This is a genomic window from Streptomyces sp. NPDC000151, assembly GCF_040301705.1.
In the GTDB taxonomy this organism is placed as follows: Bacteria; Actinomycetota; Actinomycetes; order Streptomycetales; family Streptomycetaceae; genus Streptomyces.
Genome location: NZ_JBEPFC010000037.1, coordinates 1 through 50,653, shown reverse-complemented (window position 1 = coordinate 50,653; position 50,653 = coordinate 1). Strand labels below are relative to the sequence as shown.

The 50,653-nt window shown below is 72.1% G+C and carries 47 protein-coding genes; 7 read left to right on the top strand and 40 right to left on the bottom strand.

Annotated elements, in window-relative coordinates; all coding sequences use genetic code 11:
- Window positions 1–449, bottom strand: a 449-nt coding sequence (locus tag ABT381_RS13870) for a winged helix-turn-helix domain-containing protein (RefSeq protein WP_351592627.1), incomplete at its 3' end; no start/stop codon positions are given.
- Window positions 450–523: 74 nt separating this feature from the next.
- Here ABT381_RS13870 and ABT381_RS13865 point away from each other — a divergent pair.
- Window positions 524–1,741 carry an MFS transporter gene (locus ABT381_RS13865; RefSeq protein ID WP_351592624.1) on the top strand — a complete coding sequence of 406 codons (1,218 nt, stop codon included), beginning with the start codon at window positions 524–526 and terminating at the stop codon, window positions 1,739–1,741.
- A gap of 60 nt (window positions 1,742–1,801) precedes the next feature.
- Here the strand turns inward: ABT381_RS13865 and ABT381_RS13860 are convergent, their stop codons facing one another.
- On the bottom strand, window positions 1,802–2,296 hold the full coding sequence (locus tag ABT381_RS13860) for an acyl-CoA thioesterase (RefSeq protein ID WP_351592621.1): 495 nt from the start codon (window positions 2,294–2,296) through the stop codon (window positions 1,802–1,804).
- 227 nt (window positions 2,297–2,523) lie between these two features.
- On the opposite strand from ABT381_RS13860, the gene ABT381_RS13855 reads away from it, so the two are divergent.
- On the top strand, window positions 2,524–3,927 hold the full coding sequence (locus ABT381_RS13855; RefSeq protein WP_351592618.1) for a uracil-xanthine permease family protein: 1,404 nt from the start codon (window positions 2,524–2,526) through the stop codon (window positions 3,925–3,927).
- Between the two features lie 244 nt (window positions 3,928–4,171).
- Here the strand turns inward: ABT381_RS13855 and ABT381_RS13850 are convergent, their stop codons facing one another.
- Window positions 4,172–4,864, bottom strand: a complete 693-nt coding sequence (locus ABT381_RS13850; protein ID WP_351592615.1) for a DUF5995 family protein — start codon at window positions 4,862–4,864, stop codon at window positions 4,172–4,174.
- 187 nt (window positions 4,865–5,051) lie between these two features.
- Between ABT381_RS13850 and ABT381_RS13845 the strand changes: the two genes are divergently transcribed.
- On the top strand, window positions 5,052–5,981 hold the full coding sequence (locus ABT381_RS13845) for an LLM class F420-dependent oxidoreductase (protein WP_351592612.1): 930 nt from the start codon (window positions 5,052–5,054) through the stop codon (window positions 5,979–5,981).
- Window positions 5,982–6,203: 222 nt separating this feature from the next.
- Here the strand turns inward: ABT381_RS13845 and ABT381_RS13840 are convergent, their stop codons facing one another.
- The 5 genes from ABT381_RS13840 to ABT381_RS13820 all read right to left on the bottom strand — a co-directional run bounded on the left by ABT381_RS13840 (window position 6,204) and on the right by ABT381_RS13820 (window position 12,955).
- A complete protein-coding gene (locus ABT381_RS13840) occupies window positions 6,204–7,895 on the bottom strand; it encodes a flavin monoamine oxidase family protein (protein ID WP_351592609.1) in 1,692 nt (563 codons plus the stop codon).
- Between the two features lie 140 nt (window positions 7,896–8,035).
- Entirely contained in the window at window positions 8,036–8,833 is a 798-nt protein-coding gene (locus tag ABT381_RS13835; protein WP_351592606.1) for a carbon-nitrogen hydrolase family protein, read from the bottom strand.
- A 269-nt stretch (window positions 8,834–9,102) separates the two neighbouring features.
- Window positions 9,103–9,558, bottom strand: coding sequence for an Lrp/AsnC family transcriptional regulator (locus tag ABT381_RS13830; RefSeq protein WP_351592603.1), 456 nt, complete (start codon window positions 9,556–9,558; stop codon window positions 9,103–9,105).
- Window positions 9,559–9,568: 10 nt separating this feature from the next.
- Window positions 9,569–11,050: an amino acid permease gene (locus ABT381_RS13825; protein WP_351592600.1), complete on the bottom strand. Its 1,482-nt coding sequence runs from the start codon at window positions 11,048–11,050 to the stop codon at window positions 9,569–9,571.
- Between the two features lie 468 nt (window positions 11,051–11,518).
- Window positions 11,519–12,955, bottom strand: coding sequence for a GuaB1 family IMP dehydrogenase-related protein (locus tag ABT381_RS13820; RefSeq protein ID WP_351592597.1), 1,437 nt, complete (start codon window positions 12,953–12,955; stop codon window positions 11,519–11,521).
- A 287-nt stretch (window positions 12,956–13,242) separates the two neighbouring features.
- Between ABT381_RS13820 and ABT381_RS13815 the strand changes: the two genes are divergently transcribed.
- On the top strand, window positions 13,243–14,235 hold the full coding sequence (locus ABT381_RS13815) for a hypothetical protein (RefSeq protein ID WP_351592594.1): 993 nt from the start codon (window positions 13,243–13,245) through the stop codon (window positions 14,233–14,235).
- Window positions 14,236–14,333: 98 nt separating this feature from the next.
- Entirely contained in the window at window positions 14,334–14,783 is a 450-nt protein-coding gene (locus tag ABT381_RS13810) for a GNAT family N-acetyltransferase (RefSeq protein ID WP_351592591.1), read from the top strand.
- Between the two features lie 9 nt (window positions 14,784–14,792).
- Here ABT381_RS13810 and ABT381_RS13805 read toward each other — a convergent pair whose 3' ends face one another.
- From ABT381_RS13805 to fmt, 9 genes are all read right to left on the bottom strand, one after another.
- Window positions 14,793–15,236, bottom strand: a complete 444-nt coding sequence (locus ABT381_RS13805; RefSeq protein ID WP_351592631.1) for a barstar family protein — start codon at window positions 15,234–15,236, stop codon at window positions 14,793–14,795.
- 166 nt (window positions 15,237–15,402) lie between these two features.
- A complete protein-coding gene (locus ABT381_RS13800) occupies window positions 15,403–16,386 on the bottom strand; it encodes a sugar-binding transcriptional regulator (RefSeq protein WP_351592630.1) in 984 nt (327 codons plus the stop codon).
- 192 nt (window positions 16,387–16,578) lie between these two features.
- Window positions 16,579–17,262, bottom strand: a complete 684-nt coding sequence (gene rpe, locus ABT381_RS13795; RefSeq protein ID WP_351592588.1) for a ribulose-phosphate 3-epimerase — start codon at window positions 17,260–17,262, stop codon at window positions 16,579–16,581.
- Between the two features lie 65 nt (window positions 17,263–17,327).
- The gene (locus ABT381_RS13790) at window positions 17,328–18,527 is read right to left on the bottom strand and encodes a M20 family metallopeptidase (protein ID WP_351592585.1); all 1,200 of its coding nucleotides are present in this window, start codon (window positions 18,525–18,527) and stop codon (window positions 17,328–17,330) included.
- Window positions 18,524–19,966 (bottom strand): MFS transporter, encoded by a 1,443-nt coding sequence (locus ABT381_RS13785; RefSeq protein WP_351592582.1) that lies wholly within the window; start codon window positions 19,964–19,966, stop codon window positions 18,524–18,526. Before ABT381_RS13785 ends, ABT381_RS13790 begins: the two co-directional genes overlap by 4 nt.
- Window positions 19,967–20,084: 118 nt before the next feature.
- Window positions 20,085–20,708: a TetR/AcrR family transcriptional regulator gene (locus tag ABT381_RS13780; RefSeq protein WP_351592579.1), complete on the bottom strand. Its 624-nt coding sequence runs from the start codon at window positions 20,706–20,708 to the stop codon at window positions 20,085–20,087.
- A 198-nt stretch (window positions 20,709–20,906) separates the two neighbouring features.
- Window positions 20,907–22,340: an RsmB/NOP family class I SAM-dependent RNA methyltransferase gene (locus ABT381_RS13775; protein WP_351592576.1), complete on the bottom strand. Its 1,434-nt coding sequence runs from the start codon at window positions 22,338–22,340 to the stop codon at window positions 20,907–20,909.
- Window positions 22,341–22,382: 42 nt separating this feature from the next.
- Window positions 22,383–22,823, bottom strand: coding sequence for a nuclear transport factor 2 family protein (locus ABT381_RS13770; protein WP_351592573.1), 441 nt, complete (start codon window positions 22,821–22,823; stop codon window positions 22,383–22,385).
- Window positions 22,824–22,913: 90 nt separating this feature from the next.
- Window positions 22,914–23,852, bottom strand: a complete 939-nt coding sequence (gene fmt / locus ABT381_RS13765; protein WP_351592571.1) for a methionyl-tRNA formyltransferase — start codon at window positions 23,850–23,852, stop codon at window positions 22,914–22,916.
- A gap of 230 nt (window positions 23,853–24,082) precedes the next feature.
- On the opposite strand from fmt, the gene ABT381_RS13760 reads away from it, so the two are divergent.
- The gene (locus ABT381_RS13760; RefSeq protein WP_351592569.1) at window positions 24,083–24,607 is read left to right on the top strand and encodes a hypothetical protein; all 525 of its coding nucleotides are present in this window, start codon (window positions 24,083–24,085) and stop codon (window positions 24,605–24,607) included.
- 224 nt (window positions 24,608–24,831) lie between these two features.
- Here the strand turns inward: ABT381_RS13760 and ABT381_RS13755 are convergent, their stop codons facing one another.
- From ABT381_RS13755 to pyrR, 14 genes are all read right to left on the bottom strand, one after another.
- A complete protein-coding gene (locus tag ABT381_RS13755) occupies window positions 24,832–26,976 on the bottom strand; it encodes a primosomal protein N' (RefSeq protein ID WP_351592567.1) in 2,145 nt (714 codons plus the stop codon).
- 116 nt (window positions 26,977–27,092) lie between these two features.
- Window positions 27,093–28,301, bottom strand: a complete 1,209-nt coding sequence (metK, locus tag ABT381_RS13750; protein WP_351592564.1) for a methionine adenosyltransferase — start codon at window positions 28,299–28,301, stop codon at window positions 27,093–27,095.
- A gap of 240 nt (window positions 28,302–28,541) precedes the next feature.
- Entirely contained in the window at window positions 28,542–29,750 is a 1,209-nt protein-coding gene (gene coaBC, locus ABT381_RS13745; protein WP_351592561.1) for a bifunctional phosphopantothenoylcysteine decarboxylase/phosphopantothenate--cysteine ligase CoaBC, read from the bottom strand.
- 135 nt (window positions 29,751–29,885) lie between these two features.
- Window positions 29,886–30,158 carry a DNA-directed RNA polymerase subunit omega gene (rpoZ, locus tag ABT381_RS13740; protein ID WP_030610454.1) on the bottom strand — a complete coding sequence of 91 codons (273 nt, stop codon included), beginning with the start codon at window positions 30,156–30,158 and terminating at the stop codon, window positions 29,886–29,888.
- Between the two features lie 53 nt (window positions 30,159–30,211).
- Complete coding sequence (gmk, locus tag ABT381_RS13735; RefSeq protein WP_078649466.1) at window positions 30,212–30,817, bottom strand: guanylate kinase; 606 nt, start codon at window positions 30,815–30,817, stop codon at window positions 30,212–30,214.
- Between the two features lie 39 nt (window positions 30,818–30,856).
- Window positions 30,857–31,180 (bottom strand): integration host factor, encoded by a 324-nt coding sequence (locus ABT381_RS13730; RefSeq protein WP_030251572.1) that lies wholly within the window; start codon window positions 31,178–31,180, stop codon window positions 30,857–30,859.
- A gap of 222 nt (window positions 31,181–31,402) precedes the next feature.
- Entirely contained in the window at window positions 31,403–32,242 is an 840-nt protein-coding gene (gene pyrF, locus ABT381_RS13725; protein ID WP_351592557.1) for an orotidine-5'-phosphate decarboxylase, read from the bottom strand.
- Complete coding sequence (locus ABT381_RS13720) at window positions 32,239–33,351, bottom strand: quinone-dependent dihydroorotate dehydrogenase (RefSeq protein ID WP_351592555.1); 1,113 nt, start codon at window positions 33,349–33,351, stop codon at window positions 32,239–32,241. Before ABT381_RS13720 ends, pyrF begins: the two co-directional genes overlap by 4 nt.
- A 64-nt stretch (window positions 33,352–33,415) precedes the next feature.
- Window positions 33,416–36,724 carry a carbamoyl-phosphate synthase large subunit gene (gene carB, locus ABT381_RS13715; protein WP_351592552.1) on the bottom strand — a complete coding sequence of 1,103 codons (3,309 nt, stop codon included), beginning with the start codon at window positions 36,722–36,724 and terminating at the stop codon, window positions 33,416–33,418.
- Window positions 36,717–37,859 (bottom strand): glutamine-hydrolyzing carbamoyl-phosphate synthase small subunit, encoded by a 1,143-nt coding sequence (gene carA, locus ABT381_RS13710; RefSeq protein ID WP_351592550.1) that lies wholly within the window; start codon window positions 37,857–37,859, stop codon window positions 36,717–36,719. Before carA ends, carB begins: the two co-directional genes overlap by 8 nt.
- A complete protein-coding gene (locus ABT381_RS13705; RefSeq protein ID WP_351592547.1) occupies window positions 37,856–38,455 on the bottom strand; it encodes a PH-like domain-containing protein in 600 nt (199 codons plus the stop codon). The genes carA and ABT381_RS13705 overlap by 4 nt, the downstream gene beginning before the upstream one ends.
- On the bottom strand, window positions 38,452–39,738 hold the full coding sequence (locus tag ABT381_RS13700) for a dihydroorotase (RefSeq protein ID WP_351592544.1): 1,287 nt from the start codon (window positions 39,736–39,738) through the stop codon (window positions 38,452–38,454). Before ABT381_RS13700 ends, ABT381_RS13705 begins: the two co-directional genes overlap by 4 nt.
- Window positions 39,739–39,740: 2 nt before the next feature.
- Window positions 39,741–40,730: an aspartate carbamoyltransferase catalytic subunit gene (locus ABT381_RS13695; protein ID WP_351592541.1), complete on the bottom strand. Its 990-nt coding sequence runs from the start codon at window positions 40,728–40,730 to the stop codon at window positions 39,741–39,743.
- 92 nt (window positions 40,731–40,822) lie between these two features.
- Window positions 40,823–41,413 carry a bifunctional pyr operon transcriptional regulator/uracil phosphoribosyltransferase PyrR gene (gene pyrR / locus ABT381_RS13690; RefSeq protein ID WP_351592538.1) on the bottom strand — a complete coding sequence of 197 codons (591 nt, stop codon included), beginning with the start codon at window positions 41,411–41,413 and terminating at the stop codon, window positions 40,823–40,825.
- 221 nt (window positions 41,414–41,634) lie between these two features.
- On the opposite strand from pyrR, the gene bldD reads away from it, so the two are divergent.
- Complete coding sequence (gene bldD, locus ABT381_RS13685) at window positions 41,635–42,135, top strand: transcriptional regulator BldD (protein WP_030251597.1); 501 nt, start codon at window positions 41,635–41,637, stop codon at window positions 42,133–42,135.
- Between the two features lie 393 nt (window positions 42,136–42,528).
- On the opposite strand, the gene nusB is transcribed toward bldD, so the two are convergent.
- From nusB to mltG, 9 genes are all read right to left on the bottom strand, one after another.
- Complete coding sequence (nusB, locus tag ABT381_RS13680) at window positions 42,529–42,957, bottom strand: transcription antitermination factor NusB (RefSeq protein WP_351592534.1); 429 nt, start codon at window positions 42,955–42,957, stop codon at window positions 42,529–42,531.
- Between the two features lie 2 nt (window positions 42,958–42,959).
- On the bottom strand, window positions 42,960–43,526 hold the full coding sequence (gene efp, locus ABT381_RS13675) for an elongation factor P (RefSeq protein ID WP_351592531.1): 567 nt from the start codon (window positions 43,524–43,526) through the stop codon (window positions 42,960–42,962).
- Window positions 43,527–43,594: 68 nt separating this feature from the next.
- A complete protein-coding gene (locus tag ABT381_RS13670) occupies window positions 43,595–44,713 on the bottom strand; it encodes a M24 family metallopeptidase (RefSeq protein WP_467754498.1) in 1,119 nt (372 codons plus the stop codon).
- A gap of 90 nt (window positions 44,714–44,803) precedes the next feature.
- Entirely contained in the window at window positions 44,804–45,688 is an 885-nt protein-coding gene (locus tag ABT381_RS13665; RefSeq protein ID WP_351592525.1) for an AAA family ATPase, read from the bottom strand.
- A gap of 122 nt (window positions 45,689–45,810) precedes the next feature.
- Complete coding sequence (gene aroB, locus ABT381_RS13660) at window positions 45,811–46,902, bottom strand: 3-dehydroquinate synthase (protein ID WP_351592522.1); 1,092 nt, start codon at window positions 46,900–46,902, stop codon at window positions 45,811–45,813.
- Window positions 46,899–47,414 (bottom strand): shikimate kinase, encoded by a 516-nt coding sequence (locus ABT381_RS13655; protein WP_351592519.1) that lies wholly within the window; start codon window positions 47,412–47,414, stop codon window positions 46,899–46,901. Before ABT381_RS13655 ends, aroB begins: the two co-directional genes overlap by 4 nt.
- On the bottom strand, window positions 47,411–48,595 hold the full coding sequence (gene aroC / locus ABT381_RS13650) for a chorismate synthase (RefSeq protein ID WP_351592516.1): 1,185 nt from the start codon (window positions 48,593–48,595) through the stop codon (window positions 47,411–47,413). Before aroC ends, ABT381_RS13655 begins: the two co-directional genes overlap by 4 nt.
- A gap of 134 nt (window positions 48,596–48,729) precedes the next feature.
- Window positions 48,730–49,563, bottom strand: coding sequence for a shikimate dehydrogenase (locus ABT381_RS13645; RefSeq protein WP_351592513.1), 834 nt, complete (start codon window positions 49,561–49,563; stop codon window positions 48,730–48,732).
- 34 nt (window positions 49,564–49,597) lie between these two features.
- Window positions 49,598–50,653 (bottom strand): endolytic transglycosylase MltG (gene mltG, locus ABT381_RS13640; RefSeq protein ID WP_351592510.1); only part of this gene is annotated, 1,056 nt, incomplete at its 5' end.

The following is a 50,653-nucleotide window of genomic DNA, read 5'->3' as shown; positions in this document are numbered from 1 at the left end:
CCGCCGGCGCGCGCCAGCGCACGGTCCAGCGCGGCGTACGCGCCGGCCACCGCGTCCTCGGGGGCGGCGTCCTCGGCGACCGGTACGGACTCCTGCGCGCGGATGACGCCGAGCAGGTCGGCGACGGCGACGGTGACGCCGTGCGTGCGAACGTCGATGCCGGCGAGGTGGGCGCGGTCGGCGACGATGCCGTAGAGCCGGGCGTTGGGGCCGCGGCGGTCGGCGCCCGTCTCGCCGACGACCGCGATCAGCCCGGCGGCCCGCAGCCGCTCGACGAGGTCGGCCACCGTCGGCCGGGACAGCCCGGTCCGCTCCTTGAGCTGATGGGCCGTCATCTGACCCTCGTCCTCCAGCAGTTGGAGAGCGATGCGGTCGTTGATGGCCCGCGCGGTGCGCGGCGACGCGGTACGGGACGCCGTACGGCCGGTGCGCGCGGAGGTGTCAGGCATGGCGGAATCCTTCCAGAGCACACGCCCCGCAAATATCGGAGGTTAATAGGCAGGGACCCTGATAGTTTGCCGCCATGCCCGTCAACGGTGGTTCCGCAGCGGCAGCCCCGCCCCGCCAACTGCGCCGCGCACGCTGGTCGGTGGCGCTGGTCTTCCTCGTACACGGCTCGGTGACCGGCAACTTCGCCACCCGCGTCCCCTGGATCCAGGAGCACACCGGCGTCAGCGCCGGGGAGCTCGGGCTCGCGCTCGCGTTCCCCGCGATCGGCGCGTCCCTGGCGATGCCGCTGGCCGGCCGGATCAGCCACCGCTTCGGCGCCCGTACGGCGCTGCGCGGACTGCTCGCCCTGTGGACGCTCGCCCTCGCGCTGCCCGCACTCGCCCCGAACCTCTACGCGCTCTGCGGCGCGCTGCTGGTCTATGGGGCCGCGGCCGGGACCTCGGACGTGGCGATGAACGCGCTGGGCGTCGAGGTCGAGCAGCGCCTGGAGAAGCCGATCATGTCGGGGCTGCACGGCATGTGGAGCGTGGGCGCGCTGCTGGGCTCGGCGGCCGGTACGGTCGCGGCCCACGCCGCCACCGACGCCCGCTTCCACCTCTCGCTCGCCGCGGGCGTGCTGACCGTACTGGGCGCGGTCTTCTGCCAGGGCGTACTGGACCTGCGCAGCACCCCGGACGAGCATCCGCCGCCGCGGTTCGCGCTGCCCCCGAAGTCCGCGCTGATCATCGGCGCGGTCGGTTTCTGCGCGGTGTTCGCCGAGGGCGCGAGCCTGGACTGGTCGGCGGTGTACCTGCGGGACGTGCTGGGCACGTCGGCGGGGCTCGCGGCCGGCTCGACGACCGCGTTCGCCTGCACGATGGCGGCGGCCCGACTGGCGGGCGACCACGTGGTGGCCCGCTTCGGAGCGGTGCGCACGGTACGGGCGGGCGGCGTACTGGCCACGGCCGGCGGGCTGCTGATCGTCACGGCACAGCACCCGGTCATGGCGGTGGCGGGTTTCGCGCTGATCGGGCTGGGCATCGCGGTGGTCGTGCCGCTGGCGTTCGCGGCGGCGGGCCGCAGCGGCCCGGCCCCGAGCCAGGCCATCGCGGGCGTCGCGACGATCACGTACACCTCGGGCCTGATCGCGCCCTCCGCCATCGGCTCGATCGCCCAGGCCACCTCGCTGACCGGCTCCTTCGCGCTGGTCACGGTGCTGGCACTGGGCCTGATACTGGGCGCGGGCGTGCTCCGCGTACCGGAGCGCCGGGCGTCGGTCAGCTCGGCGACATTCGACCTGAAGGGGTCGTGAAGGGGTACCGAAGGGGCACTAAAGGCCTCCTGACCCGGCGCGCTCGGCAGCGGCCGGCGATCAGCTCGCGTCCGGCAGGGCCTCCGGGCGGGCGAGCTTGCGGGCTATCGCGCGGCCCTCGTCGGTCCAGGGCGTGGGCCGCAGGGTCCGCGCGTCGACGCGGACCAGGATGCGATGGCCCTGCGCGTACGTGGTGGCGCCGTCCGCCGAGCAGACCCGGAAGCCGTAGGTGAGGCTGGTACGGCCCAGGCGCTCGACCCACAGGTGGGCGGCGTACTGGCCGGGGCGGGTGATCGGCGCCTCGTAGGAGACGCGCATCTCCTTGATGACGTTGGCCATGTCGCCTGCGGCCGCCCAGTCGCCCTCGAAGCCGAAGCCGTGGCCGTGCCAGTACTCGCCCCAGGCGCGCTCGACGAGCAGCGGGAAGCGCGAGTTGTGGAGCATGCCGAGCGCGTCGAGGTCGTCGAAATGGACCGTCACAGGGACCAGCTCGCCGTACGGGAGGGTCTGGGCGGTCTCGGCGGTCTCGGCGGTATACGGGGCGGCGGCGCTCACGGTCGTACTCCTGGTGGTGCGGGGTGGTCGGGGCACATGCGTTCAAAAGTTGAACCATCTTCATCGTAAGCATGCGCTTAGACCGCTTTCACCACCGGGAGGAGTGACCGAGGCCATACACCTCGCACCCGGACACAGCAGGCGGAAGCGGACCGCCCCCGCACTAACATTGGCCGGTCACCGCCGGTCGGTGGCCTCATGACAACTTGACGAGAACGGGAGCATTCATGGGCCTCGGCGTGCGCTGGACCCTCCACGGAGACGGGCGCACCCCAGCGCCGGGTGCCGTGGTCCGACCCGACGAGCGGCTGACCTGGCCGCGTACCGCGGGCCTCGGCGCGCAGCACGTGGTGGCGATGTTCGGCGCGTCCTTCGTGTCGCCGGTCCTCATGGGGCTGGACCCCAACCTCGCGATCATGATGTCCGGCGTCGCGACGATGATCTTCCTGCTCGCGACCCGCGGCCGGGTGCCCTCCTACCTCGGGTGCAGCCTCTCCTTCGTGGGCGTCGCGGCGGTCATCCGGGCGCAGGGCGGTACGAGCGCCACGGTGACCGGCGCGGTCCTCGTGGTCGGCGCGGTGCTCTTCGCGATCGGGCTCGCCGTGCAGAAGTTCGGCGCGCGGATCATTCACGCGGCGATGCCGCCGGTCGTCACCGGCGCGGTCGTCATGCTGATCGGCTTCAACCTCGCGCCGGTGACCGCGAGTACGTACTGGCCGCAGGACCAGTGGGTGGCGCTGCTGACCATGCTCTTCACCGGGCTGGCCGTGGTCTGCCTGCGCGGCTTCTGGTCGCGCATCGCGATCTTCCTCGGCCTGGTCTTCGGGTACCTCGTGTCCTGGCTCTTCGACCTGGTCTTCGGGATGATCCACTCCCAGAACGGCGCGGGCAAGGTGACCGACCACTGGCGACTGGACTTCTCGGCCGTCGCCAAGGCCGACTGGGTCGGCCTGCCCTCCTTCCACGGACCGAGCTTCAGCTGGTCCGCGATCCTGGTCGCGCTGCCGGTGGTGATCGCGTTGGTCGCCGAGAACGCCGGGCACGTCAAGGCGGTCGGCGAGATGACCGGCGACCCGCTGGACGACAAGCTCGGCACCGCGATCTCCGCGGACGGCGCCGCCTCCGTACTCTCCACCGCGCTCGGCGGCCCGCCCAACACCACGTACTCCGAGAACATCGGCGTCATGGCGGCCACCCGCGTCTACTCCACCGCCGCCTACTGGGCCGCCGCCTGCTTCGCGCTACTCTTCGGACTCTGCCCGAAGTTCGGCGCGGTGGTCGCCGCGATCCCGGGCGGCGTACTGGGCGGCATCACGGTCATCCTATACGGCATGATCGGCCTGCTGGGCGCGCAGATCTGGGTCCACAACAAGGTGGACCTGCGCAATCCGCTGAACCTCGTCCCCGTGGCCGCGGGCGTCATCATCGGCGTCGGCGGCGTCAGCCTGAAGATCTCCGACAACTTCGAACTGGGCGGCATCGCCCTGGGCACGATCGTCGTCCTCTCCGGCTACCACGTACTGCGCGCACTGGCCCCGGCCCACCTGAAGCAGCAGCACCCGCTGCTGGACGAGGGAACTTCGTCGTACGACGAGGGGTCGGACGGCGAGGGCGGGGGCGGGGCCGCGTAGGGGGACGCGTCAGGCCCGGGGCTTGGCGCAACGGGTCACGCGCGGGGCGGTAGCGTCGTGGCGCAACGCGTCACGCGCGGGGCGGTAGCGTCGTAGCGCAACGCGTTTCAGGCCCCGGCGGCGCGTATACAGGTGCACACCCCAGAGGCCCCCACCAGGGGGTTACCCAAGGGGGTGGCCGGCGAAGCGCGGCGGGGCAGGGCCCGCGCGCATCCGGTGGCCCTCAGGCGCGTGTCGGGGTCCGTCAGTCGCGGAGTGGGGTCAGGAGCATTTGGCCGATCAGGCCGACGCTTGCGTCCAGGCGCTGGGCGAACTCCTCCCCCACTTCCGGCAGTCCGCGCAGGCTCCACAGCACCCGGGCCGCCGCCCACGCGCCGTCCCGGGCCGCCTCCAGGCTCCACGAGCCGGCCAGGTGGGTCAGCGGGTCGGCGATGTCCAGCAGGTCGGGGCCCGGCATCAGCCGCTCGCGCACCCGCTCCTCCAGCCCGGTCAGCACCCGCCCCACCCGGTCGAAGTCGGCCTCCAGCGCGGCCGGTTCGCACTCCAGGGCCTGGCAGGTGTCCACCAGGGCGAACGCCAGGTCGTGCCCGATGTGCGCGTTGATCCCGGCCAGCGCGAACTGCAGCGGCTTGACGCCGGGGTGGCAGCGGAGCTGGAACAGCGGGCGCCAGCAGGCCGGGGCCCGCAGCCCTGCCGTGACGGCGTCCACCGCGCTCAAGTACCGCAGCGCGAACCGCACGTCCAGCTCGGCGGCCGCGCCCGCGTCCCGGAAGCCGCCCGCGCCGATCTGCCGTCCGACCTCCTCGGTGACCTGCAAGTACACCCGGTTGAACACCGCGACGCCGTCGCGCGGGGGCAGCGCCGCGTCCAGCGCGCGCATCCGCGCCACGATCTTCGCCACGCCTGCCGGCGCGCCCGTCGGCTGCATCGTCGTCATGCGGTCAGCGTGGCAGGGCCGGGGGCCGGGCAGGGACGGCGCGGCGACGCGTGACCGGATCGGGCTAACGATCAGTGCGCGCCGGGGCGCGCGCCTTTGCGCCCCCTGGCGGCCGGAACTCCCGCGGGTCCGGCGGACGTTGATCGCTCGTACACCGCCGGCGAACCGGATCCGAAGGAGCACAGACATGGCTGTCCGACTCGGGCTGAGCCTCCCGCAGATGCGGCAGTACGACCTCGGGCGTGACGTGCCGGACGTGGCGCGCGCCGCCGAGCAGACCGGTTACGAAAGCCTCTGGGTCTTCGAGCGCGTGCTCTTCCCCGAGCCCGCGACTCAGGGGTTGTACGGCATACCGGGCCTGCCCTGGCCCGATCAGTACCGCTCGGTGGCCGACCCGCTGGTGACGCTGACGCTGGCAGCCGCGGCCACGGAGCGGGCGAGGCTGGGCACGAGCGTGCTGGTCGCTCCTTTGCACGTGCCCTTCCAGCTCGCCCGCAGCCTCGCCTCGCTGGACGCGGCCAGCGGCGGCCGGGTGATCGCCGGGCTCGGCACGGGCTGGTCCCTGGACGAGTACGCGGCCGCTGCGGTGGCCCCCTTCGAGCGGCGCGGCAAGGTGCTGGACGAGCTGCTGGAGGTGTGCCGGGCGGTGTGGGGACCGGACCCGGTGGCGTACGAGGGCGAGCTGACCACGATCGCGCCGTCCGAGGTCGGCCCCAAGCCGGCCCGGCCGATCCCGGTGCTGCTGCCCGCCAACAGCCCGCGGGCGCTGCGCCGCCTGGTGGACCGGGCGGACGGCTGGATGCCGGTGGGCATGGGCGCCAGGAAACTGGCCGAGCAGTGGCGGCAGATACAGGACCTGGCCGCGGAGCGCGGCCGCACGGCCCCGTTCCAGAACGTCCTGCGGGTGAACACCCAGCACACACCCAAGGCGTACGAGGGCCAGGACCGCGCCCCCTTCCAGGGCAGCGTCGCGCAGATCGTCGAGGACCTGGCCGCCCACGCCGAGGTGGGCCTGGAGGAGATCCTGGTCGACCTCCAGGGTCGGGCCCGGGACGCGGAGGAGCTGAAGGACCTGGCGGCGGAGGTGTACGAAGCGGCGCGGGCGGCGGGGATATGAAGCGCGGCCGGGACACCACGGGCGGTCGGCGGACGGGCGGTCAGCGGATGGGCCACTGAGCCTGCGGGGGGAGCCGCCGCGCGACTCCCCCCGTCCCCGAGTCCGGGCCCCCGGCCGGTTCAACGGCGGCCGGTCCACCGACGGCCGGTTCGCCGACGGCCGGTCCGCCGTCGGCCGGCCGGGAGGGCGGTCAGGCCTCCGTCGGTCGGCCGGGGTGGGCGGTCAGTCCTCCGGCAGTTCGACCGGGGCGATCTCGTCGTACAGGTCGCCGGGGCCGGGGTTGGTGGTGTCCGTGCCGCCGCCGAAGTGGTGCATCACGCCCCACACCGCGTTCAGCGCGGTCTGCACGGCGCCCTCGGCCCAGCCGGCGGTCCAGGAGATGTCGTCACCGGCGAGGAAGAGGCCGCGCTTGTCCTCAGGAAGGAGGTCCTGCATGAAGTGCGTGAACAGCCGGCGCTGGTAGCGGTAGTGCCCCGGCAGGTTGGCCTTGAACGCGCCCATGAAGTAGGGCTCGTTCTCCCAGGACACGGTCACGGGGTTGCCGATGATGTGCTTGCGGATGTCGACCTTCGGATAGATCTCCGAGAGCGACTTCAGCATGACCTCCATGCGCTCGTTGGCGTCCAGCGGCAGCCACTTCAGGCTGTCGTCGCACCAGGTGTAGGAGAGGCAGATGACCGCGGGCTCGTCGGGCCCGTTGTCGAGGAGGTAGGTGCCGCGGGTCATCCGGTCGGTGAGCGTCATCGACATGACGTCCCGCCCGGTGTCCTCGTCCTTGTCCAGCCAGAAGGGCCGGTCGACCGGCACGAAGAGCTTGGAGGACTCCATGTAGTGAGTACGCTCCATCGCCGTCCAGTGGTCGATGGGGAACAGCGCGTCGTCGCACTCGATCTTTGACAACAGCATCCAGGACTGCGCGGTGAAGACGGCCGCCTGGTAGGTGCGGATGTCGCCGGAGGCGTCGGTGACGGTGATCCGGTTGCCGGCGGTGCGGTTCAGCCGGGTCACGGCCGGGCGCGGCGCGCCGTCGTGCAGCGAGGAGAGGGACGTGCCCTGGGCCCAGTGCACGATCTTCGCCGGCTCACGCTCCCACAGCCGCAGCGGGAGCTGCTGGCTGCCGCCGACGATGCCGCGGTGGTGGTCGTCGGCCTCGGTGTAGACGACGCGGAGGATCTCCAGGATGGAGTTGGGGAAGTCGGTGTCCCAGCCGCCGGTGCCGAAGCCGACCTGGCCGAAGATCTCCCGGTGCCGGAAGGACTTGAAGGCGCTGGAGTCGCAGAGGAAGCCGTAGAAGGTCTGGTTGTCGAGCTTCTCGACGAGCTTCGCCCAGATCTCGCGGATCCGCGGGACGTCGCGCTCGCGGAGGGCGCGGTTCATGTCGGAGAAGTCCGCGCCCTCCTCCAGGCAGGCGTTCCAGGCGTTCATGACCTGGTGGTAGACCTCCGGCAGGTCGTCCACGGTGCGGGCGTAGTGCGACTCGCCCTTGAGGTCGACGACGGTGGAGGGGGTGTCGGGCGCGAGCGGGTTGGGGAACGGCTTGGTCGTGAGGCCGACCAGGTCGATGTAGTGCTGCAGCGCCGTGGAGGACGGCGGGAAGCGCATGGCGCCCATCTCGGCGGTGAGCGAGGAGTCGCAGCCCTCGAAGCCGACGGTGCGCAGCCGGCCGCCGATCTGATCCGCCTCGTAGACGACGGGCTTGAGGCCCATCTTCATCAGCTCGTAGGCGGTGACGATGCCGGAGAGGCCGCCGCCGATGACCGCGACCTCGGTGCCGTGCTCGGTCGCGGGTATCTGGCCCAGGCCCGCCGGGTGGGCGAGGAAGTCGTCGTACGCGAAGGGGAAGTCCGGTCCGAACATGGTGATCGGCGGCTGCGCGTCGGTGTGCTGGACAGCGGTGGGCACCGTGGACGTCATGGGGGCGAGACTCCTTGCAAAACAGCGCAAAACGCGGGGAAAGGGGCAGGCGGGGCCAGGGCGGGGCGGCCAGGGACGGGCCGGGACGGCCAGGGGTGCAACGGGGGTGCGACGGGGGTGCGACGGGGGCGCCGCCGAGGTCAGCTCAGCGAGCCGTACAGCCCGGGGCGGCGGTCCTTCAGGTAGGTGTTCGCCTCGCGGGAGGCCGCGAGGAAGCCGGGGTCGACGTCCCCGTACACCACTTCCTCGCCGCGGCCGGCGCGGGCGCGCACGACTCCGTCGGGACCGGCCAGCGTGGAGAGCCCGACGAACTCGAACTCCTCCTCCTGGCCGACGCGGTTGACGTACGCCACGTACAGCTGGCTCTCGAAGGCGCGGACCGGGATCATCGACTCCGCGACGAACTGGTACGGATGCATCTGGGCAGTGGGCACGACCAGGAAGTCGGTGCCGGCCAGCGCGTGGGCCCGGACGTTCTCCGGGAATTCCACGTCGTAGCAGATCAGCAGGCCGATCCGGACGCCGTTCAGCTCGGTCTGGACGACGGGCTCGTCGCCGGGGGTGAACCACTCCTGCTCGAAGCAGCCGAAGAGGTGCGTCTTGCGGTAGTTCGCGAGCCGCGTGCCGTCGGGGCCGATGAGCTGCGCGGAGTTGTAGACGGTGTCGCCGTCGCGCTCCGGGTAGCCGTACAGGACGGCGATGCCGTGCTCGGCGGCGATCCGCGCGATCTCGTCGGCGCTCTCGCCGTCGGCCGGCTCGGCGAGCCGGGAGACGCCGGAGCCGATGGCGTAGCCGGTCAGGTACAGCTCCGGGCAGGCCAGCAGTCCGGCGCCGGCCGCCGCCGCGTCGGCGGCGGCCCGCTCCAGCGCCTTGAGGTTGTACGCCACATCTCCGGGCCGTCCCGAACTCTGAAGCAGGGCGGTGCGCAGCGAAGACATGGGACCCCTCGGGTGATGCGTACGGACGTTCGGACGACGCCTTTCAAGAGCGCCTGTCGTCGGACGACGGCTCTCAGGAACGTCTTCCGGAAGACGTCTAGACGGTACGGTCCGGGGAGCAAGTGGTACAAGGCTGCACCATTGCGCTCCACGTACCGATTCGTTGCGCCTTATGGGCCGCTCGCGGCGATTCGTTGCGTCCCTGCCGCGCGCTCACCGCGGCGCCGCACTCAAAGTGCTCGGACACGGGCTCTCAGGCGGTCGAGCGCTCAGACCGGGGAGCCGGAGGAGAAGCGCCGCAGGAGGGGCGAGAGCACCAGGACGGACTTGGTCCGCTCGACGAAGTGCTCGCCGGCGATGCGTTCCAGTACTCGCTCGAAGTGCCGCATGTCGGCGGCGAAGACCTGGACGATGGCGTCCGCCTCACCGGTCACGGTGGAGGCGGACGCCACTTCGGGATAGCGCGAGAGGCCACGGTGGATGGCCTCGGGCGAGGTGTTGCGACGGCAGTACAGCTCGACGAAGCCTTCGGTCTCCCAGCCGAGCGCCGCCGGGTCCACCCGTACGGTGAACCCGGTGATGGCGCCCTCGGTGCGCAGCCGGTCCACCCGGCGTTTGACGGCCGGGGCCGAGAGCCCGACCTCCTGACCGATGTCGGCGTAGGAGCGGCGGGCGTCCTCAGCCAGGGCGTGGACGATGCGTTCGTCGAGGTCGTTCAGTCGCACGGAGGGTGGTTCACTTCTCTGCGGTGGCCAATCGGGAGCGGCGCATGCCGTAAGCGAAGTAGAACACGAGACCGGCCGCCATCCAGACTCCGAAGACCACCCAGGTGACGGCGTCGAGGCTGCCCATCATCCAGATGCAGAGCAGGAAGCCGATCACGGGGAAGAGCGGCGACAGCGGCGTGCGGAAGCTGCGCGGCATCTCGGGGCGGGTCTTGCGCAGCACGATGACCGCGATGTTGACCAGCGCGAACGCGAAGAGCGTGCCGATGCTGGTGGCGTCGGCGAGCTGGCCGAGCGGCACGGCGGCGGCCAGGATGCCGCAGAAGAGCGAGACGATGACGGTGTTGGCGCGGGGCGCGCCGGTCTTCGGGTGGACCTTGGAGAAGACCTTGGGCACCAGGCCGTCGCGGGACATCGCGAAGAGGATGCGGGTCTGGCCGTAGAGCACGGTCAGCACGACGCTGGCGATGGCGACCACGGCGCCGGCCGCGAGCAGCACGGCCCAGAAGCTCTGGCCGGTGACGTTCTTCATGATCCCGGCGAGCGCGGCCTCGGCGCCGTCGAACTTCTGCCAGGGCAGCGCGCCCACGGCGATGGCCGCGACCAGGCAGTACAGCGCCGTGACGATCACCAGCGAGAGCATGATGGCGCGCGGCAGGTCGCGCTGCGGGTTCTTGGCCTCCTCGCCGGCCGTGGAGGCGGCGTCGAAGCCGATGTAGGAGAAGAAGAGGGTGGCGCCGGCGGCGCTGACGCCCGCCATGCCCAGCGGCATGAAGGGGGCGTAGTTCCCGGCGCGGATGCCCTGGAAGGCGACGCCGCAGAAGAGCAGCAGCGCGGCGATCTTCACCGCGACCATGATCGTGTTGGCGCGGGCGCTCTCCTTCGCGCCGCCCAGCAGGAAGGCCATCGCGAGCAGCACGACCAGCAGCGCGGGCAGGTTGAAGATGCCGCCGTCACCGGGCGGCGCGGCGATCGCCTCGGGGATGGTGAAGCCGAACGTGCCGGACAGCAGCTCGTTGAGGTACTGCCCCCAGCCCACCGCGACCGCGGCCACGGACACGCCATACTCCAGGATCAGACACCAGCCGCAGATCCAGGCGACCAGCTCGCCGAGCGTGGCGTAGGCGTAGGAGTACGAGGAGCCGGAGACCGGGATGGTGCCGGCCAGCTCGGCGTAGGACAGCGCCGAGAAGAGCGCGGTGATGCCGGCGATCACGAAGGAGATGACGACCGCGGGGCCCGCGTCCGGCACCGCCTCGCCCAGCACGACGAAGATGCCGGTGCCGAGGGTGGCGCCGATACTGATCATCGTCAGCTGCCACATGCCCAGGGAGCGGCGCAGGGTGCCGCCCTCTCCCTGGCCGCCCTCGGCGACCAGGCGTTCGACGGGCTTGCGCCGCATCAGCGTTCCGAGCGGCCCGGGGCGGGACGGAGGCTGCTGCGGCTGGGGGTCGCTGCCCTCGGAGGGAGGGGCTGCGCCGTGGTCCAACACTGGGGTGGCTCCTTTATCGCTGCCGTTCCGGCGGCGGTGACCATGGCGGCCCGCACGCGGGCAGCATGAAGCAACCCGCACGGGGACCCGCCGAGCGGACGGTCCCCGCCACTCCACGTAACTAACTTGCCTGACCTTAAGGCCCGCGTGTGACCTGCCGTAATGCGGGTTCTTTGCGTATCGGCGCATGATCCTTGCGCACGAACGGCGACGGCGGCCATTTGTTGCGCGACTGCGGCGTGTTGAGGCCATGGAATCGAAGGAGGGGCATTTCGGCCGGACGGGCGGGCGGAAGCGGAAGTAAGCGATCTCACGCGCCTCCGCCACCGGGACGGGACGCTGCCGCGACGGGACGGACCGCTGCGGGCGCCCCGGAAACGCGCACGGGCCCGGCCCCGCGCGGCGTGCGCGCGGGACCGGGCCCGTGACGAGCGACGAGGCTCGCCGGCTGCTGACGAGGCGCGTCGGCTACCAGCTGTTGTGCAGCGGCTTGCCCTCGGCGTAGCCGGCCGCGCTCTGCACGCCGACGACGGCCTTCTCGGCGAACTCGGTGAGGTTCGAGGCGCCCGCGTAGGTGCAGGAGGAGCGCACGCCCGCGATGATCGAGTCGATCACGTCCTCGACGCCGGGGCGGGCCGGGTCGATGAACATCCGGGAGGTGGAGATGCCCTCCTCGAAGAGGCCCTTGCGGGCCCGGTCGTACGCCGACTCCTCGCTCGTGCGGTTGCGCACCGCACGCGCCGAGGCCATGCCGAAGCTCTCCTTGTAGAGCCGGCCGTCGGCGGTCTGCTGGAGGTCGCCGGGCGACTCGTACGTACCGGCGAACCACGAGCCGATCATGACGTTGGACGCGCCGGCGGCCAGCGCCATGGCGACGTCGCGCGGGTGCCGCACGCCGCCGTCCGCCCAGACGTGCTTGCCGTACTTCTTGGCCTCGGCGGCGCACTCCATGACGGCGGAGAACTGCGGGCGGCCCACGCCGGTCATCATGCGGGTGGTGCACATGGCGCCCGGACCGACGCCGACCTTGATGATGTCCGCGCCGGCCTCGATGAGGTCGCGCACGCCGTCGGCGGCGACGATGTTGCCCGCCACGATCGGGACCTGCGGGCCCAGCGCCCGGACCGCCTTGACCGCGCTGATCATGGACTCCTGGTGGCCGTGCGCGGTGTCCACGACGAGGGTGTCCACGCCCGCGGCCAGCAGCGCCTTGGCCTTGCCCGCCACGTCGCCGTTGATGCCGACGGCGGCGGCGATGCGCAGCTTGCCGTCGGCGTCGGTCGCCGGGGTGTAGAGGGTCGCGCGCAGGGCGCCCTTGCGGGTGAGGATGCCGACCAGCTGGCCGTCCTTGCCGACCGCGGGGGCGAGCTTGCGGTTGGCGGCGTCGAGCCGGTTGAACGCCTCGCGCGGGTCGATGTCGGCGTCCAGGACGAGCGGGTCCCGGGACATGACCTCGGCGACCTGGGTGAAGCGGTCCACGCCGGTCAGATCGTGCTCGGTGACGATGCCGATGGGGCGGCCGCCCTCGACGACGATGCCCGCGCCGTGCGCCCGCTTGGGCAGCAGGGACAGCGCGTCGGCGACGGTCGCGATCGGCGACAGCACGATCGGGGTGTCGAGGACGAGGTGGCGCCGCTTGACCCAGCTGACGACATCGGTGACGACGTCGATCGGGATGTCCTGCGGGATGACGACGAGACCGCCGCGGCGGGCGACCGTCTCGGCCATCCGGCGCCCGGCGATCGCGGTCATGTTCGCCACGACCAGCGGGATGGTGGTGCCCGTGCCGTCCGGCGTGGCGAGATCCACGGCCTGCCGGGAGCCGACCGCGGAGCGGTTCGGCACCATGAACACGTCGTCGTACGTCAGGTCGTACGGCGGCTTCGAATCGTTCAGAAATCGCATGCTAACTCTCTCACCTGCGGTTTTGCTTGGGTAGCGGGCGGGGAGTCAGCACCGGTCCGGCGGCCGGATATGGATCGGCCAACAGCGGATCAGGCATCAAGCTCCTAGTACATCATCGCTGATCCGGCACCGGAATGACGAGCTTCGGGCGCCGAACGGCCAGGTTCTGTGTCATCACCCGAGCGGCGCACGCGCCGGCTGTGTTTTCCCCCGAAATTGCGCCGGTCGAGGTAAACGCCGTGCACAGGGAGGGTTTCCGGAGCGGGGGACTCCCTTAACGTGCAGTGATGATCAGAAAAGCACTCCTCGCGTCGGGTGTCGCCGGCGTGTGCCTCGCGTCCGTCGCCGCCACCGTCGCCTTCGCGGACGGCACGGACCACTCCGCCTCCCACGCCCCGGCCTGGCAGAAGGTCGGCGACGGGATGACCGGCGGCGTCAGCGGGATGGCCGTGGCCAAGGCCGCGGGCGACCGCCTCGACCTGCTCGTGGCCCGGGACAACAAGGACGCCGGCCAGGTCCGGCTCTCGTCGGTACGGCTGGCGCCCGGCCATCGGCCCGTCGTACGGGACCTGAAGTGGGCCGGGAGCGAGGTGCCCAAGGACCTGGAGTCGCTGGACGCCGTGCCCGGCCGGCCCGGCGAGTACACCACCGTGAGCAGCGGCGACAGCGGAAAGTTCCGCCCGACGGTGTACGACGTGGCGGTGAGCGGCGGTACGGCGACGGTCCGCTGGTCGGCGCCGCTGCCGGGCACCGAGAAGTACGCGGGCGACCACACGCAGAACTACGAGGCGTTCGCCCTCCACCGGGACCGCGCCACCAAGAAGTACGTGGCGGTCTGGGCCACCCGCGGCAGCAACGGCACCGCCTCCCAGGTGCGGACCGCCGCCTTCGACCCGGCCGCGGCCGCTGCGGACAAGGCCTTCGGACAGGTCAGCGCCCCGGTGGCGTTCCGCGCGCCGTGGCCGACGCAGGACGAGGTGCGGCACATCAGCGACCTGAAGATCGCGCGGGACGGGACCGTGGTGCTCTCCTCGGCCCAGGACCCGAACAAGAACTCGGGGCCGTTCAGCTCCGCGGTGTTCACGGCGGGCCGGCTCACGGTCGACAAGGGCCGGCCGTCGCTGAAGCTGCGCAAGCCGGAAGAGGTTCGCCGCTACACGACGGGGGACAACCGCAAGATCGAGGCGGTCGCCCTGCTGCCCGACGGCGACCATGCCCTGTGGGGCACGGACGACGAGGACTTCGGCGGCTCGGTGCTGCAGGACCGCCTGGACGACTGACGCCCCGCGTACCGGCTCCGGGTCCGGCCGGGGCCGGAGCTCCGGTGCCGGTCCACCGCGTTACCCGCCCGAAACGGGACCTCGGCAGAATCCCGGCCATGAAGATCGAACAGGTGGCCTGGGACGACCCGGACGCCGCCGTCCTGCGGGCACAGCAGCGGACCGAGATCGCGGAGATCTACGGGACCCCGGACAGCGAGCCCGGGGTCCCGCCCTCGGCGGCGGACATCACCGCGTTCTTCGTGGCGTACGAGGACGACGGCATACCGGTGGGCTGCGGCGGCCTGCGCGACCTCGGCGACGGAATCGGCGAGGTCAAGCGGATGTACGTGCTGCCGGACCGGCGCGGCTCGGGCGCCGCGGCCGCCGTGCTGCGGGCCCTGGAGGAGTGGGCGCGCGACCGGGGCTGGACCCGGCTCCGGCTGGAGACGGGCGACCGGCAACCCGCCGCGGTCCGCTTCTACACGCGCTCGGGATACGCCCGCATTCCGAACTTCGGGACGTACGCGGGCCTCGCGGCCTCCTGGTGCTTCGAGCGGGTGCTGTAGGACGGGCTGCTACCGGTGGGCCCGTGCCGTGCCGCCCGCGTCGCGGGTCAGCAGCACGGCCAGTCCGGTGTCCGTGTCGCGCCAGTGCGCCACCGCGTCGGCGAGGACCGACTCGGCCACCCGCCACTCCTCCGGCTCCGCCGCGGCATAGCCCTGCCAGGCCCGTACGACCAGCAGCCGGCCGCCGTGCGCCGCCGGCCACCAGGACAGGTCGCCGAGGCAGTCGGCGAGCGCGTCCCAGTTCCGCCCGAACCAGGACGGCAGCCGCAGCGCCTCCGCGGCGCGCGTCATGAACTCCGCCTTGTCGGCGGCCCCTTCGAGGTCGAGCACGGTGCCCTGCCAGCCCGCGGTCAGCGCGGCGTCCAGCGCGTCCTGCACGGGGCGGCCCGCGGGCCAGGACAGTACGCCGGGCGGCGTCCGCCCGTCGAGCACCGCGGCCAGCGGCCTGGGCACGCCGTCCGGCGCGGGGCCGGGGGCGCCGGTACGCCGGCCGGCACCCGCCTGGCCGGGGACTCCGGGTGAATCTGGCATGCCGCGATGCTGTCACAGCCCCGGCCGGCGCGCCGGGCGAACGGCCTCCGTACGGTGCACGCCCTGTGGGGCGGTTACTCCAGCAGGCTCAGGAGTCCGGGTCCTCGCGGTCCAGTGCCGGCCGCGGGCCCGGAGCGGACTCCAGGAGGAGGTGATCGGCGGCGGCGGTATCCGTGACCAGGCTCGTGACCAGGCCGGACTTCAGGACCGCGCCGATCGCGTGGGCCTTGCGCTGGCCGCCCGCGATGGCGATCACCTCGGGGATGCGGCGCAGCCGGTCGGCCTCGACCGTGATGCAGCGCTCCCCCAGGTCACGGCCGATGCGCCGGCCCTCGGCGTCGAAGAGGTGCGCGGACATCTCCGCGGCGGCGCCGAGCGAGGCGTAGTGCTCGCGCTCGTCCTCCGAGAGCATGTCGTACACCGTCGAGATGCCCGGCGCCCAGGAGCCGATGGAGACGCACGCGACGGTGACCTTGTCGAAGTAATCGAACGCCCGCGCGATACCCGTCTGGCCCCGCAGCGCCGCGGCTGTGGCCGAATCCGGCAGCAGCATCGGCGCGTAAATGGGGTGGGCCTCGCCGCCGGAGACATCGGCGGCGCGGCGGACCGCCTCCACCGAGCCGCTGTCGGCGGTCCCCGCGTCGTACACACCGGTCAGCTGAACCACCGTGCACGGCGGCAGCCGGTGCAGCGCCGACGCCATGTGGATCGTCGAGCGGCCCCAGGCGATGCCGAGCACGTCGCCCTCGGCCACCAGCTCGCCGAGCAGGTCGGCGGCGACGTCGCCGAGGTTCTCCGGGTCCGGCGCGTCGTCGGAGTCGGCGGCCGACTCCACGACCACGGCGTGCCGCAGGCCGTAGCGGGCCCGCAGCGCGTCCGAGCGCTCGGCGTCCAGCTCGGCCGGGACGCGGATCTCGATACGTACGAGGTCACGCTCCAGTGCGGTCTCCAGCACCCGCGCGACCTTGAAGCGGCTGACGCCGAACTCCTCGGCGATCTGGATCTTGGATTTGCCCTCGAGATAGAACCGGCGGGCCATGGCCGCAGCCTGCACCAGCTCGGCGGGGCCCATCCCGGAATGTGGGCGGCTGGCAACCACGAAAATCTCCCCTACTGCGCACCTGATCGACTCTGCGCTCATCCTTCCAGAAACCCGAGGTCGCCGTGGGCCATGACCCTTCGGCCCGCGATGAACGCTGCGTGGCCACGAGGTCAACCCCCGCCGCCCCGGGTGGTGGCCGCGCGTCCGCGCGGCCCGGCCGCGTCAGTGCGCGCAGCCCCAGCCGGCCGCCGCGGTCGCGGCGTCGGCCTTGTCCCGCAGCGCGCGGACGGCCTTCGCCGGGTCCTCGGCGCCGTACACCGCGGAGCCCGCGACGAAGACGTCGGCGCCCGCCTCGGCGCAGCGCTCGATCGTCTTGTCGGACACCCCGCCGTCCACCTGCAGCCACATCTCCAGACCGTGCTTGGCGATCAGCGCGCGGGTGCGGCGGATCTTCGGAAGCATGATGTCCAGGAACGCCTGCCCGCCGAAGCCCGGCTCAACCGTCATGATCAGCAGCATGTCGAGCTCGGGGAGCAGGTCCTCGTACTGCTCGATGGGCGTGGCGGGCTTCAGCGCCATCGAGGCCCGCGCGCCCTTGGCCCGGATCTCCCGCGCGAGGCGGACCGGCGCGGCCGCGGCCTCCGCGTGGAAGGTGACGGAACCGGCACCGGCCTCGACGTACTGCGGCGCCCAGCGGTCCGGGTCCTCGATCATCAGGTGGCAGTCGAGGGGGGTGTCGGTCGCCTTCCGCAGCGACTCCACCACGGGGACGCCGAGCGTCAGATTGGGCACGAAGTGGTTGTCCATGACGTCGACGTGGAGCCAGTCCGCGCCCTCGACGGCCTTCGCCTCCTCGGCGAGGCGGGCGAAGTCGGCGGACAGAATGCTGGGGTTGATCAAGGCCATGACACCAGTATGTCGTGACGGCGCCGACATCCATAAGCGGGTCGGGGCCGACGTCCATGAGGGGGTCAGGGGCGCGGGCTCGCGGCGCCCTCCCGGGCGGCGGCGCGCTGCCCCACCGCGGCCAGCAGCCGATCGCGCTGCCCGGGGTCCGCGGCCAGCGAGACGCCCGTCCAGGCCATGGCGACGGCGCCGTCCAGGACCGCCCGGTCGGCGCTCTCAGAGGTGCCGGCGGCGGCGAACTCGGGTGTGTGCTGCCGGGCGCCGCCGGTGTCGTAGCCGATCATCGGGTGGATCGTGGGCAGCAGGTGCGAGACGTTGCCCATGTCGGTGGAGCCCGCGCGCGCCGGAGCGCGCCCGACGGTACGCCCGAGGGCCTCGGCGGCGCCCGCGTACAGCTCGGCCACGGTCGTGTCCTGGCGCAGGTCGGCGAAGTCGTGCCCGTGCCGCTCCATCCGCAGCTCGGTGCCGGTGGCCAGCGCGCCCGCCTCGAAGCAGGCCCGTACCCGCTCCTGGAGGGCGCGCAGCGACTCCAGGGTGGGCGAGCGTACTTCGTAGCGGGCGGCGGTCCGGGCGGGGATGACGTTGGCGGCCTGGCCGCCGTCCGTGATGATGCCGTGCACGACGCTCTCCGGGGGCAGCTGCTGGCGCAGCAGGCCGAGCCCGGTCTGGGCCACGGTGAGCGCGTCAAGGGCGTTGCGGCCCTCCCAGGGAGCGGCGGCGGCGTGCGCCGGGCGTCCGGTGTAGGTGAGGTTCCAGGAGCCGATGGCCAGCGAGCCGTTGCCCACGGTGTCGGCGTCGTTCGCGTGCACCATCATCGCGACGGCCACGTCGTCGAAGAGCCCGTCCTCGATCATGTACACCTTGCCGCCGCCGTCCTCCTCGGCCGGGGTGCCGAGCAGTTTGACGGTGATGCCGAGGTCGTCGGCGACCTCGCCGAGCGCGAGGGCCGCGCCGAGCGCCGCTGTGCCGTTGACGTTGTGGCCGCAGGCGTGACCGATCCCGGGCAGCGCGTCGTACTCCGCGCACAGGCCGACGACCAGCTCGCCGCCGCCGCGGACCGCGGTGAACGCGGTGGGCAGTCCGGCGACGCCGCGCTCGACGGTGAATCCGGCCCGCTCGGCGAGCCCGGCCAGCGCGGCCGCCGACCGGTGCTCCTCGAAGGACAGCTCGGGGTCGGCGTGCAGCCGGTGGCTGAGGCCGAGCAGTTCCTCCCGCCAGGACTCGGCGGCGTCGCGCACGGTGCGGTGGTGGGCGGTGGGCTTCACTGGTGTGCTCCTTCGGGGGCGGTGGCGTGCGGGGCGGAGGACGCGGCGGGGCGCAGCTTCAGGACGGCCAGCGCGGCGGCGAGACCGGCGGCGCCGCACAGCGCCCAGCCGGTGGTGTAGCCGCCGAGGGCGATCCGGCCGTCGGCGGTGGCGTGCGCGGCGAGCGCGGCGCCGAGCAGGGCGGACCCGACGGCGGAGCCCAGCGACAGTACGAGTTCGTTGACGCCGGCCGCAGTCGCGGTCTCCTCCGGGGCGACGGCCTCGACGGTCAGGGTGCGGGTGGCGGACTCGAAGAGCCCCAGCGCGGCACCGATGAACAGGGACGCGATCAGGTAGTGGGCCAGGCTGGTGTGGAGTACGAGCAGGAACCCGAAGCCGAGGAGTGTGGTGACACCGGCCGCCGACACGGTGACGCGCTCCCCCAGCTGCCGCAGCAGCGCCGGGCAGAGCGCCGAGGTGGCCACGCTGGCGAGCGTCATCGGGAGCAGCGCCCAGCCGATGGCGGTCGCGTTCAGTCCGATGCCGTAGCCCGCTGCCTGCGGCGAGGCGCCGAGGAACGTCGCGTTGACGGCGATCGACCCGATCGTGGCCGCCGAGACGCAGAAGGTCACCACGCTCAGCACGGCGACTCTGGGGTTGCGGAACATCCGTACGTCGACGAGCGGCTGTGCCACCCGCAGTTCCAGCGCCCACCAGCCGGCCAGCGCCACGATCCCCACCAGCCCGCAGCCCACGGTCGCGGCCGAGGTCCAGCCCCAGGCGGCGCCCTGTGCCAGCGCGACCACCACGCCGACCAGCCCGGCGGTGAGCAGGAGGAAGCCCGGTACGTCGAACCGCCGGGCCGCGGCCGCCGGCGTCGCGCCGTCCGGCAGCAGGAACCCCGCGACCAGCCCCAGTACGCCCGCGCCCACGCCGATCCACAGGCCGAGCCGGGCGTCCTGCGCGCCGACCGCGCCGGAGACGATGCCCGCGCAGCCGACGGCCAGCAGCAGCGCGCCGACCAGCACGCCGATGCCGCGCCGGGAGGCGGCCTCGCCCTGCTGGTGGCGGAGTACGCCGATCATCAGCGGCATGAAGCCGACTACGCCGCCCTGCAGGGCCGCGCCGAGGGTCAGGAAGGGGAGCGTGGGACGCAGCGCCATGACCAGCGAGCCGAGTACGACCATGAGGATCGAGGCGCGGAGGAGCCGCCGGTAGCCGAAGCCGTCGCCGAGCCGGGAGAGGACCGGGGTGAGCACGGCGCAGCTCGCCATCTGCACCACGATGATCCAGTTCTGCTGTGCGGTGCCGAAGCCGGCCTGCGCGCCCAGTCCGGGCAGGATCGGCGGCAGGTACTGCTGGGTGGCGCCGCTGGCGACCTCGACGAGCGCCATGGACGCGAGCATGGCGCGGGGCCCGAGGGGGCGGCCCTGCCGTACGGGTCTGACTGTTCTGTTCATGACAGAAACCTCGGTTCAGGAGGGGGCGGTACGCGCTTGCGGGCAGGCCGGAGCGACGGCCCGCCACGGAGGCGTACCGGGAGAGGGGCTTCGCGGGATTGAGCGGGATTGGGCGGGATTAAGGAGCGGTTTCCGGCTTCGGCAGGCGCGGCACGGCCCCGGACAGCGCGAGGTCGACCATGGCCTCGGCCTGGGAGGCGAGCAGCGCGTCCGAGCGGACTTCGGTACGGAACATCACCGTGCCCGACCACATGTCGATCAGCAGGTCCACGTCGATGTCCGCCGGCAGATCGCCGCGGGCCACCCCGCGCTGGACCGCGGCGCGCGCGAACTGCCGCCGGGGGCCCAGTACTTCGGTACGGAAGCGGTGCAGCACGGCCGGGTCGCCGATGGTCGCCCACAGGGAGGACAGCAGCCTGCCGCGGCTCTCCCCCACGTCCCGCACGATCTGCGCGAAGAGCTCCCGCATCTCGGCGCGGGTGTCCCCGAGGTCGGGGATGTGCTCCACCTCGGCGTTGCGGATGAGCAGCTCGCCGACGAGCGCGGATTTGTTCGCCCAGCGGTGGTAGACCGTCTTACGGGTGACGCCGGCCCGGGCCGCGACCTTCTCGATCGTCAGCTCCAGATAGCCCAGCTCTTCGAGGAGCCCGGCCGCGGCGTCCAGGACCTTGCCGTCCAGCTCGGGGTCTTTGGGACGGCCGCCGCGGCCCGCTTCGGTCTTCGGGGTGGGACGCGAACTCATGGGGCACTCCGCAGCGGCAAGGGGAGAGAGGCCGGCGGATCTCCGCCGGCAGGCCAACAACGTACGACGGGCCACCCACCCGGTCAATACTTCAACGGGAACACTCTGTACCCGATCATCGACCGCACCCTGTCCAGCAAGGCGGGGAAGCTCCCGCAGTTAGAACCCAGAGCGTCCCCTAACCCACCCGCCGCGTCCTCACGCCGTGCGGCGCAGCAGCGCCAGGTACATCGCGTCCGTGCCGTGCAGATGCGGCCAGAGCTGGACGTCCGGACCGTCGCCGAGGGCGGGGACGCCGGACATCAGCGGGCGTGCGTCGACGAACTCCGCGGCCACGCCCTCGTCCCGCCCCTTGAGCACGTCGTCGACGACGGCGCGGGTCTCCGCCAGGTGCGGCGAGCAGGTCGCGTACCCGACGACCCCGCCGACCCGTACGGCCTTCAGCGCCTGCCGCAGCAGGTCGCGCTGGAGCGGCGCGAAGCCGTCCAGGTCCTCGGGGCGGCGGCGCCAGCGCGCCTCCGGACGGCGGCGCAGCGCACCCAGACCCGTGCAGGGCACGTCCACCAGGACGCGGTCGAAGGAGCCGGGGCGCCAGACCGGACGCGTACCGTCGGCGGCGATCACCTCGTACGGCCCGGGGTTGCCCGCCAGCGCCCGCGCGACCAGCCGCGCGCGGTGCGGCTGCTTCTCCGCGGCGAGCAGCGCGGCACCGCGATCGGCCGCCAGCGCGCCGAGCAGCGCCGCCTTGCCGCCGGGCCCGGCACACGCGTCCAGCCAGCGCCGGTCGGCCCCCTCGACAGGCGCGTTGGCGAGCGCGACGGCGACCAGCTGGCTGCCCTCGTCCTGTACGCCCGCGCGCCCCTCGCGCACGGCGTCCAGCGCGCCCGGCTCGCCGCCCTCGGTGAGCCGCACCGCGTACGGCGACCAGCGACCGGGCAGTCCGTTCTCCTCACCGACCGCGGCGAGCAGCTCCTCCGGGGTGGACCGGCCGGGCCGGGCGACCAGCGTCACCTCGGGCCGCTCGTTGTCCGCCTCCAGCAGGTCCTCGATCCCGGCCCGGCCGCCGCCCAGCGCGTCCCACAGCGCCGAGACGACCCACCGCGGGTGCGAGTGCACGACCCCCAAGTGGTCTTCCGGGTCCTCGTCGTACGGCGGCGCGACCCGCTCCAGCCAGCCGTCCAGGTCATTCGCCGCGATCTTCCGCAGCACGGCGTTGACGAACTTCGCCCGCCCGTCACCGAGCACCACCCGCGCCAGCTCGACGCTCGCGCTGACCGCGGCGTGCGTCGGGATGCGCGTGCCCAACAGCTGATGCGCGCCCAGGCTCAGCACGTCCAGCACCGGCGGATCGACCTCGCGCAGCGGCCGGTCGACGCACGCCGCGATGATCTCGTCGTACGTGCCCTGCCGGCGCAGCGTCCCGTAGACCAGCTCGGTCGCCAGCGCGGCGTCCCGCCCGTCGAAGTTCCCGGCCTCCCGCGCCTTGCGCAGCAACGGCGGCAGGACGAGGTTCGCGTACGCGTCCCGCTCGTCGACCGCGCGCAGGGCCTCGAACGCGAGGACGCGTACGGGGTCCTTCTTCGGCCTCCGGTGGGGCTTGCTGCCGGGACGACGACGAGGCTGGTCGTTCACGAGAAAGGTGCTCCGCTGCTGACGAGGACGAATCCCCCCAGCCTACCGCCGCAGCAGGTCGCCCCAGCCGCCCTGGATCATGGTCTGGAACGCCCACGCCCCGTCCCGCTTCACCAGCACGTCCGCGTACCGCACCGCCTGCGCCTGCCCGCCGGCGGTGAACACGGCGTCGGTGAACACCACGGCGAGCGACGCACTCAGGAAATGAGGCGTCCGCGTCGACTCGAACGACACCTCCTCGCCCCCGCCCATCACCTCACGCATCGTCCGGACGAACTCCGCCCGGCTCCACTGCCCGGCCCAGCCGTTCCCCGCGGAGTCGTCACTGACGACGTTGAGCGGAAACACGGCCATCTCCGCCATCCCCTCGGCATCGACCTCCGCACTCAACGCGTCGTACCGCGTGAACCACTCCGCCAGCTCCCGGCGGTCCTGCTCGGTCGGGCTGTACCCGGCGGCTTGGGGCACCACGTACTCAGCCATGCGGACTCCTCATTAGACAAGTTTGACTAGTGACACCGGCCCAATACCCGGACGTCGCACTAATCAAACTTGAACAATGACGGCCGGGGCTCAGTCCCCGAGCCGCTCCCCGGCCGCGATCCGCACGCCGCGCGCCCAGTCAGCCGCGGCCATCGGCTTCTTGCCCTGCGGCTGCACCCACTGCAGCTGGACGGGGTGACTGCCGGTCCCCACGAAGACGGCCTTCTTCGTGGCCGCGATCTCGCCGGGCGCCAGCTCCAGGTCCGTACGGTCGGGCACCAGCGCCACCGACATCACCTTCAGCCGCTCGTCCCGGAAGAGCGTCCACGCGCCCGGCGCGGGTGCGCAGCCGCGGACCACCCGGTCCACCCGCAGCGCGGGCGCCGACCAGTCGATCTTCGCGTCCTCGACCTCGATCTTCGGCGCGAGCGTGATGCCCTCGGCCGGCTGCGGCACCGCGTTCAGCGTGCCGTCCTCGATGCCGTCCATGGTCGCGGCCAGCAGCCCGGCCCCGGCGAACGCCAGCCGGGTCAGCAGGTCGCCACTGGTGTCCGTCGGCCGGACGTCCTCGGTCAGCACGCCGTAGACCGGCCCCGAGTCCAGCCCCTCCTCGATCCGGAACGTCGACGCGCCGGTCACCTCGTCACCCGCCAGCACCGCGTGCTGGACGGGCGCCGCGCCGCGCCACGCGGGCAGCAGGGAGAAGTGCAGGTTCACCCACCCGTGCGCGGGAATCTCCAGCGCGGACTTCGGGAGCAGCGCGCCGTACGCCACGACCGGGCAGCAGTCGGGCGCGATCTCGCGCAGCCGGGCCTGGAAGTCCTCGTCCCGCGGCCGGGCGGGCTTGAGCACCTCGATGCCGGCCTCCTCGGCGCGCTGCGCGACCGGGCTGGCGACGAGCCGGCGGCCGCGCCCGGCCGGGGCGTCCGGCCTGGTCACGACGGCCACCACCTCGTGCCGGTCCGACGCGATCAGGGCGTCAAGGGCGGGCAGGGCGACCTCGGGGGTGCCGGCGAAGACGAGCCTCATGGGTGGCGTACTACCTCTCAGCGCTGCGGAACGGCGCACCAGTCTATGGGGCGTCAGCACCGGGGGCGTACGGGTTACCGCGCGCCCCAGCTGGAAGCTCGTACGCCCCCATACCGTGACCCCACCCGGCGCTGTCGCGTTGGTCAAACGACATTGACCACAGCGGACCGCTGACCCGGTCCACGAAATGTGTCTTCTTCCGCATCAACGCCGGTTCGAGAGGCTTGTTCATGGCCGACCACGCAACCCACGACGCCCAGGCACGCGCCAGTCTCCATCTACTGGTGCGGGACATCGAGCGGGTCCGCCGGCAGGTGGACGCACTGCGCACGCTCACCGCACAGCTCGGCAACGTCTACCGACCGCGGCGCTCCGGCCCCTCCACGGGCTTCGTCGTGTACGGACGCGCCCCGGCACCCACGGTGCGCCTCGCCCAGGAGCTGCGGGACAGCGTCGAGACGCTCGTCACGGCCGCGGTCGACTTCGACCGTTCGCTCGGCTTCTCGTGGGACGCGGTGGGTTCGGCACTCGGCGTCACCAAGCAGGCGGTCCACCGCCGGTACGGCGCCCGCCGCGCCGCCGCCCAGCCCCCCGCCGACGGCCAGGACACCCCCCGCGTCCCCGAAGCCACCACCTCGCGCCCGGTCTCCGTAGCGCCGGCGCTGCCGCCCACCCCCTCCGTCCCCGCCGCCCGCACGATGCCGACCCAGAAGGACCCCCGAGCCGGCGCTTTCCCGGGTCCGCGCAACGGCTGACCCTCCGCAGCCCCGCCGACAGGCTACGGACACCAGCCCCCACGCACCCCTTCCCTCCCCCACTACGGGAGGGGGCGGGCCGCAGCGGGTGGGTGTTCGGACGTAAAGCGAAGCAGTCCGAACACCCACCCGCGGAGGTCCGTCACCGCGCCGAAACGCACCCAGCCCGTCCGGCGTTTGAGGACACCGTCGACGGGGCGCACCCCGACGGACAGAACCGCTGGCTATCCAAGGTCCAGCGGATCGACCCGAACCCGCACTGCGGAACCCTCCCTCTTCACCATCCGCGCAGCCCAAGCCGCCTTCAGCGCGGCGGCCATCGCCGCCCCCTCCCCCGGCGGCACCCGGACAAGCACCCGCTCCCACTCCTCGCCCACCGGCGGCTCCCCCGCCCGCCGCGGGCGTCCCGCGGCGGGGGCCGGTACGGGGACCGGCCCCAACACCTCGGCCGACGGCGGCAAAGCCGCCCCCCGCACCAGCTCCGCGACGTCCTCGGGACGCCCCGCCACCGAAGCCATCCGCGACACCGGCGGAAACCCCAGCTCCGCCCGCTCCGCGAGCTCCCGTACCGCGTGCCCCACGGGATCCCACCGCACCAGCGCCTGCACCGGCCGCAGCGTCGGCTCCCCCGTCACCACGACGACGCCCCCGTCCTCCGCGCCGCGCACCAGCGCCCCCGCGCCCAGCCAGCGCCGCAGCGCCTCCTCACCGGCCCGCAGATCGGGGCGGTTCAGCAGGGCCCAGCCGTCCAGCAGCAGCGCCGCCGCATAGCCGCCCGTCGCGACCGGCTCCGCGCCGGGCGTGGAGACGACGATCGCCGGCCGGTCGGGGACGGTGTCCAGCACATGGTCCCGGCCCGACGTCCGCACCGGCACCCCGGGGAACGCCCGCCCCAGCTCCTCCGCCGTCCGCCGCGCGCCCACGACCTGGGCCCGCAGCCGCGCGTGCCCGCACTCCGTGCAGTGCCAGTCCGGCGCAGCCGTACCGCACCAGCCGCAGCACAGCGCGCTGTCCTGGTCCGGCGCCTCCAGCGGCCCCGCGCAGTGCCGGCAGCGCGCGGGCTCGCGGCACCGCGCGCAGGCCAGCCGCGGTACGTATCCGCGCCGGGGCACCTGGACCAGTACCGGACCGCGGGCCAGCCCGGCGCGCGCGGTCTGCCAGGCGAGCGAGGGCAGTCGCGCCGCCCGCGCGGCCTCGTCGCGCGCCGTCTCCGCGTCCCCGATCGTGCGGACCAGCGGCGCCGCCGCGCGCACCTGGTCGCGCCCCGCTTCCAGCGACCGCGCCCAGCCGTTCTCGACGAGCTGCGCGGCCTCGACCGTGCGCCCGAGATCACCGATCAGGCACGCCGCCTTCTCGTGCACCGCACGCAGCAGCAGCACGTCCCGCGCGTGCGGATACGGCGCGTTGGTGTCGCTGTGGCTGGAATTCCCGTCGTCCCACACCGCCACCAGCCCCAGATCGGCCACCGGTGCGTACATCGCCGCGCGCGTCCCCACGACGGCCCGCACCGCGCCCCGGCGTATCGCCAGCCAGCGGCGGTACCGCTCCTCGGGGCCGGAGTCCGCCGTCAGCAGCGTGTGCGTCCCCCGGCCCACCAGCTCGGTCAGCGCGGCGTCCACCCGGGCGGCCGACCGCCCGTCGGGCAGCACGACCAGCGCGCCCCGCCCCGACGCCAGCGTCGCCGCCACCGCGGCGGCCAGCTCCCACGGCCAGTGCGGCCCCGGCAGCGCGGTCCACACGACGCGGGGCGAGCCGCCCCCCGCGAGCGCGTCGATGAAAGCGGTCCCGTCGGGATACCGCTCCCAGCTCGCGAGCGCGGGCACCGCGGGCGGGGGCGGCGGCGCCGGGAAGCGCTCCGCCTCGGCCTTGGCGTGCCGCGGCGGGATGGCCAGCTGCAGTACATCGGCGAGCGAGCCGGCATACCGGTCGGCCACCGCGCGGCACAGCGCCAGCAGCGGCGGGCTGAGCACCGGCTCCGGGGAGACGACCTGGGCGAGGGCCGCCAGCGGGCCTCGGTAGTCGGACTCGGCGATGCGCTCGACGATGTACCCGTCGAGCAGGCCGCCGCCCTCGCGCCGGCCCTCGCGCACCCGGCTCGTCCCCGCGCCGAACCGGACCCGGACCCGGACGCCGGGCTGCGCCTCCTCGTCCATCGCGGCGGGCACCGCATAGTCCCAGAGCTTGTCCAGATGCACCGGGCCCTTGTCCACCAGGACCCGGGCCACCGGCCGGTCCTTGGCCAGCTCGGCGCCGCGCCACGTCCGCGGCCTGGCCTTCGGCGCCTTCTTCTTGGCCTCCCGCACGGTCTCCCGGATCAGGGCCAGCTGCTCCCCCTGCTCCCCGGCCCCCGACCCGTTCTCGCTGCTCACACCCTCAGTCTTAGCAGACGGCACTGACAGCGCCCGCGGGGCACGGACGGGCCGGAAACGCCTCCGGGCCCGTACCACCGCAGTGGTACGGGCCCGGAGGCAGGAAGAACGGGGGCTTAGAGGCCCGCGGCCTTGCGGAGGGCGTCGACGCGGTCCGTGCGCTCCCAGGTGAAGGCATCCAGCTCGCGGCCGAAGTGACCGTACGCGGCGGTCTCGGCGTAGATCGGGCGGAGCAGGTCGAGGTCGCGGATGATCGCGGCCGGGCGGAGGTCGAAGACCTCGCCGATGGCCTGCTCGATCTTCTCGACGTCGACGGTGGCGGTGCCGAAGGTCTCCACGAAGAGACCGACCGGCTCGGCCTTGCCGATCGCGTAGGCGACCTGGACCTCGCAGCGCTGGGCCAGGCCCGCCGCCACGACGTTCTTCGCGACGTAACGCATGGCGTACGCGGCGGAGCGGTCGACCTTGGACGGGTCCTTGCCGGAGAAGGCGCCGCCGCCGTGGCGGGACATGCCGCCGTAGGTGTCGATGATGATCTTGCGGCCGGTGAGGCCCGCGTCACCCATCGGGCCGCCGATCTCGAAGCGGCCGGTCGGGTTCACCAGGAGGCGGTAGCCCTCGGTGTCGAGCTTGATGCCGTCCTCGATGAGCTGGTTCAGGACGTGCTCGACGACGAACTCGCGGATGTCGGGAGCGAGCAGCGAGTCCAGGTCGATGTCCGAGGCGTGCTGCGAGGAGACGACCACGGTGTCCAGGCGGACCGCCTTGTGACCGTCGTACTCGATGGTGACCTGGGTCTTGCCGTCGGGGCGGAGGTACGGGATGGTCCCGTTCTTGCGCACCTCGGACAGGCGCTTGGACAGGCGGTGCGCGAGGTTGATCGGGAGCGGCATCAGCTCCGGGGTCTCGTCGCAGGCGTACCCGAACATCAGGCCCTGGTCGCCGGCGCCCTGCTTGTCCAGCTCGTCCTCGTCGCCCTCGACCCGCTTCTCGTAGGCGGTGTCGACACCCTGGGCGATGTCCGGGGACTGCGCGCCGATCGATACGGAGACGCCGCAGGAAGCGCCGTCGAAGCCCTTCTTGGAGGAGTCGTAACCGATCTCCAGGATCTTGTTCCGCACGAGGGTGGGGATGTCGGCGTAGGCCTTCGTGGTCACCTCGCCGGCCACGTGCACCAGGCCGGTGGTGATCAGCGTCTCGACGGCGACCCGGGAGGCCGGGTCCTCCTTCAGGAGGGCGTCGAGGATGGTGTCGCTGATCTGGTCAGCGATCTTGTCGGGGTGGCCCTCGGTGACGGACTCCGAGGTGAACAGGCGGCGGGACACATCGCTCCCTGGGGTTGCAGCGGCTGCTGTCTGATCATTGACGGACCTGCCGAGAGCTGCGCTCGGCGCGATCCACGGCCAGTTTATCGGTCGGGCGTCCTGTTCGGGCACGCAGTCTCGTTCTGTGGATGCGCCGTGACCAGGGACACCCTGCCAGCAGGCCCTGGAGTACCGCTCAACGGCAGGCCGGCACAAGGGTTTTTGCCGTGGCGAGCGGGCCGGAATGGGCTCATCGAGTGATCAGGAAATTCGCTCGGCGACCAGGTCCCAGACCGTGTCGGCCAGGGCTTCCTTGGGCCCGTGGGGCACGGGGATCTCGGCGCCGTCGGCGGCCAGCACGACCGCCTCGTTCTCGGCCGAGCCGAAGGTCTTGTGCTCCCCGACCTCATTGACGACCAGCAGGTCACAGCCCTTGCGGGCCAGCTTCTTGCGGCCGTTCGCCAGGACGTCGTCGGTCTCGGCGGCGAACCCGACGACGATTTGCCCGGGACGCGCCCGCTCCGCGGAGATTTCCGCGAGGATGTCGGGATTCCGCACCAGCTCGATCGGCGGCTGCTCCACGTCGTCCCGCTTCTTGATCTTGCCGGGGGCGTAGTGGGCCGGGCGGAAGTCGGCCACGGCGGCCGCCATGACCACGGCGTCCGCGTCGGCCGCCGCCTTCAGCACCGCCTCGCGCAGCTGGACGGCCGTACCGATGTGGACCACGTCCACGCCCGCCGGGTCGGGCAGCCCGGTCTCCCCCGTGACCAGCGTCACGCGGGCGCCGCGCGCCACGGCCGTACGGGCCAGCGCGTACCCCTGCTTCCCGGAGGAGCGGTTGCCCAGGTACCGGACGGGGTCCAGCGGCTCGCGGGTGCCGCCGGCGCTGACCACGACGTGCCGGCCCGCGAGGTCGGCGGTGACCGCCTCGGGGCCGCGCGCCAGCACCCGGCGGCAGACCTCGAAGATCTCGGTGGGGTCCGGGAAGCGGCCCTTGCCGGTGTCGACGCCGGTCAGGCGGCCCACGGCGGGCTCGATCACGATCGCGCCGCGGCGGCGCAGGGTCGCGACGTTCTCCTGGGTGGCCGGGTGCTCCCACATCTCGGTGTGCATCGCCGGGGCGAAGATCACCGGACAGCGGGCGGTCAGCAGCGTGTTCGTCAGCAGGTCGTCGGCGAGGCCGTGGGCCGCCTTGGCCAGCATGTCGGCCGTACAGGGAGCCACCACGACCAGGTCGGCGCCCTGGCCGATCCGGACGTGCGGAACCTCGTGCACGGACTCCCAGACCTCGGTCGAGGCGGGATTGCCGGAGAGCGCGGCCCAGGTCGCCTCGCCCACGAAGTGCAGCGCGGAGGCCGTCGGCACCACGCGGACGTCGTGCCCGGACTCGCTCAGCCGCCGCAGCAGCTCGCACGCCTTGTACGCGGCGATCCCGCCGCTGACCCCCAGGACGACCTTGGGCTTGTCCATCGTCTTCGCTGCTCCCCGAGCCAGGGCGCCCCTGCGCCGAACACCTGCGTGCACCTGTGCGTGCACGTACCCATGACACACCAAGGGCCCGGCAATCGCGTTGCCGGGCCCTTGGTGAAGGAAATGCTCGCGGCCTTACTGGGCCGGGCCCTCCACGGCCTCGGAGGTCAGCAGACCCGCGTTGATCTCGCGCAGCGCGATCGAGAGGGGCTTCTCGTGGACGTGGGTGTCCACCAGGGGGCCGACGTACTCGAGCAGGCCCTCGCCGAGCTGCGAGTAGTACGCGTTGATCTGTCGCGCACGCTTCGCCGCGTAGATCACGAGGCTGTACTTCGAGTCGGTGGCCTCGAGAAGCTCATCAATCGGCGGGTTGATGATGCCCTCGGGCGTGGTGATGGAAGAGGACACTCTCTGCCTTCCGAAGGTGTGTGATCAGGGAATTTCCGGAAAAGTACAGAAGGTCATTCTCCGGAGTTATTCAGCATCAAGGCTAGCAGCTCACGGGAGACGTCCTCGACGGAGGTGTTGACGAGCGTCTCGTCGAACTCCTTCTCGGCGGCCAGCTCGACGCGCGCGGCCGCCAGCCGGCGCTCGATCACCTCGGCCGACTCCGTGCCCCGGCCGGTGAGCCGGCGGACCAGCTCCTCCCAGCTCGGCGGGGCCAGGAAGACCAGCCGGGCCTCGGGCATCGACTCGCGGACCAGCCGTGCGCCCTGGAGGTCGATCTCCAGCAGGACCGGCTCGCCCGCGGCCAGGTGGTCCAGGACCGCCTGGCGCGGGGTGCCGTAGCGGTTGCCCGCGAATTCCGCCCACTCCAGCAGCTCACCATTGGCGATCAGCTTGTCGAATTCCTCGTCGTCGACGAAGAAGTACTGGACGCCGTGCCGCTCGCCGGGACGCGGCTTGCGGGTGGTGGCCGACACCGAGAGCCATACCTCGGGGTGGACCTTGCGCATATGGGCGACGACCGTGCTCTTGCCGACCCCGGAGGGGCCGGAGAGCACGGTCAGCCGCGGTTGTCTGTCCGGGGTTGCCGGGGTCGCCCCCCGGGAGACTGCAGAACTCATGCAGCGATTATTCCAGCTCCCCGGGGATGCCTGAGCACCTCAGGAAGCGGCGTTGCCGAACTCACGCTCAAGAGACGCGATCTGGTTGGAGCCGAGACCGCGCACGCGGCGGCTCTCGGAGATGCCGAGCCGCTCCATGATCTGCTTGGCGCGGACCTTGCCGACGCCGGGCAGGGACTCAAGGAGGGCGGAGACCTTCATCTTGCCGATGACGTCGTTCTCCTGGCCCTGCTTGATGACCTCGTGGAGGGAGGCACCGGAGTGCTTGAGCCGATTCTTGACCTCGGCGCGCTCCCGGCGAGCCGCGGCGGCCTTCTCGAGCGCGGCTGCGCGCTGTTCAGGGGTAAGGGGCGGAAGAGCCACGCCTACGTCACCTCGGATGTCGAACTGGATACGGACCGGTGTGGAACCTAGTCGCCCCGCACCTGCGGAGCAACGAACAACGCGCTTACGTGCGGTGCTCTCGTCGGAGACTAGCGGGCGAGGGCGCCAGAGTCAGCGAGAACAGACGAAAAGTCCTGGTCAGCCTCTGCCGACCAGGACATTTCGGGACCAAAGTACCGGCGAAAATGCCGGTGGCTGTCACTAACCGACCGCTGCGGCCACATCCTCGGCGAATCGAGCCGCCGCATCGCGCAGACCTGCGGCGTCCGGACCGTGACGCAGAACACCCCGGCTGACACTCGGGACCACATTGCGCACAGCGGCCCCGAAGACCTTCGGCAGGTCCGCGGGGGTCGCTCCCTGCGCACCGATACCGGGCGCGAGCAGCGGCCCGTTCACGGCGAGGTCGTACGAGGACAGGTCGCCCAGCGTCGCGCCCACGACGGCCCCGAAGGAGCCCAGGGGCTCGGCGCCCGCGTTCTCCTCCTTGAGGTGGGCGAGCATGGCGGCCCCGACCGTGGCGCCGTCGGCCCGTACGGCGTGCTGCACCTCCTGGCCCTCCGGGTTGGAGGTCAGCGCCAGCACGAAGAGGCCGCAGCCGTTCTCCTTGGCCAGGTCCACTGCGGGCTTCAGGGAGCCGTAGCCCAGGTACGGGCTGACGGTGAGCGCGTCGGAGAAGAGCGGGCTGTCCTTGCCGAGGAAGGTGTCGGCGTACGCGGCCATGGTGGAGCCGATGTCGCCGCGCTTGGCGTCCATGACGACCAGCGCGCCCCGCTCCCGGGCCTCGGCGACGGCGGTCTCCAGTACGGCCAGACCGCGCGACCCGAAGCGCTCGAAGAACGCGGCCTGCGGCTTGAAGACCGCGACCGTCTCGCCGAGCGCCTCGACGACGGTACGGGTGAACCGCGCCAGGCCCGCGACGTCGTCGTTCAGGCCCCAGTCGGCCAGCAGCGAGGCGTGCGGGTCGATGCCGACGCAGAGCGGGCCGCGGGTGTCCATGGCGCGGCGCAGACGGGCGCCGAAGGACTCTACGGAGGTCATGGGGAGGTCACCTTCCGGTGCTCGGCGCCGACGGCCTCGGCGAGGGTGGCGTACGGACTGGTGGCCAGGCGCGCTGCCAGGCCCTTGTGGATCGCGCGGCACCAGAAGGGGCCCTCGTAGATGAAGGCGCTGTAGCCCTGGACGAGGGTGGCGCCGGCCAGGATGCGCTGCCAGGCGTCCTCGGCGTTCTCGATGCCGCCGACGCCGATCAGGGTGATGCGGTCGCCGACGCGGGCGTACAGGCGGCGCAGCACTTCGAGGGAGCGCTGCTTGACCGGGCGGCCGGAGAGCCCGCCGGTCTCCTGGACGAGCGCGGGGTCGGACATCAGGCCCAGGCCCTCGCGGGCAATGGTGGTGTTGGTGGCGATGATGCCGTCCAGGCCCAGTTCGAGGGCGAGGTCGGCGACGGCGTCGACGTCCTCGTCGGCGAGATCGGGGGCGATCTTGACCAGGAGCGGGACGCGGCGGTCCGTGACCGTACGGTCCGCGGCTTCCCGTACGGCCGACAGCAGCGGGCGCAGGTGGTCGACGGCCTGGAGGTTGCGCAGGCCGGGGGTGTTCGGCGAGGAGACGTTGACGACGAGGTAGTCGGCGTGGGCGGCGAGGCGCTCGGTCGAGGTCACGTAGTCGCCGGTCGCCTCCTCCTCCGGCACGACCTTGGTCTTGCCGATGTTGACGCCGAGCGTCGTGCTGAAGGCGGCCTTGCGGGCCGCCAGGCGGGCCGCCACGGCCGCGGAGCCCTCGTTGTTGAACCCCATGCGGTTGATCAGCGCGCGGTCCTGCACGAGGCGGAAGAGGCGCTTCTTGGGGTTGCCGGGCTGCGGCTGCGCGGTGACCGTGCCGATCTCGACGTGGTCGAAGCCGAGCATGGTCATGCCGTCGATCGCGACGGCGTTCTTGTCGAAGCCCGCGGCGAGCCCGAAGGGGCCGTGCATCCGGCGCCCCAGGGCCTCGACGCGCAGCTCCTTGTAGCGCGGCGCGAGGACGGCGGCCACGAAGGTCCGCAGTACGGGGACGCGGGCGGCCAGCCGGATCCAGCCGAAGGCCAGGTGGTGGGCCTGTTCGGGGTCCATCCGCTTGAAGAGCAGGTTGAAGAACAGCTTGTACACAGGAATGTCCTCATGCAGAGGGGGACACCGTGGTGGTCGGTGTCCCCCTCGATCGGCTGGCTGCTTAGTCGCGGGCCGCGGTCAGGTGCTCCGCGTGCTCCTGGAGGGAGCGGACGCCCACCTCACCGCGGGACACCGCCTCGATGCCCTGGACGGCGGCCGCGAGGGCCTGAACCGTGGTCAGGCAGGGCACGGAGCGGGCCACCGCCGCCGTACGGATGTCGTAGCCGTCCAGGCGGCCGCCGGTGCCGTACGGGGTGTTGACGATCAGGTCGACCTGGCCGTCGTGGATGAGCTGGACGATGGTCTTCTCGCCGTTCGGGCCCTCGCCCTCGGACTGCTTGCGCACGACCGTGGCGTTGATGCCGTTGCGGCGCAGCACCTCGGCGGTGCCGGAGGTGGCCAGCAGCTCGAAGCCGTGCTGGACCAGCTCGCGGGCCGGGAAGATCATCGCGCGCTTGTCGCGGTTGGCGACGGAGACGAACGCGCGGCCCTTCGTGGGCAGCGCGCCGTACGCGCCGGCCTGCGACTTGGCGTACGCCGTGCCGAAGACCGAGTCGATGCCCATGACCTCGCCGGTGGAGCGCATCTCCGGGCCGAGGACGGTGTCCACGCCGCGGCCCTGCATGTCGCGGAAGCGCGACCAGGGCATCACGGCCTCCTTGACGGAGATCGGCGCGTCCATCGGGAGCGTGCCGCCGTCGCCGGTCTTCGGGAGCATGCCCTCCGCGCGCAGCTCGGCGACGGTCGCGCCCAGCGAGATGCGGGCCGCGGCCTTGGCGAGCGGTACCGCGGTGGCCTTCGAGGTGAAGGGCACCGTACGGGAGGCACGCGGGTTGGCCTCCAGGACGTACAGGATGTCGCCGGCCATCGCGAACTGGATGTTGATCAGGCCGCGGACGCCGACGCCCTTGGCGATGGCCTCCGTGGAGGCGCGCAGCCGCTTGATGTCGAAGCCGCCGAGGGTGATCGGGGGCAGCGCGCAGGCGGAGTCGCCGGAGTGGATGCCGGCCTCCTCGATGTGCTCCATGACGCCGCCGAGGTAGAGCTCGGTGCCGTCGTAGAGCGCGTCGACGTCGATCTCGATGGCGTCGTCGAGGAAGCGGTCGATCAGCACCGGGTGCTTGTCGATCAGGCCCGCGTGCCGCTCCAGGTACTCGCCGAGGGAGGGCTCGTCGTAGACGATCTCCATGCCACGGCCGCCGAGCACGTAGGACGGGCGCACCATGACCGGATAGCCGATCTCGGTGGCGATCTTCTTGGCGTCCTCGTACGAGAAGGCGGTGCCGTACTTCGGGGCCGGCAGGCCGGCCTCGGTGAGCACACGGCCGAAGGCGCCGCGCTCCTCGGCGAGGTCGATGGCCTCGGGCGAGGTGCCGACGATCGGCACGCCGTTGTCCTTCAGGGCCTGCGCGAGGCCCAGCGGGGTCTGGCCGCCGAGCTGCACGATGACGCCCGCGACCGGGCCCGCGGCCTGCTCGGCGTGCACGATCTCCAGCACGTCCTCGAGCGTGAGCGGCTCGAAGTACAGGCGGTCGGAGGTGTCGTAGTCCGTGGAGACGGTCTCCGGGTTGCAGTTGACCATCACGGTCTCGTAGCCCGCGTCGCTGAGCGCGAAGGAGGCGTGGACGCAGGAGTAGTCGAACTCGATGCCCTGGCCGATGCGGTTCGGGCCGGAGCCCAGGATGATCACCGCGGGCTTCTCGCGGGGCGCGACCTCGGTCTCCTCGTCGTAGGAGGAGTAGAAGTACGGCGTCTTCGCGGCGAACTCGGCGGCGCAGGTGTCGACCGTCTTGTAGACCGGGCGCACCCCGAGCGCGTGCCGGACCTCGCGGACGACGTCCTCGCGCAGCTCGCGGATCTCGGCGATCTGGTGGTCGGAGAAGCCGTGCCGCTTGGCCTCGGCGAGGATCTCGGGGCCGAGCTTGTCGGCGGCCGCGATCTCGTCGGCGATCTCCTTGATCAGGAAGAGCTGGTCGACGAACCACGGGTCGATCTTGGTGGCGTCGAAGACCTCCTGCGGGGTGGCCCCGGCGCGGATGGCCTGCATGACGGTGTTGATCCGGCCGTCGGTCGGGACCTGCGCCTTGACCAGCAGCTCGGCCTTGTCACCGGGCTCGCCGGCGAAGGCGAACTGGCTGCCCTTCTTCTCGATCGAGCGCAGCGCCTTGTTCAGCGCCTCGGTGAAGTTGCGGCCGATGGCCATGGCCTCGCCGACCGACTTCATGGTCGTGGTCAGCGTGGCGTCGGCGGCCGGGAACTTCTCGAAGGCGAAGCGCGGCACCTTGACCACGACGTAGTCGAGCGTGGGCTCGAAGGACGCCGGGGTCTTCTCGGTGATGTCGTTCGGGATCTCGTCCAGCGTGTAGCCGACGGCGAGCCGGGCCGCGATCTTGGCGATCGGGAAGCCGGTGGCCTTCGAGGCGAGCGCGGAGGACCGGGAGACGCGCGGGTTCATCTCGATGACGATGACCCGGCCGTCCTCGGGGTTGACCGCGAACTGGATGTTGCAGCCGCCGGTGTCGACGCCGACCTCACGGATGATCGCGATGCCGACGTCCCGCAGGACCTGGTACTCGCGGTCGGTCAGCGTCATCGCGGGCGCGACGGTGATCGAGTCGCCGGTGTGCACGCCCATCGGGTCGAAGTTCTCGATGGAGCAGACGACCACGACGTTGTCGTTCTTGTCGCGCATCAGCTCCAGCTCGTACTCCTTCCAGCCGAGGATGGACTCCTCCAGGAGCACCTCGGTGGTCGGGGAGAGCGTGAGGCCCTGGCCGGCGATGCGGCGCAGCTCCTCCTCGTCGTGCGCGAAGCCGGAGCCGGCGCCGCCCATGGTGAAGGAGGGGCGGACGACGACCGGGTAGCCGCCGAGCTCCTCGACGCCCTTGAGGACGTCGTCCATGGAGTGGCAGATGTACGAGCGCGCGGACTCGCCGTGGCCGATCTTCTTGCGGACCTCCTCCACGACCTCCTTGAAGAGGTCGCGGTCCTCGCCCTTGTTGATCGCCTCGACGTTGGCGCCGATCAGCTCGACGCCGTACTTGTCGAGCACCCCCTGCTCGTGCATGGAGATGGCGGTGTTGAGCGCGGTCTGGCCGCCGAGCGTGGGCAGCAGCGCGTCGGGGCGCTCCTTGGCGATGATCTTCTCGACGAACTCGGGGGTGATCGGCTCGACGTACGTGGCGTCGGCGATCTCCGGGTCGGTCATGATCGTCGCCGGGTTGGAGTTCACCAGGATGACGCGCAGGCCCTCGGACTTGAGGACCCGGCACGCCTGGGTGCCGGAGTAGTCGAACTCGGCGGCCTGGCCGATGACGATCGGGCCGGAGCCGATGACCAGGACGGACTGGATATCGGTGCGCTTAGGCACGCTGGCCCTCCATCAGGCTAACGAAGCGGTCGAACAGGTAGGCGGCGTCGTGGGGACCGGCCGCCGCTTCGGGGTGGTACTGGACGCTGAAGGCCGGCCGGTCGAGCAGCTGGAGGCCCTCCACCACGTTGTCGTTCAGGCAGACGTGGGAGACCTCGGCGCGGCCGTAGGGGGTCTCGGAGACCTTGTCGAGCGGCGCGTCGACGGCGAAGCCGTGGTTGTGCGCGGTGACCTCGACCTTGCCGGTGACGCGGTCCTGCACCGGCTGGTTGATGCCGCGGTGGCCGTACTTCAGCTTGAAGGTGCCGAAGCCGAGCGCGCGGCCCAGGATCTGGTTGCCGAAGCAGATGCCGAACAGCGGGGTGCCCCGCTCCAGTACGGCCTGCATCAGCGCGACCGGGTGCTCGGCGGTGGCCGGGTCGCCCGGGCCGTTGGAGAAGAACACGCCGTCCGGCTGCACCGCGTAGATGTCCTCGACGGTGGCGGTGGCGGGCAGCACGTGCACCTCGATGCCGCGCTCGGCCATGCGGTGCGGGGTCATGCCCTTGATGCCGAGGTCGATGGCGGCGACGGTGAACTTCTTCGTGCCGATCGCCGGGACGACGTACGCCTCTTCGGTGGCGACCTCGGCGGAGAGGTTCGCGCCCTTCATCTCGGGGGCCTGGCGCACCTTGGCCAGCAGCGTGCCCTCGTCGGGCAGCGCGTCGCCGGAGAAGATGCCGACGCGCATGGCGCCGCGCTCGCGCAGGTGGCGGGTGAGCGCGCGGGTGTCGACGCCGCTGATGCCGACGACGCCCTGGGCGCGCAGCTCGTCGTCCAGGGTGCGGACGGAGCGCCAGTTGGAGGGCGTCCGGGCGGGGTCGCGGACGACGTAGCCGGAGACCCAGATCTTCCGGGACTCGGGGTCCTCGTCGTTGACGCCGGTGTTGCCGATGTGCGGGGCGGTCATGACGACCACCTGGCGGTGGTAAGAGGGGTCGGTCAGGGTCTCCTGGTATCCGGTCATGCCGGTGGAGAACACCGCCTCGCCGAACGTCTCCCCCACGGCCCCGTAGGCGCGGCCGCGGAAGCTGCGGCCGTCCTCCAGGACGAGTACGGCGGGAACCTTCGCGGTTCCCCTGGTGGAGGTCGTCATCGTGCGCCTTCCGTTTCGGTGGTCGTGCTGGTCAGCGCCTCGTTGCGCTGGATGGTCTCGTTGAGTGCGGTCACCCACGCGGGGTGCTCGGTGGCCCGGTCGGAGCGGAAACCGGAGTCGATCTCCTTCTCGCCCAGCCGCCAGGTGATCACCAGCAGGCCGCCCTCGGGCAGCACCTTGCCGGCGATGCCCTTGTCCAGGCGGGCGCCGAGCAGGTCGGCGGCGGGGACGAAGAAGTCCTGCGCCCCGGGACGTACGACGTCCACGCCCTGCTCCGTGAGGGTGACCTCGGCGCGGCTGCGGGTGCCGAGCCCGCGCGCCACGATCCGGTCGAGCCACTGCCCCGCGGTGGTGGAGCCGTGGTACCGGCCGCTCATCGTCAGCCGCGGCTCGCCGGGCTCGTCCGGGGTGACGGGGAGCTCGGGCAGGTCGCCCTGGAGCGTGCCGCGCCACTTCCAGCCCTCGCGCATCAGCCAGTACAGCAGCGCGATGAAGAGCAGCAGGCCGACGACCCAGCCGATCCGCGCGGGCCAGTTCGTGACCTCCGCGGACTGCGGCCCGGCGGCCAGGGAGATCAAGGTCAAATGAGGTGTCACGCCAGCTTCCCGTCCACGACCGTTGCCCGGCCCCGCAGGAAGGTGTGGGTCACGCGGCCCGGCAGCTCACGGCCCTCGTACGGGGTGTTCCGGCTGCGGGAGGCGAACCCTGCGGGGTCCACAGCTCCACGGTAAGCGGAATCGACCAGGGTGAGGTTGGCGGGCTCACCGGCCGAGACGGGGCGGCCCTGGCCTTCGAGGCGGCCGATGCCCGCGGGCCGGAACGACATCCGGTCGGCGACCTGCGCCCAGTCCAGCAGGCCGGTGTCGACCATCGTGTGCTGGATCACGGACAGGGCGGTCTCCAGGCCGACCATGCCCATGGCCGCCGCGCCCCACTCGCAGTCCTTGTCCTCGTGCGGGTGCGGGGCGTGGTCGGTGGCCACGCAGTCGATGGTGCCGTCGGCCAGCGCCTCGCGGAGCGCCATGACGTCGCGCTCGGTGCGCAGCGGCGGGTTGACCTTGTAGACGGGGTTGTACGTGCGCACCAGCTCGTCGGTGAGGAGGAGGTGGTGCGGGGTGACCTCGGCGGTGACGTCGATGCCGCGGGACTTGGCCCAGCGGACGATCTCGACGGAGCCGGCGGTGGAGAGGTGGCAGATGTGCACGCGGGAGCCGACGTGGTCGGCGAGCAGCACGTCGCGGGCGATGATCGACTCCTCGGCGACGGCCGGCCAGCCGCCCAGGCCCAGCTCGGCGGAGACGATGCCCTCGTTCATCTGGGCGCCCTCGGTCAGCCGCGGCTCCTGGGCGTGCTGGGCGACGACGCCGTCGAACGCCTTCACGTACTCCAGGGCGCGGCGCATGATCACCGCGTCGTCGACGCACTTGCCGTCGTCGGAGAAGACCCGGACGTTGGCCGCGGAGTCGTGCATGGCGCCCAGCTCGGCGAGCTTCTTGCCCTCCAGGCCGACCGTGACGGCGCCGACGGGCTGCACGTCGCAGTAGCCGGACTCCTTGCCGAGCCGCCAGACCTGCTCGACGACGCCGGCGGTGTCGGCGACCGGGAAGGTGTTCGCCATGGCGTGCACGGAGGTGTACCCGCCGACCGCGGCGGCCTTCGTACCGGTCAGGACCGTCTCGGAGTCCTCGCGGCCCGGCTCGCGCAGGTGGGTGTGGAGGTCGACCAGGCCCGGCAGCAGGATCCGGCCGGCCGCCTCGATCACCTCGGCGCCCTCGGCCTGCAGGTTCTGGCCGACCTCGGCGATGGTCTCGCCGTCGATCAGGACGTCCTGGGGCTCGCCACCGAGGATCTTCGCACCGCGGATAAGAGTCTTGCCCATGATCAGTTGTTCTCCTCGGTGCGAGTGCCGGTGGTGCTGGTGGGGCTGGTCGAGAGGGCCGGCTCATTGCCGCCCAGAAGCAGGTACATGACCGCCATACGGATGCTGACACCGTTGGTGACCTGTTCCACGGCGGTGCAGCGCGGCGAGTCGGCGACCTCGGCGGTGATCTCCATGCCGCGGTTCATCGGACCCGGGTGCATGACGACGGCGTGCTCGGGCATCCGGGCCATCCGGTCGCCGTCCAGGCCGTACCGGCGGGCGTACTCGCGCTCGGTCGGGAAGAAGGCGGCGTTCATCCGCTCCCGCTGGACGCGCAGCATCATGACCGCGTCGGACTTGGCGAGCACGGCGTCCAGGTCGTACGAGACCTCGCAGGGCCAGCGCTCGACGCCCACCGGGACGAGCGTGGGCGGCGCGACGAGCGTGACCTCGGCGCCCAGCGTCGTCAGCAGATGGACGTTGGAGCGGGCGACGCGGCTGTGCAGGATGTCGCCGACGATCGTGATGCGGCGGCCGTTCAGGTCGCCCTCGCCGCCGGCCAGCCGGCGGCGCATCGTGAAGGCGTCCAGGAGGGCCTGGGTGGGGTGCTCGTGGGTGCCGTCGCCTGCGTTGATCACCGAGCCGCCGATCCAGCCGGAGGTGGCCAGGCGGTGCGGCGCGCCGGAGTCGTGGTGCCGTATGACGACGGCGTCGGCGCCCATCGCCTCCAGGGTCAGCGCAGTGTCCTTCAGCGACTCGCCCTTGGAGACGGACGAGCCCTTGGCGGAGAAGTTGATGACGTCGGCGGAGAGCCGCTTGGCGGCGGCCTCGAAGGAGATGCGGGTGCGGGTGGAGTCCTCGAAGAAGAGGTTGACGACGGTGCGCCCCCGCAGGGTGGGGAGCTTCTTGATCGGCCGGTCGGCGACCCGGGCCATCTCCTCGGCGGTGTCGAGGATCAGGACGGCGTCGTCGCGTGAGAGATCGGCGGCCGAGATGAGGTGACGCTTCATCCGGTTTCTCCGTGAGTGAGGCAGGTGTACGGGAATGTCCGTCGAGCGGGCATGGGTACGCACCCGGGCACACCCGGGGCGTACGGGAGGGCCTAGCGCTCGGCGGCCCGGGCGGTCGGAGCCGGCCTGTCGGTCTTCACGCCGAGCAGCACGGCGTCCCGGCCGTCCTCCTCGGCGAGCTGGACCTTGACCGTCTCCCGCAGCGACGTGGGGAGGTTCTTGCCGACGTAGTCGGCGCGGATCGGCAGTTCGCGGTGGCCCCGGTCGACGAGGACCGCGAGCTGTACGGCGCGCGGCCGGCCGATGTCGTTCAGCGCGTCCAGCGCGGCGCGGATCGTGCGGCCGGAGAAGAGCACGTCGTCGACGAGGAGGACCACGCGGCCTTCGATGCCGTCACCGGGGATGTCGGTGCGCGCGAGCGTGCGGGCCGGTCCCAGGCGCAGGTCGTCGCGGTACATCGTGATGTCGAGCGAGCCGACGGGGACCGCGCGGCCGGTGATCTCTTCGAGCTTGGCGGCGAGCCGCCGGGCGAGGAAGACGCCGCGGGTGGGGATGCCGAGCAGGACCACGTCCTCGGCGCCCTTGGCGCGCTCCACGATCTCGTGGGCGATGCGGGTCAGCATGCGCGCGATGTCCGGGCCTTCCAGAACGGGGCGCGCCGGAGTCGCGGGTGTTGCGTCCATACGAAACGGACCTCCTTCTCCGCCTCACGGGACGGACCTTAAAGGACGTCGGATTTACCGCATTCACGGTACCAGGAGCCCCCGCATCGGCCGTAAGCACCCCTGCCGGTCAGCGGTATGCCTCATTCGGCTTGACGAAGCCAAATTACGCTGCGTAACCTCACAGTGAGTTACCAGTCCGCGGCGGAGCCGCATATCGACACAGTTGTCTGGGGAGCTTTATGTCCAGCGAATACGCTAAACAGCTCGGGGCCAAGCTCCGCGCCATCCGCACCCAGCAGGGCCTCTCCCTCCACGGTGTCGAGGAGAAGTCCCAGGGCCGCTGGAAGGCCGTGGTGGTGGGTTCGTACGAGCGCGGCGACCGTGCCGTGACCGTGCAGCGCCTCGCCGAGCTGGCCGACTTCTACGGCGTGCCGGTCCAGGAGCTCCTTCCGGGCACGACCCCGGGCGGCGCCGCCGAGCCGCCGCCGAAGCTGGTGCTGGACCTGGAGCGGCTCGCCCACGTCCCGCAGGAGAAGGCCGGCCCGCTGCAGCGGTATGCCGCGACGATCCAGAGCCAGCGCGGCGACTACAACGGCAAGGTCCTCTCGATCCGCCAGGACGACCTGCGCACGCTCGCGGTCATCTACGACCAGTCCCCCTCGGTCCTCACCGAGCAGCTGATCAGCTGGGGCGTCCTGGACGCCGACGCGCGCCGCGCGGTCCAGCACGAGGACCTCTGAGCCCGGCGGGCCCACAGCAGAAACGAAACGCCTCGGGGCGGGAGCCGACACGGCTCCCGCCCCGAGGCGTCTGTGCACCCGGTGCGCGGCGCGGGCGCGGGCCCGGCCGGGCAGTTACCGCCCGCAGTCCGCAGGCGGCCCTGGCGGCGCCTCAGGCGGCGTACGCCGTCGCGGGGCGGAGCACTACGGGCGCACCGCGCCCGCGCGTTCGGGGCGCACGCTCACGGGCGGTGAGCGGGAAGCGGGCGCGGTCCGGAGCCCCGGGCGGCGGCTCAGGAAGCCCGCGTCCGAGCCCCGGAAAACGGCACCGGGCCCGGAGGCGGAAGCGGTGGAACCGTCTTCCGTCTCCGGGCCCGGTGGATGCGTGGATGCGCGCGGGGCCCGGCGGGGCCGTCAGGACCGGCGCAGGCTCGGCTTGAGGTCCTTCAGGCGGCCGAGCATGCCGTTCACGAAGGACGGCGAATCGTCGGTGGAGAACTCCTTGGCCAGCTGCACGGCCTCGTCGATCGCGACCGCGTCCGGGGTCGCGTCCACCCAGATCAGCTCGTAGGCGCCGAGCCGCAGGATGTTGCGGTCGACGACCGGCATCCGGTCGAGAGTCCAGTCGACGGCGTAGGTGGAGATCAGCTCGTCGATGCGCTCGACGTGGTCCGCGTACCCCTCGACCAGTTCGAGGGTGTACTCGTTGACCGGGGGCTGCCGGGTGTCGGTCCGGGCGTGCCGCATCCAGTCCGCGAGCACGGTCTGCACGTCGGCGCCGCGCTGGTCGGCCTCGAAGAGGATCTGGAAGGCGCGCTTACGGGCCTTGTTACGGGCAGCCACGGTTAGCTGTTCACCCGACCGAGGTACTCGCCGGAGCGGGTGTCGACCTTGATCTTCTCACCCGTGGTGATGAAGAGCGGGACCTGGATGACGTGGTCGGTCTCCAGCGTGGCGGGCTTGGTGCCGCCGGTGGAGCGGTCGCCCTGGACGCCCGGCTCGGTCTCCTTGATGGAGAGCTCGACCGCGGCGGGCAGCTCGACGTAGAGCACCGAGCCCTCGTGCTGCGCCACGACCGCCTCGAAGCCCTCGATGAGGTAGTTCGCGGCGTCACCGACGGTCTTCCGGTCGATGTGCAGCTGGTCGAAGGTGTCCATGTCCATGAAGACGAAGTACTCGCCGTCCATGTACGAGAACTGCATCCCGCGCTTGTCGACGGTGGCCGTCTCGACCTTCACGCCGGCGTTGAAGGTCTTGTCCACCACCTTGCCGGAGAGCACGTTCTTCAGCTTGGTGCGGACGAAGGCCGGGCCCTTGCCGGGCTTGACGTGCTGGAACTCGACAACGGACCACAGCTGGCCCCCGTCGAGCTTGAGCACCATGCCGTTCTTGAGGTCGTTCGTGGATGCCACGGTTGCGGTATCTCCTGGACTGCAGGTGGTGGGGACCCGGAAGACGCACGCTCCGAGCCCGTCAAGGCTCAGAGGGCGAGCAGCTCCTTGGTCGTGATCGTGAGTAGCTCTGGCCCGCCGTCCGCCTCGGGGCGGACGACGAGTGTGTCGTCGATCCGGACACCGCCGCGGCCCGGGAGGTGTACCCCAGGATCGACGGTGACCGGCACGCAAGCGTCCAGTTTACCCATGGCCGCAGGTGACAGCTGAGGGTCCTCGGCGATTTCGAGCCCGACGCCGTGTCCGGTCCACGGTCCGAGCCCCTCTTCGTGACCTCCGGAGGCCAGCACCTGGCGGGCCGCGCGGTCCACTTCGCGGCACTCGACGCCGGGTGCCAGCGCCTCCCGGCCGGCCCGCTGGGCTGCGAAGACGAGGTCGTACAGCTCGATCTGCCAGTCGGCGGGCGTGGTGCCGATGACGAACGTACGGCCGATCTCGCAACGGTATCCGCGGTAGTCGGCGCCCAGGCTCACGGTGAGAAAATCGCCCTCCTCGACCCGGCGGTCGGTGGGCAGATGGCCGGGGCGGCCGGAGTGCGGGCCGGTGGCGACGGAGGTCGGGAAGGCCGGGCCGTCCGCGCCGTGGTCGACGAGCCGGCGCTCCAGCTCCAGCGCGAGATGACGTTCGGTGCGGCCCACGAGGATCGATTCGAGCAGCTCGCCGAGCGCCTGATCGGTGATCTCGGCCGCGATCCGCAGACAGGCGATCTCGTCCTGGTCCTTGACCAGGCGCTGCGCCTCCACGGCGCAGCCGAGGTTCTCCAGGCACAGGTCCGGTGCGACGGAGCGCAGCGCGCGGTGGCGGGCCACGGTGAGGTGGTGCTCCTCCACGGCGAGCGCCGTGGCACCGGACTTGGCGGCGAGGTCGGCGGCGGCGACGGCCGGGTCGCCGGTGTGCGCGGGCAGCAGGCTCACCCGGAGGTCCTCGGCGGGTCTGCCCTCCGACGGGTCGCCGGTGGGCGCGCTGGGGCACAGCAGCGTGTCGCCGCCGTCGTGCAGCAGCAGGGCCGCGCCGCGCGGGGCGCAGCCGGTGAGGTAGCGGATGTTGGCGGGGCTCGAAACGAGTGCCGCGGCGGTGTCGGTCGCGCCCGCGCCGGTGCCGACCGCTGCGTAGCGGTCACGCAACCGGGCGCGTCGGGTTGCGTACATGTCTGGCATGTACCGAGCGTACGGGTGCGCGGGGCCTCGCGCCCTTTGAGCGCGTCTGTGGGGGTTTCGCGGCCGGCCGGGCGCGGGCACTCACCAGGCCGGCGGGCTGGCGATGCTGCGGGCCACGACCTCGTCGAGCATCCGGGCCGTGGTCGCCACGTCGTGGCTGGAGTTGTCGATGATCGGCAGCCCCGAGCTGTACCAGCCGGCCATCCGGCCGTGGATGCGGGCGACCTCCTCGTCGGTCAGCCGCCGGTTGCCGCTGCGCTGGGAGTTCCGCTCCAGGACGATCTCCAGGCCGGGGAGCAGCACGACGGGCAGCAGGCCGGGGCCCACGTGCCGCTTCCAGCCGCCGAGGCCGACGACCGGGCGGTCGGGGAAGACGGCGTCGTCGAGGATGCAGGAGATGCCGTTGGCGAGGAAGTTGCGCGCGGCGAAGCCGCAGGTGCGGCGCGCGAGACGGTACTGCGCCTCGGAGTGGTCGTTCCAGCCCTGCTGGGGGTCGGCGAATCCGGCCCGCACCCATTCGCGTACGTCGTCCAGGCTGATGTGCGCGGTGGGCACCCGGCGGAGGTCGGCCCAGTGCCGGGCGACGCTGGTCTTGCCCGCGCCCGCCGGGCCGATGAGCAGCACCGCGACGGCGGTGTGCGCGGCGTCGGGGACCGTGCCGGGCGGCGGGGTCGGCAGCGCGACGGGATTGCCGTCGGGCAGCCGGATGTGGCCCGTGGACTCCGGACGCGGCGTCTGCTGCGTACCGGCCCAGCCGGCGGGCGCACCCTGCGGAGGCGGCGGCGGGCCGGTCGGGGCGCCCTGCGGAGGCGGCGGCGGGCCCGTGGGCGCTCCCTGCGGCGGCGCGGCCGGTGCCGGGGGCCGGTGCGGCCCGGAGGGTATGGAGCGGGCCTGGGGGTCGGTCCAGGTCCCTGCGCTGCCCGGCAGATGAGGCGGTGGCAGCGGAACCCCCCCTGGGTGCTGCATCCGGTGGCTCTCCGTCTCGTGGGGTGAGGTGGCGGGTCGTCGGACCCGGGCTTTACCGAAAGGTACCGCCCCCGGCCGTAGTTGTGGGATCGGCCGGGGGCGGCGGGAGGTGCCTGGTGGTGTCAGGCGGCGATCTCGGCGTGCGCCGCGAGGAGCATGGCCGGGTCGGGGCCCTCCATCACGGTCGGCTTGGCCAGGCCGTCCAGGACGATGAAGCGCAGCAGGTCACCGCGGGACTTCTTGTCGACCTTCATGGTCTCCAGCAGCTTGGGCCACTGGTCGCCCCGGTAGGTCAGCGGCAGGCCGACCGCGCCGAGTACCGCACGGTGCCGGTCGGCGGTCGCGTCGTCCAGCCGTCCGGCGATCCGGCCGAGCTCGGCGGCGAAGACCATGCCGACCGAAACGGCCGCGCCGTGGCGCCAGTTGTACCGCTCGTTCTTCTCGATGGCGTGCGCCAGGGTGTGCCCGTAATTCAGGATCTCCCGGCGGCCCGCCTCCTTGAGGTCGCCGGAGACCACCTCGGCCTTGACGCGGATGGCGCGCTCGATCAGCTCGGCGGTGTGCGGGCCGTCGGGGCGCTTCGCGCCCTCCGGGTCGCCCTCGATGAGCTCCAGGATGGCCGGGTCGGCGATGAAGCCCGCCTTGATGACCTCGGCCAGTCCCGAGACGTAGTCGTGGACCGGGAGGGAGTCGAGCGAGGCGAGGTCGCACAGCACGCCGGCCGGCGGGTGGAAGGCGCCGACGAGGTTCTTGCCCTCGGCGGTGTTGATGCCCGTCTTGCCGCCCACGGCCGCGTCGACCATGCCCAGTACGGTCGTCGGTACGGCGATCCAGCGCACCCCGCGCAGCCAGGTGGCCGCCACGAAGCCTGCCAGGTCGGTGGTGGCGCCACCGCCGACGCCCACGATGACGTCGGTCCGCGTGAAGCCGGTCTGGCCCAGCGCCTTCCAGCAGTACGCCGCGACCTCGGCCGTCTTGGCCTCCTCGGCGTTCGGCAGCTGGATGGCGATCGCCTCGTAGCCCTGGCCCGCCAGGTCTTCGCGGAGCGCCTCACCGGTGGCGGCCAGCGCCTCCGGGTGCAGCACGGCGACGCGCTTGGCCTGCTTGCCGATCAGGCCCGGGAGCTCGCCGAGCAGCTGCCGGCCGACGAGGACCTCGTACGGGTCCGTACCGGCCGAGCCGCCGACCTGGATGCGGATGGGTGCGTCGGTCATGCTTTCCTCAGCTCCAATGCGTCGAGGACGGCCTCGGCGACGTCCTCGGGGGTACGGCCCTCCGTGGAGACCACGGCGCGGGACACCTCCATGTACAGCGGGCGGCGCTCGGCCATCAGCTCGCGCCAGCGCTGCCGGGGGTTGACGGCCAGCAGCGGGCGCGGCGCGTCCAGGCCGACCCGCTTGACCGCCTCGGCCACGCCCATCTCCAGGAAGACGACGGGCAGGCCGGCCAGCAGCTCACGGGTCGAGTCGTCCAGGATCGCGCCGCCGCCGAGCGCCAGTACTCCGGCGTGCTCGGTCACCGCGGCGCGTACGGCCTGCCGCTCCAGCTCGCGGAAGTGCGGCTCGCCCTCGTCGATGAAGATCTCGGCGATCGGCTTGCCAGCACCGGCGACGATGTCCGCGTCGGTGTCCCGGAAGGTGGTGCCCAGGCGCTCGGCGAGCGCCACTCCGGTCGTGGTCTTCCCCACTCCCATGGGGCCGACGAGGACGACGGCCGGACCGCTCACCGGATCGCCAGGTTCTCGAGGAAGGACTCGACGTTCCGGCGGGTCTCGGGCACGCTGTCGCCGCCGAACTTCTCCGCCACGGCGTCGGCCAGGGTCAGCGCCACCATGGCCTCGGCCACGATGCCGGCAGCCGGCACCGCGCACACGTCCGAGCGCTGGTGGTGGGCTTGCGCCGCTTCGCCGGTGGCCACATCGATGGTGGCCAGGGCGCGCGGCACGGTGGCGATCGGCTTCATCGCGGCCCGGACGCGCAGGAGTTCGCCGGTCGTGAGGCCGCCCTCGGTGCCACCGGCGCGGCCGGAGGTCCGCTTGATGCCGTCGTCGGTGGCGACGATCTCGTCGTGCGCCTTGGAACCGGGCACCCGGGCCAGGTCGAAGCCGTCGCCGACCTCGACCCCCTTGATCGCCTGGATGCCCATCAGGGCACCCGCCAGGCGGGAGTCCAGGCGGCGATCCCAGTGCACATGGCTACCGAGGCCCACCGGCACGCCGTATGCCAGCACCTCCACCACGCCGCCGAGCGTGTCGCCGTCCTTGTGCGCCTGGTCGATCTCCGCGACCATCGCCTTGGAAGCCTCTTCGTCCAGGCAGCGCACCGGGTCCGCGTCCAGCTTCTCCACATCGGAGGGCTTGGGGTACACGCCGTACGGGGCCTTGGCCGCGGCCAGCTCGACGACGTGGCTGACGATCTCGATGCCGGCCGTCTCCTTGAGGTAGGAGCGGGCCACCGCGCCCAGCGCCACCCGGGCCGCGGTCTCACGCGCCGAGGCGCGCTCCAGGATCGGGCGGGCCTCATCGAAGCCGTACTTCTGCATCCCCGCGAGGTCCGCATGGCCGGGCCGGGGCCGGGTCAGCGGCGCGTTGCGGGCCAGCTCGGCCAGCTCCGCCTCGTCCACCGGGTCGGCCGCCATGACCTTTTCCCACTTGGGCCACTCGGTGTTCCCCACCATGATCGCGATGGGCGAACCCAGCGACAGGCCATGCCGCACGCCACCGAGGAAGGTCACCTCGTCACGCTCGAACTTCATCCGGGCACCGCGGCCATAACCGAGCCGGCGACGGGCCAGGGCGTCCGCCACCATCTCCGTGGTCACGGGGACGCCGGCCGGAAGGCCCTCCAGCGTCGCCACCAGTGCGGGGCCGTGCGACTCCCCCGCCGTCAGCCAGCGCAACCTGCTCAACGGTGCTCCTCGTGTACTGCGCGTACGGTCTTCCCCTGATCCTCCCACGTCCGGCGCGGCGGCCGGCGGCCAGTCCAGGGAGCGGACCGCCGCCCCCGTGTCAGGGCCCCGGCCGACGACCGCGTACGCGGCGGTCAGCGGGCCGCCAGCGCCGCCTCGCCCGCCTTGCGCATCGCGGCCAGCGGGGCCCGCTCGCAGCCGGTCATCTGCTCGACCTGCAGCACCGCCTGGTGGACCAGGAGGTCCAGGCCGCCGACAACGGCGCCGCCGCGCGCCGACCAGGCGGCGGCGAGCGCGGTGGGCCACGGCTCGTACAGCACGTCGAAGAGCGTGCCGGGGCGCTCGGGCACCGCGCCGGCCAGCGCGTCCGTGGTCCCGGCCGGAGTGGTGGCGATCACCAGGGGCGCCGCGAAGGCGCTCGCGGCGGCGTCCCAGAGGGCGGTGCGCACGGCGACGCCCAGCCGCTCGCCCCAGCCGCGCATCTCGTCGGCGCGCGCCTGGCTGCGCACGTACACGGTCACCTCGCCGGTGCAGACGCGGGCGAGCGCGGCCAGCGCCGAGGAGGCGGTGGCGCCGGCGCCGAGGATCGCGGCGTGCTCGACGGTGGTCACGCCGCGCTCGCGCAGCGCTTCCTGGATGCCGGGGATGTCGGTGTTGTCGCCGATGCGGCGGCCGTCCTCGGTGAAGACCACGGTGTTGACCGCCTCGACGGAGGCGGCGGTCTCGCTGATGCCGTCCAGCAGCGGGATGACCGCGCGCTTGAGCGGCATGGTGAGCGACAGGCCCGCCCACTCGGCGTCGTCCAGCCCCGCCAGGAAGCCGGGCAGGGCCGCCTCGTCGATCTCGAAGCGGCCGTACTCCCGGCCGTTCAGGCCCAGTTCGTCGTACGCGGCGCGGTGCAGCACCGGCGAGAGCGAGTGGGCGATGGGCGATCCGAGGACCGCCGCCTTGTGGTGGGTTGCCGACACCGATCCGTCCTCAGCGTTCTAGCGGGTCTTGGTTCTAGCGGGTCTTGTTGAATTCCTCGACGAGCTTTTCGTGCTCGGCGTAGGTCTTGGCGAACGACGTCTTCCCGTTGATGGCGACGAAGTAGTACCAGCCCTCGTCGGTCGGGTTGAGCGACGCCTTCAGCGCGTCCTCGCCCGGATTGCCGATCGGCCCCGGCGGCAGCCCCTTGTAGTAGTACGTGTTGTAGGGGTTGTCGTAGTTCTTGATGGCGCTGATCGGAATGTCGAGTTCGCTCTGGTTCTTGATGTAGTTGTACGTCGAGTCGAATTCGAGCTTGCCGTAGGTCTGGGAATTGCCCGGATCCAGGCGGTTGTAGACGACCTCGGCCATCTTGCGGAAATCGTCGTGCGAGGTGCCCTCGGCCTGGGTGAGGCTGGCGACCGTGATGAGGTCCAGCGGCGAATCCAGACCGAGTTTCTTCGCCTGTCCCGCCAGGTCGTAGCGGGCGTAATTCTGCTTGGCCCGCTCGACCATCTGCTTGAGCACGGCCGCCGGTTTCATCTTCTTGTTCACCTCGTACGTCGAGGGGTACAGGAAGCCTTCCAGCGGGTCCTTTATGTCGGGGTCGTCGTCCGCCCAGGACGGCAGGCCGAGATTCTTCGCCTCGCTCGCGGCGACGCCCTTGGTCGTACCGGTCTTCAGCCCGAGCTTCTTGTCGATGCGCGCGTAGACCGTGACGGCGCGCGAGCCCTCGGGGATCGTCAGGTTGTTGCGGCTCTTCGGGCTGAGCATCAGCTCCACGGCCGAGGCCGCCGACATTTCCTTGCGCAGCGTGTAGACGCCCGGCTGGAGCCCGCCCTTGGCCTTGGCGTTCTCGGTGACCGCGGCGGTGAACGCGTCGGCGCTCTTGACGACGCCCTCCTTCTTGAGGAGCAGCCCCATCTGCAGCACCGGCGAGCCGTCCGGGATCTCCACCTGCACGCTGCCGGTGCCCGCGCCTTCGTAGTCCGGCGCGGGGCCGAAGCGGTCGTAGGCGAGGTAGCCGCCGCCGGCGAGCACCGCGAGGACGACGACCGTCGCGACCGCGCGGCCGCGCCGCTTCGGGCGCCG

Coding starts and splice junctions, on each gene's coding strand:
- ABT381_RS13865 (WP_351592624.1), top strand. CDS start 524: ATGCCCGTCAACGGTGGTTCCGCAGCGGCAGCCCCGCCCCGCCAACTG.
- ABT381_RS13855 (WP_351592618.1), top strand. CDS start 2,524: ATGGGCCTCGGCGTGCGCTGGACCCTCCACGGAGACGGGCGCACCCCA.
- ABT381_RS13850 (WP_351592615.1), bottom strand. CDS start 4,864: ATGACGACGATGCAGCCGACGGGCGCGCCGGCAGGCGTGGCGAAGATC.
- ABT381_RS13845 (WP_351592612.1), top strand. CDS start 5,052: ATGGCTGTCCGACTCGGGCTGAGCCTCCCGCAGATGCGGCAGTACGAC.
- ABT381_RS13840 (WP_351592609.1), bottom strand. CDS start 7,895: ATGACGTCCACGGTGCCCACCGCTGTCCAGCACACCGACGCGCAGCCG.
- ABT381_RS13835 (WP_351592606.1), bottom strand. CDS start 8,833: ATGTCTTCGCTGCGCACCGCCCTGCTTCAGAGTTCGGGACGGCCCGGA.
- ABT381_RS13820 (WP_351592597.1), bottom strand. CDS start 12,955: ATGCGATTTCTGAACGATTCGAAGCCGCCGTACGACCTGACGTACGAC.
- ABT381_RS13815 (WP_351592594.1), top strand. CDS start 13,243: ATGATCAGAAAAGCACTCCTCGCGTCGGGTGTCGCCGGCGTGTGCCTC.
- ABT381_RS13810 (WP_351592591.1), top strand. CDS start 14,334: ATGAAGATCGAACAGGTGGCCTGGGACGACCCGGACGCCGCCGTCCTG.
- ABT381_RS13800 (WP_351592630.1), bottom strand. CDS start 16,386: ATGGGCCCCGCCGAGCTGGTGCAGGCTGCGGCCATGGCCCGCCGGTTC.
- rpe (WP_351592588.1), bottom strand. CDS start 17,262: ATGGCCTTGATCAACCCCAGCATTCTGTCCGCCGACTTCGCCCGCCTC.
- ABT381_RS13785 (WP_351592582.1), bottom strand. CDS start 19,966: ATGAACAGAACAGTCAGACCCGTACGGCAGGGCCGCCCCCTCGGGCCC.
- ABT381_RS13780 (WP_351592579.1), bottom strand. CDS start 20,708: ATGAGTTCGCGTCCCACCCCGAAGACCGAAGCGGGCCGCGGCGGCCGT.
- ABT381_RS13770 (WP_351592573.1), bottom strand. CDS start 22,823: ATGGCTGAGTACGTGGTGCCCCAAGCCGCCGGGTACAGCCCGACCGAG.
- fmt (WP_351592571.1), bottom strand. CDS start 23,852: ATGAGGCTCGTCTTCGCCGGCACCCCCGAGGTCGCCCTGCCCGCCCTT.
- ABT381_RS13760 (WP_351592569.1), top strand. CDS start 24,083: ATGGCCGACCACGCAACCCACGACGCCCAGGCACGCGCCAGTCTCCAT.
- coaBC (WP_351592561.1), bottom strand. CDS start 29,750: ATGGACAAGCCCAAGGTCGTCCTGGGGGTCAGCGGCGGGATCGCCGCG.
- gmk (WP_078649466.1), bottom strand. CDS start 30,817: ATGAGTTCTGCAGTCTCCCGGGGGGCGACCCCGGCAACCCCGGACAGA.
- pyrF (WP_351592557.1), bottom strand. CDS start 32,242: ATGACCTCCGTAGAGTCCTTCGGCGCCCGTCTGCGCCGCGCCATGGAC.
- carA (WP_351592550.1), bottom strand. CDS start 37,859: ATGACGACCTCCACCAGGGGAACCGCGAAGGTTCCCGCCGTACTCGTC.
- ABT381_RS13700 (WP_351592544.1), bottom strand. CDS start 39,738: ATGGGCAAGACTCTTATCCGCGGTGCGAAGATCCTCGGTGGCGAGCCC.
- ABT381_RS13695 (WP_351592541.1), bottom strand. CDS start 40,730: ATGAAGCGTCACCTCATCTCGGCCGCCGATCTCTCACGCGACGACGCC.
- pyrR (WP_351592538.1), bottom strand. CDS start 41,413: ATGGACGCAACACCCGCGACTCCGGCGCGCCCCGTTCTGGAAGGCCCG.
- bldD (WP_030251597.1), top strand. CDS start 41,635: ATGTCCAGCGAATACGCTAAACAGCTCGGGGCCAAGCTCCGCGCCATC.
- ABT381_RS13670 (WP_467754498.1), bottom strand. CDS start 44,713: ATGTACGCAACCCGACGCGCCCGGTTGCGTGACCGCTACGCAGCGGTC.
- ABT381_RS13665 (WP_351592525.1), bottom strand. CDS start 45,688: ATGCAGCACCCAGGGGGGGTTCCGCTGCCACCGCCTCATCTGCCGGGC.
- aroB (WP_351592522.1), bottom strand. CDS start 46,902: ATGACCGACGCACCCATCCGCATCCAGGTCGGCGGCTCGGCCGGTACG.